The 56,217-nt window shown below is 71.7% G+C and carries 56 protein-coding genes and 1 tRNA gene (2 of these 57 only partly in view); 34 read left to right on the top strand and 23 right to left on the bottom strand.

What is annotated here, in order from left to right:
* The 5 genes in view from glmU to E4K62_RS12195 are tightly spaced (at most 22 nt apart) and all read left to right on the top strand, a layout consistent with a single transcriptional unit that may run on beyond the window.
* Positions 1–1,313: the 3' portion of a bifunctional UDP-N-acetylglucosamine diphosphorylase/glucosamine-1-phosphate N-acetyltransferase GlmU gene (gene glmU, locus E4K62_RS12215; protein WP_135067808.1), read on the top strand. Its footprint begins 145 nt before the window's first position; only the last 1,313 of its 1,458 coding nucleotides appear in the window; the start codon falls outside the window, past its left edge; its stop codon occupies positions 1,311–1,313.
* Positions 1,288–2,322, top strand: coding sequence for a ribose-phosphate diphosphokinase (locus E4K62_RS12210; RefSeq protein WP_135067806.1), 1,035 nt, complete (start codon positions 1,288–1,290; stop codon positions 2,320–2,322). The genes glmU and E4K62_RS12210 overlap by 26 nt, the downstream gene beginning before the upstream one ends.
* 22 nt (positions 2,323–2,344) lie before the next feature.
* Positions 2,345–2,770: a hypothetical protein gene (locus E4K62_RS12205; protein ID WP_135067804.1), complete on the top strand. Its 426-nt coding sequence runs from the start codon at positions 2,345–2,347 to the stop codon at positions 2,768–2,770.
* Between the two features lie 4 nt (positions 2,771–2,774).
* On the top strand, positions 2,775–3,647 hold the full coding sequence (locus tag E4K62_RS12200) for an FAD:protein FMN transferase (RefSeq protein WP_135067802.1): 873 nt from the start codon (positions 2,775–2,777) through the stop codon (positions 3,645–3,647).
* Positions 3,644–5,200 (top strand): FAD-dependent oxidoreductase, encoded by a 1,557-nt coding sequence (locus E4K62_RS12195; protein WP_135067800.1) that lies wholly within the window; start codon positions 3,644–3,646, stop codon positions 5,198–5,200. Before E4K62_RS12200 ends, E4K62_RS12195 begins: the two co-directional genes overlap by 4 nt.
* A gap of 4 nt (positions 5,201–5,204) precedes the next feature.
* Here E4K62_RS12195 and E4K62_RS12190 read toward each other — a convergent pair whose 3' ends face one another.
* The 3 genes from E4K62_RS12190 to E4K62_RS12180 form a co-directional block, all read right to left on the bottom strand.
* On the bottom strand, positions 5,205–6,590 hold the full coding sequence (locus tag E4K62_RS12190) for a sensor histidine kinase (RefSeq protein ID WP_240742682.1): 1,386 nt from the start codon (positions 6,588–6,590) through the stop codon (positions 5,205–5,207).
* A gap of 56 nt (positions 6,591–6,646) precedes the next feature.
* A complete protein-coding gene (locus tag E4K62_RS12185; RefSeq protein ID WP_135067798.1) occupies positions 6,647–7,381 on the bottom strand; it encodes a response regulator transcription factor in 735 nt (244 codons plus the stop codon).
* Between the two features lie 81 nt (positions 7,382–7,462).
* Entirely contained in the window at positions 7,463–8,461 is a 999-nt protein-coding gene (locus E4K62_RS12180; RefSeq protein ID WP_135067796.1) for an SDR family oxidoreductase, read from the bottom strand.
* Positions 8,462–8,521: 60 nt separating this feature from the next.
* Here E4K62_RS12180 and E4K62_RS12175 point away from each other — a divergent pair, with 60 nt between their 5' ends.
* Positions 8,522–9,871: an FAD-binding oxidoreductase gene (locus E4K62_RS12175; protein WP_135067794.1), complete on the top strand. Its 1,350-nt coding sequence runs from the start codon at positions 8,522–8,524 to the stop codon at positions 9,869–9,871.
* 7 nt (positions 9,872–9,878) lie between these two features.
* Here the strand turns inward: E4K62_RS12175 and gndA are convergent, their stop codons facing one another.
* Positions 9,879–11,318, bottom strand: coding sequence for an NADP-dependent phosphogluconate dehydrogenase (gene gndA, locus E4K62_RS12170; RefSeq protein ID WP_261799212.1), 1,440 nt, complete (start codon positions 11,316–11,318; stop codon positions 9,879–9,881).
* Positions 11,319–11,550: 232 nt separating this feature from the next.
* On the bottom strand, positions 11,551–11,673 hold the full coding sequence (locus E4K62_RS18990) for a hypothetical protein (protein WP_261799210.1): 123 nt from the start codon (positions 11,671–11,673) through the stop codon (positions 11,551–11,553).
* 206 nt (positions 11,674–11,879) lie between these two features.
* Here E4K62_RS18990 and E4K62_RS12165 point away from each other — a divergent pair, with 206 nt between their 5' ends.
* Both E4K62_RS12165 and pth read left to right on the top strand, forming a co-directional pair.
* The gene (locus tag E4K62_RS12165) at positions 11,880–12,503 is read left to right on the top strand and encodes a 50S ribosomal protein L25/general stress protein Ctc (protein WP_135067790.1); all 624 of its coding nucleotides are present in this window, start codon (positions 11,880–11,882) and stop codon (positions 12,501–12,503) included.
* A 75-nt stretch (positions 12,504–12,578) separates the two neighbouring features.
* Positions 12,579–13,160, top strand: coding sequence for an aminoacyl-tRNA hydrolase (gene pth / locus E4K62_RS12160; protein WP_135067788.1), 582 nt, complete (start codon positions 12,579–12,581; stop codon positions 13,158–13,160).
* Between the two features lie 25 nt (positions 13,161–13,185).
* Here the strand turns inward: pth and E4K62_RS12155 are convergent, their stop codons facing one another.
* A complete protein-coding gene (locus E4K62_RS12155; protein ID WP_135067786.1) occupies positions 13,186–13,683 on the bottom strand; it encodes a hypothetical protein in 498 nt (165 codons plus the stop codon).
* 105 nt (positions 13,684–13,788) lie between these two features.
* Between E4K62_RS12155 and mfd the strand changes: the two genes are divergently transcribed.
* Positions 13,789–17,370: a transcription-repair coupling factor gene (mfd, locus tag E4K62_RS12150; RefSeq protein ID WP_135067784.1), complete on the top strand. Its 3,582-nt coding sequence runs from the start codon at positions 13,789–13,791 to the stop codon at positions 17,368–17,370.
* A gap of 87 nt (positions 17,371–17,457) precedes the next feature.
* On the opposite strand, the gene E4K62_RS12145 is transcribed toward mfd, so the two are convergent.
* Positions 17,458–20,121: a phosphoenolpyruvate carboxylase gene (locus tag E4K62_RS12145; protein ID WP_135067782.1), complete on the bottom strand. Its 2,664-nt coding sequence runs from the start codon at positions 20,119–20,121 to the stop codon at positions 17,458–17,460.
* 116 nt (positions 20,122–20,237) lie between these two features.
* Here E4K62_RS12145 and nhaA point away from each other — a divergent pair, with 116 nt between their 5' ends.
* From nhaA to hisS, 3 genes are read left to right on the top strand one after another with little or no spacing between them, the layout of a single operon-like run.
* Entirely contained in the window at positions 20,238–21,389 is a 1,152-nt protein-coding gene (gene nhaA, locus E4K62_RS12140) for a Na+/H+ antiporter NhaA (protein ID WP_135067780.1), read from the top strand.
* Complete coding sequence (locus E4K62_RS12135) at positions 21,350–22,081, top strand: nucleoside triphosphate pyrophosphohydrolase (protein ID WP_135067778.1); 732 nt, start codon at positions 21,350–21,352, stop codon at positions 22,079–22,081. Before nhaA ends, E4K62_RS12135 begins: the two co-directional genes overlap by 40 nt.
* 32 nt (positions 22,082–22,113) lie before the next feature.
* Positions 22,114–23,370 (top strand): histidine--tRNA ligase, encoded by a 1,257-nt coding sequence (hisS, locus tag E4K62_RS12130; RefSeq protein WP_222707566.1) that lies wholly within the window; start codon positions 22,114–22,116, stop codon positions 23,368–23,370.
* Between the two features lie 7 nt (positions 23,371–23,377).
* On the opposite strand, the gene E4K62_RS12125 is transcribed toward hisS, so the two are convergent.
* The gene (locus E4K62_RS12125; protein WP_135067774.1) at positions 23,378–23,884 is read right to left on the bottom strand and encodes a VOC family protein; all 507 of its coding nucleotides are present in this window, start codon (positions 23,882–23,884) and stop codon (positions 23,378–23,380) included.
* Positions 23,885–23,969: 85 nt separating this feature from the next.
* On the opposite strand from E4K62_RS12125, the gene E4K62_RS12120 reads away from it, so the two are divergent.
* From E4K62_RS12120 to E4K62_RS12075, 10 genes are all read left to right on the top strand, one after another.
* The gene (locus E4K62_RS12120) at positions 23,970–24,746 is read left to right on the top strand and encodes a helix-turn-helix domain-containing protein (RefSeq protein ID WP_135067772.1); all 777 of its coding nucleotides are present in this window, start codon (positions 23,970–23,972) and stop codon (positions 24,744–24,746) included.
* A gap of 59 nt (positions 24,747–24,805) precedes the next feature.
* Entirely contained in the window at positions 24,806–25,216 is a 411-nt protein-coding gene (locus tag E4K62_RS12115; protein ID WP_135067770.1) for a GntR family transcriptional regulator, read from the top strand.
* Positions 25,213–26,226 (top strand): DUF1648 domain-containing protein, encoded by a 1,014-nt coding sequence (locus tag E4K62_RS12110; protein ID WP_135067768.1) that lies wholly within the window; start codon positions 25,213–25,215, stop codon positions 26,224–26,226. The genes E4K62_RS12115 and E4K62_RS12110 overlap by 4 nt, the downstream gene beginning before the upstream one ends.
* Before the next feature lie 31 nt (positions 26,227–26,257).
* A complete protein-coding gene (locus tag E4K62_RS12105) occupies positions 26,258–26,938 on the top strand; it encodes an O-methyltransferase (protein WP_135067766.1) in 681 nt (226 codons plus the stop codon).
* A gap of 92 nt (positions 26,939–27,030) precedes the next feature.
* Positions 27,031–28,311, top strand: coding sequence for a phosphopyruvate hydratase (gene eno, locus E4K62_RS12100; RefSeq protein WP_135067764.1), 1,281 nt, complete (start codon positions 27,031–27,033; stop codon positions 28,309–28,311).
* A gap of 32 nt (positions 28,312–28,343) precedes the next feature.
* Positions 28,344–28,844: an FtsB family cell division protein gene (locus E4K62_RS12095; RefSeq protein WP_240742681.1), complete on the top strand. Its 501-nt coding sequence runs from the start codon at positions 28,344–28,346 to the stop codon at positions 28,842–28,844.
* Positions 28,845–28,898: 54 nt separating this feature from the next.
* Positions 28,899–29,417 (top strand): DUF501 domain-containing protein, encoded by a 519-nt coding sequence (locus tag E4K62_RS12090; RefSeq protein WP_187270462.1) that lies wholly within the window; start codon positions 28,899–28,901, stop codon positions 29,415–29,417.
* A complete protein-coding gene (locus E4K62_RS12085; RefSeq protein ID WP_135067760.1) occupies positions 29,414–30,685 on the top strand; it encodes a S8 family serine peptidase in 1,272 nt (423 codons plus the stop codon). Before E4K62_RS12090 ends, E4K62_RS12085 begins: the two co-directional genes overlap by 4 nt.
* A 26-nt stretch (positions 30,686–30,711) precedes the next feature.
* Entirely contained in the window at positions 30,712–32,109 is a 1,398-nt protein-coding gene (locus E4K62_RS12080) for an NAD(P)/FAD-dependent oxidoreductase (RefSeq protein ID WP_135071322.1), read from the top strand.
* Between the two features lie 26 nt (positions 32,110–32,135).
* Positions 32,136–32,208 (top strand) — tRNA-Leu (locus E4K62_RS12075).
* A 54-nt stretch (positions 32,209–32,262) separates the two neighbouring features.
* On the opposite strand, the gene E4K62_RS12070 is transcribed toward E4K62_RS12075, so the two are convergent.
* From E4K62_RS12070 to E4K62_RS12060, 3 genes are read right to left on the bottom strand one after another with little or no spacing between them, the layout of a single operon-like run.
* On the bottom strand, positions 32,263–32,544 hold the full coding sequence (locus tag E4K62_RS12070) for a DUF6510 family protein (RefSeq protein ID WP_240742680.1): 282 nt from the start codon (positions 32,542–32,544) through the stop codon (positions 32,263–32,265).
* Positions 32,541–33,263 carry an FAD-binding oxidoreductase gene (locus E4K62_RS12065; RefSeq protein ID WP_135067758.1) on the bottom strand — a complete coding sequence of 241 codons (723 nt, stop codon included), beginning with the start codon at positions 33,261–33,263 and terminating at the stop codon, positions 32,541–32,543. Before E4K62_RS12065 ends, E4K62_RS12070 begins: the two co-directional genes overlap by 4 nt.
* A complete protein-coding gene (locus tag E4K62_RS12060; protein ID WP_135067756.1) occupies positions 33,260–33,853 on the bottom strand; it encodes a sulfite oxidase-like oxidoreductase in 594 nt (197 codons plus the stop codon). The genes E4K62_RS12065 and E4K62_RS12060 overlap by 4 nt, the downstream gene beginning before the upstream one ends.
* A gap of 101 nt (positions 33,854–33,954) precedes the next feature.
* Here E4K62_RS12060 and E4K62_RS12055 point away from each other — a divergent pair, with 101 nt between their 5' ends.
* From E4K62_RS12055 to E4K62_RS12040, 4 genes are all read left to right on the top strand, one after another.
* Positions 33,955–35,166 (top strand): sensor histidine kinase, encoded by a 1,212-nt coding sequence (locus tag E4K62_RS12055; RefSeq protein WP_135067754.1) that lies wholly within the window; start codon positions 33,955–33,957, stop codon positions 35,164–35,166.
* A 44-nt stretch (positions 35,167–35,210) separates the two neighbouring features.
* Positions 35,211–36,431, top strand: a complete 1,221-nt coding sequence (locus E4K62_RS12050; protein WP_135067752.1) for an alanine racemase — start codon at positions 35,211–35,213, stop codon at positions 36,429–36,431.
* Positions 36,428–37,738: a D-arabinono-1,4-lactone oxidase gene (locus tag E4K62_RS12045; protein ID WP_135067750.1), complete on the top strand. Its 1,311-nt coding sequence runs from the start codon at positions 36,428–36,430 to the stop codon at positions 37,736–37,738. The genes E4K62_RS12050 and E4K62_RS12045 overlap by 4 nt, the downstream gene beginning before the upstream one ends.
* A gap of 81 nt (positions 37,739–37,819) precedes the next feature.
* Positions 37,820–38,389: a LemA family protein gene (locus E4K62_RS12040; RefSeq protein ID WP_135067748.1), complete on the top strand. Its 570-nt coding sequence runs from the start codon at positions 37,820–37,822 to the stop codon at positions 38,387–38,389.
* Positions 38,390–38,393: 4 nt separating this feature from the next.
* Here E4K62_RS12040 and E4K62_RS12035 read toward each other — a convergent pair whose 3' ends face one another.
* Together E4K62_RS12035 and E4K62_RS12030 are read right to left on the bottom strand one after the other, a co-directional pair.
* A complete protein-coding gene (locus tag E4K62_RS12035) occupies positions 38,394–39,290 on the bottom strand; it encodes a hypothetical protein (protein WP_135067746.1) in 897 nt (298 codons plus the stop codon).
* On the bottom strand, positions 39,287–40,561 hold the full coding sequence (locus E4K62_RS12030) for a winged helix-turn-helix domain-containing protein (protein WP_240742679.1): 1,275 nt from the start codon (positions 40,559–40,561) through the stop codon (positions 39,287–39,289). The genes E4K62_RS12035 and E4K62_RS12030 overlap by 4 nt, the downstream gene beginning before the upstream one ends.
* 64 nt (positions 40,562–40,625) lie before the next feature.
* Here E4K62_RS12030 and E4K62_RS12025 point away from each other — a divergent pair, with 64 nt between their 5' ends.
* On the top strand, positions 40,626–41,828 hold the full coding sequence (locus E4K62_RS12025) for an AI-2E family transporter (RefSeq protein WP_135067742.1): 1,203 nt from the start codon (positions 40,626–40,628) through the stop codon (positions 41,826–41,828).
* Complete coding sequence (gene ilvA, locus E4K62_RS12020) at positions 41,825–43,075, top strand: threonine ammonia-lyase (protein ID WP_135067740.1); 1,251 nt, start codon at positions 41,825–41,827, stop codon at positions 43,073–43,075. The genes E4K62_RS12025 and ilvA overlap by 4 nt, the downstream gene beginning before the upstream one ends.
* A gap of 21 nt (positions 43,076–43,096) precedes the next feature.
* On the opposite strand, the gene greA is transcribed toward ilvA, so the two are convergent.
* Positions 43,097–43,588 carry a transcription elongation factor GreA gene (gene greA, locus E4K62_RS12015; RefSeq protein WP_135067738.1) on the bottom strand — a complete coding sequence of 164 codons (492 nt, stop codon included), beginning with the start codon at positions 43,586–43,588 and terminating at the stop codon, positions 43,097–43,099.
* 91 nt (positions 43,589–43,679) lie between these two features.
* Complete coding sequence (locus E4K62_RS12010) at positions 43,680–44,075, bottom strand: DUF4307 domain-containing protein (RefSeq protein WP_135067736.1); 396 nt, start codon at positions 44,073–44,075, stop codon at positions 43,680–43,682.
* Between the two features lie 64 nt (positions 44,076–44,139).
* Between E4K62_RS12010 and E4K62_RS12005 the strand changes: the two genes are divergently transcribed.
* The gene (locus tag E4K62_RS12005; protein ID WP_135067734.1) at positions 44,140–44,424 is read left to right on the top strand and encodes a hypothetical protein; all 285 of its coding nucleotides are present in this window, start codon (positions 44,140–44,142) and stop codon (positions 44,422–44,424) included.
* 5 nt (positions 44,425–44,429) lie between these two features.
* Here the strand turns inward: E4K62_RS12005 and trhA are convergent, their stop codons facing one another.
* Positions 44,430–45,170 (bottom strand): PAQR family membrane homeostasis protein TrhA, encoded by a 741-nt coding sequence (gene trhA / locus E4K62_RS12000; RefSeq protein WP_240742678.1) that lies wholly within the window; start codon positions 45,168–45,170, stop codon positions 44,430–44,432.
* A gap of 68 nt (positions 45,171–45,238) precedes the next feature.
* Here trhA and E4K62_RS11995 point away from each other — a divergent pair, with 68 nt between their 5' ends.
* A complete protein-coding gene (locus tag E4K62_RS11995) occupies positions 45,239–46,024 on the top strand; it encodes an isoprenyl transferase (protein WP_135067732.1) in 786 nt (261 codons plus the stop codon).
* 180 nt (positions 46,025–46,204) lie between these two features.
* Complete coding sequence (locus E4K62_RS11990) at positions 46,205–47,554, top strand: PhoH family protein (protein ID WP_135067730.1); 1,350 nt, start codon at positions 46,205–46,207, stop codon at positions 47,552–47,554.
* 285 nt (positions 47,555–47,839) lie between these two features.
* Here the strand turns inward: E4K62_RS11990 and E4K62_RS11985 are convergent, their stop codons facing one another.
* From E4K62_RS11985 to xseA, 7 genes are read right to left on the bottom strand one after another with little or no spacing between them, the layout of a single operon-like run.
* A complete protein-coding gene (locus tag E4K62_RS11985) occupies positions 47,840–48,496 on the bottom strand; it encodes a response regulator transcription factor (protein WP_135067728.1) in 657 nt (218 codons plus the stop codon).
* Positions 48,493–49,920, bottom strand: a complete 1,428-nt coding sequence (locus tag E4K62_RS11980) for a sensor histidine kinase (protein ID WP_135067726.1) — start codon at positions 49,918–49,920, stop codon at positions 48,493–48,495. The genes E4K62_RS11985 and E4K62_RS11980 overlap by 4 nt, the downstream gene beginning before the upstream one ends.
* A gap of 52 nt (positions 49,921–49,972) precedes the next feature.
* The gene (locus E4K62_RS11975) at positions 49,973–51,367 is read right to left on the bottom strand and encodes a class II fumarate hydratase (protein ID WP_135067724.1); all 1,395 of its coding nucleotides are present in this window, start codon (positions 51,365–51,367) and stop codon (positions 49,973–49,975) included.
* 37 nt (positions 51,368–51,404) lie between these two features.
* Positions 51,405–52,016 (bottom strand): carbonic anhydrase, encoded by a 612-nt coding sequence (locus tag E4K62_RS11970; protein ID WP_135071313.1) that lies wholly within the window; start codon positions 52,014–52,016, stop codon positions 51,405–51,407.
* 38 nt (positions 52,017–52,054) lie between these two features.
* Positions 52,055–52,684 carry a DUF4245 family protein gene (locus tag E4K62_RS11965; RefSeq protein ID WP_135067722.1) on the bottom strand — a complete coding sequence of 210 codons (630 nt, stop codon included), beginning with the start codon at positions 52,682–52,684 and terminating at the stop codon, positions 52,055–52,057.
* On the bottom strand, positions 52,684–52,911 hold the full coding sequence (locus E4K62_RS11960; protein ID WP_240742677.1) for an exodeoxyribonuclease VII small subunit: 228 nt from the start codon (positions 52,909–52,911) through the stop codon (positions 52,684–52,686). The genes E4K62_RS11965 and E4K62_RS11960 overlap by 1 nt, the downstream gene beginning before the upstream one ends.
* Before the next feature lie 10 nt (positions 52,912–52,921).
* The gene (gene xseA / locus E4K62_RS11955; protein WP_135067718.1) at positions 52,922–54,226 is read right to left on the bottom strand and encodes an exodeoxyribonuclease VII large subunit; all 1,305 of its coding nucleotides are present in this window, start codon (positions 54,224–54,226) and stop codon (positions 52,922–52,924) included.
* 71 nt (positions 54,227–54,297) lie between these two features.
* On the opposite strand from xseA, the gene E4K62_RS11950 reads away from it, so the two are divergent.
* The 3 genes in view from E4K62_RS11950 to E4K62_RS11940 are tightly spaced (at most 26 nt apart) and all read left to right on the top strand, a layout consistent with a single transcriptional unit that may run on beyond the window.
* Complete coding sequence (locus E4K62_RS11950) at positions 54,298–55,359, top strand: 4-hydroxy-3-methylbut-2-enyl diphosphate reductase (RefSeq protein WP_187270461.1); 1,062 nt, start codon at positions 54,298–54,300, stop codon at positions 55,357–55,359.
* The gene (locus tag E4K62_RS11945) at positions 55,356–55,907 is read left to right on the top strand and encodes a DUF6264 family protein (RefSeq protein WP_135067715.1); all 552 of its coding nucleotides are present in this window, start codon (positions 55,356–55,358) and stop codon (positions 55,905–55,907) included. Before E4K62_RS11950 ends, E4K62_RS11945 begins: the two co-directional genes overlap by 4 nt.
* A gap of 26 nt (positions 55,908–55,933) precedes the next feature.
* Positions 55,934–56,217, top strand: partial view of an MOSC domain-containing protein gene (locus E4K62_RS11940; RefSeq protein ID WP_135067713.1) — the 5' portion only. The gene runs 268 nt beyond the window's last position; only the first 284 of its 552 coding nucleotides appear in the window; it begins with the start codon at positions 55,934–55,936; its stop codon lies off the right edge, out of view.

The raw sequence follows: 56,217 nt of genomic DNA, 5'->3' as shown, positions 1-56,217 counted from the left end.
GGATCGAGGTGGTCGTCCGCCATGACCGCGACCGCGTCGTGGAGACCGTCAACGACCTCGCCCCCGGCGTGCACGTCGTCGACCAGGACGAGATCCCCGGCACCGGCCGGGCCGTGCAGGTGGCGCTGGACGACCTCGGCGACTTCGCCGGCGACGTCCTCGTGCTCAGCGGCGACGTGCCGCTGCTGGAGACCTCCACCCTCGCCGACCTCCTCGCCACCCACCGGGCGTCGGGGGCGGCGGCGACCATCCTCAGCGCGCGCGTGGACGACCCCACCGGCTACGGCCGCATCATCCGCGACTCCCACGGCGACGTGCAGCGCATCGTCGAGCAGAAGGACGCCAGCGACGACGAGGCCGCCGTGGCGGAGATCAACGTCGGCGTCTACGTCTTCCAGGCCCCCGCGCTGCGCAGCCACCTCGACCTCGTGGGCACGGCGAACGCGCAGGGCGAGCGCTACCTGACCGACGTCGTGGGACTGCTGCGCGACTCCCGGCTGCTGGTGGCCGCCGCCCTCGCCCCCGATGCCACCGCGGCGCTCGGCGTGAACGATCGCGTGCAGCTGGCCGAGGCGGCGCGCATCCTCAACGCCCGGACGGTCCGTCGCTGGCAGCTGGAGGGCGTGAGCGTGCAGGATCCGGCCACGACGTGGATCGACGTGGACGCCACCCTCGCTCCGGATGTGACGGTCCTGCCCAACACGCACATCCTGGGCGCAACGACCATCGCCGCCGGCGCCACGGTGGGGCCGGACACGAGCCTGGTGGACTGCGAAGTGGGGGAGGACGCCGTCGTCCGGCGCACCGACGCGACCCTCGCCGTCATCGGCGCGCGCACGAACGTCGGCCCGTTCGCGTTCCTCCGCCCCAACACCACGCTGGCCGAGGGCGGCAAGATCGGCACCTTCGTCGAGACGAAGAACTCCTCGATCGGGGAGGGCAGCAAGGTGCCGCACCTGTCCTACATCGGCGACACCACCATCGGGCGCGGCGTGAACCTGGGTGCCGGTGCGATCACGGCGAACTACGACGATCTGACCAAGCACCGCACCGAGATCGGCGACGAGGTGCACACCGGCTCGCACAACGTGTTCGTGGCGCCGGTTAGGATCGAAGCAGGTGCCAAGACCGGGGCCGGCGCGGTGATCCGCAAGAACGTTCCCCCCGGCGCCCTGGCACTGAGCGTGGCCCCCCAGCGCAACGTCGAGGGGTGGGTCGAAAAGAACCGACCGGGCACGGGCGCGGCATCCGCCGCAGCTCACGCCCGGGCTGCACAGGAAGCTGGCGATGGGTCGCAAGAAGAACACGGTTGATCTCGATCGGGTCAACGGCATCGCCCCCGGCCTGGTGGCCAAGACGAAGAAGCGTCTCGTCGTCGCCGCCGGTCGCTCCCACCGCGAGCTGGCGGCCCAGGTCGCCGCGCAGCTCGGCACGGAGCTCGCCCCCACCGAGCACCGCACCTTCGCGTCGGGGGAGATCTACACGCGCTTCGAGGTGTCCATCCGCGGATGCGACGTCTTCGTCATCCAGTCCTTCGGCCCGCCGGTCAACGAGTGGCTCATGGAGCTGCTCATCATGCTGGACGCCCTCAAGCGCGCGTCGGCCAAGCGCATCACCGTCGTGGCGCCGTACTTCCCGTACTCCCGGCAGGACAAGAAGGGCCGCGGCCGCGAGCCGATCAGCGCGCGCCTGATCACCGACCTGCTCACCACCGCCGGCGCCGACCGCATCATGAGCGTCGATCTGCACGCCGCGCAGATCCAGGGCTTCTTCGACGGACCCGTGGACCACCTCTTCGCCAAGCCGGTGCTGCTGGAGTACTTCCGTGAGCACCTGAGCGAAGAGGACCGCGAGACGCTCACGGTCGTCTCGCCCGATATGGGCCGCGTGCGCGTGGCCGACACGTGGTCGGACAGCCTGGGCGCGCCGCTGGCGATCATCCACAAGCGGCGCGATCCGAAGGTCGCGAACCAGGTCACGGTGCACGAGATCGTCGGTGAGGTCTCCGGCCGCACGTGCCTGCTGGTGGACGACATGATCGACACCGGCGGCACGATCGTCAAGGCGGCGCAGGCGCTGAAGGAGGCCGGCGCGCGCAAGGTCATCGTCGCCGCCACCCACGCGATCTTCAGCCCGCCCGCCATCGAGCGGCTGCAGGACGTCGCGATCGACCAGGTCGTGGTCACCGACACGGTGCCGATCCCCGCCGACGAACGGTTCGAGGGCCTCACCGTGCTGTCCATCGCGCCGCTGCTGGCGCGCGCGATCCGCGAGGTCTTCGAAGACGGCTCGGTCACCAGCATGTTCGGCGGCGAGGCCTGACCCCCGCGTGAAGGAGAACCCCATGCTCCACCCCAGCGCTCCACCCCGCCCCGTCCGTGTCGGTGCTGCCCTCGCCGGGGTCGTGGGCCTGGCCGGCCTGTCCGGTTGCGCCAGTTCCGGCGCGCAGGCCGGCGCGCCGTCGGAGGACATCGCCTACACCGACGGCACCTACACGGCCGAGGGCTCGTATCGCACCCCCGAGACGACCGAGACCATCGAGGTCACGATCACCCTGGCCGATGACGTCATCACCGCCGTGGAGGTGGTCGGTGACCCGCAGGCGCCGCAGTCGGTGCAGTACCAGGGGCGCTTCATCGGCGGCATCTCGGATGAGGTCGTCGGCCGCGACATCGACGAGATCTCGGTGAGCCGAGTGGCGGGCTCCTCGCTCACCAGCGGCGGATTCAACGACGCCCTCGAGACCATCAAGGCAGAGGCCGCGGCCTGAGCCGATGCGGCCGGCACCGCGCGCGGTCTGGACGTTCGACGCGATCGGCACGCTCTGGTCGGTGGAGACCGCTGAGCCGCTTCCGCCCGAGGTGCGCTCGCGGGTCGAGGGGATCGTGGATGCGTTCGACCGGACCTGGTCGCGCTTCCGCCCCGACTCCCTCGTGAGCGTCCTGGCCGGCTCGGGCGGCACGGTGCCCCTTCCGCCCGATGCTCCGGCGATGCTCGAGGTCTACACCGCACTGGACACCGCCACCGGCGGGGGCGTCAACCCGCTCGTCGGCGACGCGCTCGCGCGTCTCGGCTACGGCGCGGGATACCGCCTGTCCGCCGCCGCAAGCCCGGTGCCCGCTCCGGCCGACTGGCGCCGCAGCCTGACGTGGGAGGACGGCCGGCTCGCCCTCGATGCTCCGGCGATGATCGACGTGGGCGCCGTGGGGAAGGGGCGCCTCGTCGACCTCGTGCTGGCCGCCGTGCAGGAATCCGGCGCGGCCGACGTGCTCGTGGATGCGTCCGGCGACCTCGCCGTCCGCGGCGCCGCGCACCGCATCGGGTTGGAGCATCCGTTCGACCCCCGTCGCGCGATCGGCGTGATCGAGGTCGCCGACGCCGCCCTGTGCGCCTCCGGCGTCACCCGGCGCGCGTGGGGGCAGGGGCTCCATCACGTCCTGGACGCCCGGACCGGAGCGCCCGTGCGCGCCTACGCCGCCACGTGGGCGGTCGCCGGCACCGCACTGCACGCCGACGCGCTGGCCACCGCCCTGTTCTTCGAGGGCGGGCCGGAGCTGGCCGCCGCGTGGGGCGCGCAGTGGGTGCGGATGCGCACCGACGGCCGCGTGGAGTGGTCGCCCGGATGTACGGCAGAGTTGTTCTCGTGATCGGTGCACTGACCGCGGGGTGGACGCGCGTGTTCGGCGTCCTCGGCCGCCTCTCCAGCTACCGCCTCGTGCTGCTGTCGCTGGCCGCCCTCGCCGCCATCGCCGTCGTGCTCTCCCTCGTGGGCCTGGTGGGCCCCGGCCCGCTCGAGCTCATCGTCACCGCGATCGTGCTCGGCGCCGTCTGCGTCGTCGTCGACCTCGCGCTGCACCGGATGCTGCGGGTGCCGCTGCGGGTGGAATCCTCCCTCATCACCGCCGCGATCCTGCTGTTCGTGCTGTTCCCGACGGTGGATCCCGCGGGCCTGGCCGGCATCGCGGGAGCCGGTGCCGTGGCCTCCCTGTCGAAATACGTGCTCGCCTGGCGCGGGCGCCACGTCTTCAACCCCGCCGCGGTGGGCGCGGCGGCGCTCACCCTCGTCGGCGTCGCCGTGCCGGCGCTGGGCGCCTCGGCATGGTGGGTGGGGACTCCCGCGATGGCCGTCCCGGTGCTCGTGCTGGGGGTGGCGGTGCTGTGGCGCACCGAGAAGCTGCGCATGGTCGCGGGGTTCTGGGTCATCGCGGTGGGGGTGGCGTTCTTGCGGGCGGTGGCCCTGGATTCCGCCGCCGGTGTCGAGGTGGACGCGCTCGCCATCCTCACGCAAGTGGCGCTGTCGTCGCCGTACCTGTTCCTGGGCGCCTTCATGCTGTCCGAACCGCTCACGATGCCCCCGCGCCGCTGGCAGCAGTTCGCCGTCGCGGCGCTCGTCGGCGTGCTCGCGGGCTGGCCGATCGATGTGGGGGCGATCACGCTCGGGCAGGAGTTCGCCCTCCTGGCGGGCAACCTCCTCGCGTTCGCCTTCACGTGGCGCGCGGCCGTCCGGCTCGTCCTGGAAGGACGGCGGGAGGTGACACCGACGGTGCGCGAGCTGACCTTCCGCACCCGGCGTCCCTTCGCCTTCCGGCCGGGGCAGTACCTCGAACTGGCAGTGCCGCACCGGCGCCCGGATGCGCGCGGCACACGGCGGGAGTTCTCCATCGCCTCCGCCCCGGAGGAGATGCCCGTCGTGCGGATCGCCTTCAAGGAGGGCTCCAAATCCAGCTACAAGCGGGCCCTCGCCGCTGTGCCGCCCGGTGCCACCCTCCCGGTGACGGGCGTGTGGGGCGATTTCCTTCTGCCCACCCGGACCACGGCGCCGCTGCTGCTGGTGGCCGCCGGGATCGGGGTGACGCCGTTCGTGTCGCAGCTGCGCCACGTCGTGACCACCGAGCAGGACCGTGACATCGTGCTCGTCTACGTCGTCTCGGATGCTTCGGAGCTGGCGTATCGCGATGAGATCGAGCGCTCCGGGATCCCGGTGGTGGTGTACTCGCGCGACGCGCCCGCCGACCTGCCGGCGCACTGGCGCTGGGCCGGCCGCGGCGTGCGGGTGGACGCGGACGGGCTCCTGCGGATGGTGCCCGACATCACCGCGCGCCACGCCTACATCTCCGGCCCGCCGGCACTGCTGGCCGATCTGGCACCGGCGCTGGAGCGTGCCCGCTCGCTCACGACCGACGCGTTCTCGGGGTACTGAGCCCTCACGCGGAGCCGGCGTGCCGCAACGGCAGGCGCACCTCGAAGGTGGTGTCGCCCGGCGTGCTGCGAACGCCGATGGTGCCGTCGTGCGCCGCAACGATCGCCCGCGCGATCGACAGCCCCAAGCCGGTGCCGCCGGTCTGACGTGCGCGGGACACGTCGCCGCGCGAGAACCGCTCGAACAGCCGGTCGGCCACGGCCGGATCGACACCGGGCCCGTCGTCGTGCACGCTGAGCACGCCCTCCTCGCCCTCCCGGCGCACCGATACCGTCACGACCGTGCCGGCGGGCGTGTGCGTGCGCGCATTGGCCAGCAGGTTGTCGGCGACCTGGCGAAGGCGCGCGGCGTCGCCGGCCAGCGTGACGGGTTCGTCGTCGACGTCCAGCACCCAGCGGTGGGCGGGCCCCGCCGGACGGGCGTCCTCGACGGCTTCGATGGCGAGCCGGGTGAGGTCGACCTCGTCGTAGACCAGCTCGGTTCCCTCGTCCAGTCGGGCCAGCAGCAGCAGGTCCTCCACGAGCGCGGTCATCCGCAGTGATTGCGCCTGGATCCGCTCCAGCGCCGCCTGGATGCCGGGGGTCAGCGACGGGTCGCGCAGGGACAGTTCCGAGTACCCGCGGATGGAGGTGAGGGGCGTGCGCAGTTCGTGGCTCGCGTCGGCGACGAAGCTGCGCATCAGCTCCTCGTTGCGCTGGCGGGCCGTGAGCGAGGCATCCACGTGGTCGAGCAGGGTGTTCAAGGCTGCGCCGACCTGCCCGATCTCGGTGCTCTCGTCCGCCTGATCGGCCGGCACCCGTTCGGTGATCGACACGTCGCCGGAGTCCATGCGCACCTTCGCCACACGCGTGGCGGTGTCGGCGACGGCGCGCAGCGGGCCGAGCCCGATCCGGATGACGACGGCGATGATCGCCGAGAGCAGCAGCAGGCCGCCGGTGGTGACGATGACGACGGTCGCGAGGATCTGCGACAGCGTGCCGGTGATCTCCGTCAGCGGCAGGCCGATGATCGCGAGCACCTGGCGGCCCTCCAACGTGGCCACCCGGTAGTCGCCCAGGGCGGCCAGCTCGACGGTGTAGGACGTGGCCCCGCCCACCGACTCGAGGATGTCGGAGATCTGCGACCGGTCCAGCACGCGAACGGTGCCGTCGTCGACGTACGCGCCGGTGGTGCCGCCGCCCGCTGTCCGCGTGACCAGCAGCGTGCCGTCGCCGAAGCGGCCGGTGGTCAGCACTTCCTGGGCCGTGCTCTGCGGGTTCAGCCGCACGTCCTCCGCGGCCTTGCGCACGTTCGTGTCGAGGTTCTCCTGCAGCACCTGGCCGAGGATCGCGGCCGTGGACAGCGCGATGATCGCGAGGATGACCGCGACCATCCCGATGATCGCGGTCATCAACCGCGCCTGCAGGCTCCAGGTGTGGTAGCTCGGGAGGCGGTTCCGGGGCCCCGTCACTGCGGCGCTTTGATCATGTAGCCGACGCCGCGCACAGTGTGGATGAGGGGTTCGCGCCCCTGGTCGATCTTCTTGCGCAGGTAGGAGATGTAGAGCTCGACGACGCTGGAGCGACCGCCGAAGTCGTAGTTCCACACGCGGTCGAGGATCTGCGCCTTGGACACCACTCGCCGCTGGTTGCGCATGAGATAGCGCAGCAGCTCGAACTCGGTCGCGGTGAGCTCGATCTCGTCGTCGCCGCGGAAGACCTCATGGCTGTCCTCGTTCAGCGACAGATCGGCCACGCGCAGGATCGGCTCGGCGTCTCCCGCGGTCGCCGTCCCGGCGCGTCGCATGAGCCCGCGCAGCCGGGCCACGACCTCCTCAAGGCTGAACGGCTTGGTGACGTAGTCGTCGCCGCCGGCGGTGAGGCCGGCGACGCGATCGGCCACGGCATCCTTGGCGGTCAGGAACAGCACCGGCACGTCGTTGCCCGAGTGGCGCAGGCGCTGCAGCACCGACATGCCGTCGAGGTCGGGCATCATGATGTCCAGCACCATGGCATCGGGCGCGAAGTCGCGGGCGGCCTGCAGGGCCTGCAGCCCGGACGAGGCCGTCCGCACGTCCCAGCCCTCCATGCGCAGCGCCATCGAAAGAAGGTCGGTGAGCATCTGCTCGTCATCGACGACGAGAACGCGCAGCGGAGTGCCGTCGGGTCGGGTCAGGGCGGTGGGGGTGGCAGCCGCGTTCATGAGGCCATTGTGCGCCTTGAACTATGACATTCCTATGGTCCCGGTTATGTGCAGGCTGTGAGCGCCGTGAGGCGGGCCCGATCAGGCGCCTGCGGAGCGCGCGTGCGCGATCATCCGGTCGAACATCGCATCCCGGCGTTCGTCGATCTGCTGCCGCTCGGGGTGAGACTCGAACCAGGCCAGGATGCGCCGTGCGCCCTCGTCGAAGGGGATCGTCGTCCGGAATTCCGGCACCAGGGCCGACACCTTGGCGTTGTCGAACACCATGGAATGGGCCTTGTCGCCGAGGAGACCGGGCCCGAGGTCGGGGTCCCACGCGGCGATCGTCTCGCTGGCGATGTGCACGAGCTGCGGATCGGCCACGCCGGCCGCGTCGGCGAGCCACGTGTAGATCTGGTTCCACGTGGGCGCGTGCGTTCCGGTGAGCGTGAACGCTTCGCCGATCGCGGCGGGGTTGCCGAGGAGCCCGGTGAAGGCGACGGCGAAGTCGTCGCTGTGGGTCAGCGTCCACTGCGTCGTGCCGTCGCCGTGGACCACGACGGGCTTGCCGGCGCGCAGGCGCGCCACGTCGGTCCATCCCGCCATCGTGGGCAGCAGCGTGTCGTCGTACGTGTGGGACGGGCGCACGATCGTGACAGGGAGGCCCCGGTCGCGGTAGGCCGCGATGAGGAGGTCCTCGCACGCGATCTTGTCGCGGGAGTACTGCCAGAACGGATTGCGCAGCGGCGTGGATTCGGTCACGGGCACGCGCGTGGGCGGCTTCTGGTACGCCGAAGCGGAGCTGATGAAGATGTACTGCCCGGCACGTTCGCCGGCGACCTCGAGCGCCGTCTGCACGTGCGCGGGCACGAACGACAGGAAATCGGCGACGACGTCGAACTCAGCGCCCGCCAGCGCTGCGCTCACCGCCTCGGCGTCGCGGACGTCGGCGACCAGCTCCCGCACTTCCGGGGGCAGCGTTCGCGGGCTCCGGCCGCGGTTGAGGACGGTCACGTCGTGACCCGCCGCGACGGCGGCGTGCACGCACGACGTGCTGATGACACCGGAACCGCCCAGGAAGAGGATGCGTCGAGAGCTCACACGACGACCCTAGACCTGCCGTTCTTCCCTGTGTCGGCGCCCGGGTCTACCGTGTGGCGCATGAACACGACAGAACTCTCGGCGCGCGTGAGCGGCGCGCTCGTGCGACCCGGCGATCCCGATTGGGATCGGGCGCGGCTGTTCCACTCGGGTATCGGCGAGCCCGACCTCATCGTGCGGGCCGCCGACGTCGAAGACGTCCGTGCAGGGGTGGCCTACGCCGCCGCGCACAACCTCCCCGTCGGTGTGCGCGGCGGCGGGCACAGCGCGTGGGGGAGCGTCCCCGGTGGCGTCCTCATCGACCTCGCGGCCCTCCGCGACATCCGCGCCGACGCCGCCACCGGCCGGGTGTCGGTGGGCGGGGGAGCCACGTGGGGCGAGGTCGCCCGGGCCCTGGCGGGGGAGGGGCTCGGTCTCAGCTCGGGCGACACCGCCTCGGTGGGCGTGGCAGGACTGACGCTGGGCGGCGGGGTCGGCTGGATGGTGCGGGCGTGGGGGCTCGCGGCCGACCAGCTCGTCGGCGCGCAGGTGGTGACCGCCTCGGGCGAGGTCGTGGAGGCCTCGGCCACGGAGCATCCCGACCTGTTCTGGGCCCTGCGCGGCGGCGGAGGCAACGTCGGCGTCGTCACGCGGTTCGACTTCCTCGCCCACCCGCTGCGGGACATCGTGTTCGCGGTGCTGCGGATCTCCGGCGACGCGGGCGCGACCCTGCGGGTGCTGCGCGATCTGATGCGCGACGCGGCGCGCGGGTTCACCGTGACGTACATGGACGTGCCGGCGATGGACCCCAACGCCCCCGCGGGCGCGACGATCACGCTGTGCGGGATCGACACCGACGTCGCGGCCACGCGTGCCTTCCTGGAGCCGGTGCTGGCGGTGCCCGGCGTGGTCGCGGAGGAGATCGAGGTGCGCGCCTACCCCGACGTGCTCATGGAGATGCCCGGGTACGATCCCGACCAGCCCCCGCCCGGTTTCATCGGCGGCAACACGCTGCTGCCCGAGCTCGGCGACGACGTCATCGACGCGCTCGTGACGTTCCGCGCCACGCGGCCGGCGGCGGTCGTGCTGCTGCGTTCGCTGGGGGGTGCGTACGGCGACGTGCCCGCCGGGGACACTCCCTTCCCGGCCCGGTCGGCCACGTGGTTCGCGATGGCCGGGGCCTTCGACGTGCCGGGACTGCTGGATGCGGAGGGCGTCGCCGCCGCCGAGCGGGAGTGGGCCGGCATCGAGGCGCACGGACTGGCGCGGTACGCCAACTTCAGCGTCTCGACCGATCCGGAGTGGGCCCGCCGGATGTACCCGGAGCCGGTCTGGTCGCGCCTCGCGGCGATCAAGCGGACGTGGGACCCGGGCAATCTGTTCCGCCGTAACCACAACGTGCCGCCCGCGATCGCGGACGGCACGTCATGATGAGCGGTCAGTGCGTGTCTTCGGCCTCGATCTCGGTGCGGTCGCCCGACCACAGCGTGTGGAAGGTGCCCGGCTTGTCGATGCGCTTGTAGGTGTGCGCGCCGAAGAAATCGCGCTGTCCCTGGATGAGCGCGGCCGGCAGGCGCTCGGCGCGCAGCCCGTCGTAATACGCCAGCGACGACGAGAAGGCCGGCGCCGGGATGCCCGCGCGCGCGGAGGTGGCCACGACGTCACGCCAGGCCGACTGCGCCCGCGTGAGCGCGTCCACGAAGTAAGGGGCCGTCAGCAGCACCGGCAGCTCCGGCGTGGCGGCGTAGGCCTCGGTGATGCGGTTGAGGAACTGCGCCCGGATGATGCACCCGCCGCGCCAGATGGCCGCGATCCGGCCGAGGTCGATGTTCCACCCGTACTCGGCCGCCCCCGCGCGGATCTCGTCGAAGCCCTGCGAGTACGCGACGATCTTGGATGCGTACAGGGCGAGGCGGATCTTCTCGATGAAGGCGTCCACGTCGTCCACGCGCAGCGCGTCGCGCGAGTCCTCCGCGGGTCCCGGCAGTTCGCGGGAGACCTCGCGCTGCTCGGGGTGGCTGGACAGCGACCGGGCGAAGGTGGCCTCGGCGATCCCGGAGACCGGTACGCCCAGGCTCAGCGCCGTCTGCACGGTCCACGCGCCGGTGCCCTTGGCCCCGGCCTGATCGACGATGAGGTCCACGAGCGGGCGGCCGGTTCCGGCGTCCACCTGCCGCAGCACTTCCGCGGTGATCTCGATGAGGTACGACTCGAGTTCACCGCGGTTCCACTCGGCGAACACATCCGCGATCTCGGCGGGGCTCTTGCCGGTGCCGCGGCGGATGAGGTCGTACGCCTCGGCGATCAGCTGCATGTCGGCGTACTCGATGCCGTTGTGCACCATCTTCACGAAGTGCCCGGCGCCGTCGTGGCCGACGTGCGTCACGCACGGTTCGCCGTCGGCGACCGCGGCGATCGAGCGCAGGATGGGGCCCAGCGTGGCCCAGGACTCGTCCGACCCGCCCGGCATGAGCGACGGGCCGTTCAGCGCGCCCTCCTCACCGCCGGAGACGCCCATGCCGACGAAGTTGATCCCCGTCTCGCGCACCGCCTTCTCGCGTCGGATGGTGTCGGTGAACAGCGCGTTGCCGCCGTCGACGATGATGTCGCCGGGTTCGAACACGCGCACGAGCTCTTCGATGACCGCGTCCGTCGCGCCACCGGCCTTGACCATGATGACCGCGGTGCGCGGGCGCTGCAGCGACCCGGCGAACTCCTCGTACGAGAACGCGGGGACGAATCCGGCTTCCGGGTGGGCGGCGACCAGTTCGTCCGTCTTGGAGCGGGAACGGTTGAGCACCGCGACGGTATTGCCTTCGCGGCTGGCGAGGTTGCGGGCGAGATTGGACCCCATCACCGCGAGGCCGACGACGCCGATGTTGGCGGTCCCGCTGCCGTCGGCGGGGGCGTCGCTACCCGCCTCGGTCGTGGGGCGGGGGACGTCTTCGGGCGCGGGTGCGCCCTCGTGCTCGGTGGTGGCCTCGTCCGGTGCCTGATCCTGATCGGTGGACAGCTGAGTCTGGGCGGGATCGCTTGCGGACACGCGGGCTCCTGGTCTTCGGGGGCGGAATCGGCGCAGCCCCCGGAGCTCGGGGGCTGCGCGGCGGGGGTCAGTCGTTGCGGTAGCCGGAGCGGCCGAGCGACCAGAACGCCCCGATGGTGCCGAGGAGACCGACTGCGGCGATGCCGCCGACGATCCACAGCATCAGGTGCGAGAAGAATTCCGCGGGCATGGGTCCTCCGTATATCGGCTGCGTCCTCATCGTATCGGGGCCGCTGGTAGGCTGGAGACACATACTTCGGCGAGGGATGCGTCCGCCCAGGGCGACGCGTCCGTGATCGACGCGGTGAAGCAGGCTCACGGCTTTCCTCACGCGCTCGCGTTCGAGTCGAAACCAGACCCCACATCGGGCCCGTGTGCCCGCAAGGAGAATCCAACATGTCGGAAGACAACAAGGTCCACGCCGAGCTGCGTGAGAACTTCGGCAAGGGCCACGCCCGCCGCCTGCGCGCCACCGGGAAGATCCCGGCCGTGCTGTACGGCCACGGCGCTGACCCCATCCACCTCGCCCTTCCCGGCCACCAGGTGTCGCTGCTCATCCGCCGCGCCAACGCGCTGCTCGACCTGGACGTGGCCGGTACGAGCCAGTACGCCCTCGTCAAGGACGTGCAGAAGGACCCTGTGCACCAGATCATCGAGCACATGGACCTTCTCGTGGTGAAGAAGGGTGAGAAGGTGTCCGTCGACGTCCCGATCATCGTCACCGGTGAGTCGGCCCCCGGCACCATCGCGAACCTCGACGCCACGACGATCCTCATCGAGGCCGAGGCCACCCACCTGCCCGAGTCGATCGAGGTCAGCGTCGAGGGCCTGGAGGACGGCACGCACATCACCGCCGCCGACCTGACCCTGCCGGCCGGCTCCGTGCTGATCGCCGACCCGGAGACGCTGATCGTCGGCGTGTCGGTCCCGTCCGCGACGCTCGCCGCCGAGGACGAGATCGCCGAGGCCGATGCCGCAGTGGCCGAGGAGCAGTCCGAGGAGGCCGCCGAGTCCGAGTGACCGGTCCGATCTTCCCGAAGGGGCGCCTCGTGCGCCCCTTCGGCGTCTGTGCGGGGATCCGGGAGGATGATGTCGATGGCTGAGACATGGTTGATCGTGGGCCTGGGCAACCCAGGTCCCCGGTACGAGAGCACGCGGCACAACGTGGGGCAGATGGTGTTGGACGAGCTCGCGCGTCGCCGCGGCGAGCGGTTCACCTCCCACAAGGCCCACGCCGCTGTGGCCGAGTCGTGGCTGCGACCGGGCGGGGCCAAGCTCGTGCTGGCCAAGCCGCTCAGCTTCATGAACGTCTCGGGCGGCCCGGTGGCCAATCTCGCGAAGTACTACGGGATCGATGCCGACCACATCGTCGTGGTGCACGACGAACTCGACATCCCCTTCGACACCCTCAAGCTCAAGATCGGCGGGGGTGCCGGGGGCCACAACGGGGTGCGGGATGTGGCGAAGGCCCTGGGCACGCCGGAGTTCGTGCGCGTGCGCGTGGGCATCGGGCGGCCGCCGGGTCGCCAGGATCCGGCCGACTGGGTGCTCGAACCCTTCGGTGCGGGTGAGCGGGCGACGCTGCCCAATCTGATCGTGGATGCCGCGGATGCGGTGGAGCTCGTCGTGGACGAGGGACTGCTGGCCGCGCAGCAGCGGTTCCACGCGCCCCGCTGAGCGCGACGCGTGGAACCGCCGGCGATCACGCCAGGTAGGGCGCGGCGCCTGCCGCGGCGCCGATGCCGTAGAACATCGAGACAGCCCCGACGCCGATGACGGCGAGAACGATGGCGACGATGCCCCACACGCGTCCGCGGTTCTTCACGGCCGCGATGATGCCCTGGATGAAGCCCCACAGGGCGAGGGCGCCCCACACAACGAAGGCGACGACGGCGAGCACGACCGACGTGACGGCGATCTGCTCCGCCTCGGGCGGGACCGCACCGGAGAAGTTCCCCGAACTGTCGGTGTAGGCGACGAGACCGCCGAACTGCATACCGGCGATGAAGGCGATGATCGAGCCGATGACGGCACCGGCCAGCGAGGCGGCGAAGGCGATGATCCCGAGGCGCGCCGGGCCCTTCTCCTTGCCGGTGGGCTGCCCGGCCGCGGGTGCGTACCCGCCGGCGGGTGCCGACGGCGCCGGATAGGCAGGCGGCGGCGTGGGCTGATTGGCGGGGTCGGGTGAGGTGTTGCTCATGAGTGCTCCTTTTGTCACGGGTCAATGTCGCGGTCAGTCTAGGGGTGGCCCGTCGCGGCCATCGACCGCACCGCCGGATGTCGGGGCGGGCCGTAGAATCTTTCGGTGACAGTCCCCGGAATCGTTCGCGCCCTCGAGCAGGCGGAGTCGTTCCGTGACGCTGCCTCGGCGGCGGTGTCCGACCTCGACCTCTCCCTCGTCGACGGCCTCGATGTGCCGGTTCTCGCCGGGCTGGTCGAGCGCCGCCGGGAGAACGGCAGACCGGGGTGCCTTCTCGTCGTGGCCCCCACGGGGCGACGGGCGGAGTCGCTCGGGCCGGCGCTCGCCGCCGTTCTGCCCGGCGCCGAGGTGCTGCACTTCCCCGCGTGGGAGACGCTCCCGCACGAGCGGCTGAGCCCGAGCCCCGAGACGGTCGGGCGGCGCATCGACGTCCTCCGCCGCATCGCGGCGTGGGATGGTGCGGCCCCGCTCGTGGTGACCGCGTCGGTGCGCAGCGCGCTGCAGCCGCTGGCGGCGGGCCTGGGGGACGTCGAGGCGATCGAGCTGACCGTCGGGGGCCGGGGCCACGACCTCGAGGCCGTCGTGGTGCGGCTGGTCGAACTGGCCTACCACCGTGTCGACATGGTCTCCCGCCGGGGCGAGTTCGCCGTGCGCGGTGGCATCCTCGACGTGTTCCCCCCGAACGCCGACCACCCGCTGCGGGTGGATTTCTTCGGCGACGAAGTGGACGAGATCCGCGCGTTCTCCGTGGCCGACCAGCGTTCCCTTCCCGGCGCCGTTCCCAGCGTCACCCTCATCCCCAGCCGCGAACTGCTCCTGACCGCCGACGTGCGGGAGCGGGCCGAGGCCCTGAAGGACGAGTTGCCGGGACTGGCCACGATGCTCGAGCGCATGAGCGAGGGCATCCCGACCGACGGCATGGAGTCGCTCATGCCGGTCCTGGTCGACGCCCTGGTGCCGCTGGTGGACTTCCTGCCCGGTCAGGCCGCGGTCGCCCTCGTCGACCCCGAGCGCGCCACGGCCCGGGCGCAGACCCTGGGCGAGACCAACCGGGAGTTCCTGGAGGCGGCGTGGTCGGCGGCGACGGCGGGGGCGCGCGCGCCGATCGACCTGGGCGCCGGCGACTTCCTGACGCTGGGGCAGCTGCGCGACGCCGCCCGCGAGCGCGGAGACGTGTGGTGGACGCTGTCGGCGTTCGACTCCGGCGCGGCGGATGCCTTCGCCGAAGGGCTCGACACCGACGACACCACGGTCCGCATCCGCGGTGAGGCGGTGCCGTCCTTCCACGGCAACGTCGAGGGCGCCACGACTCACGTGGGCGAGCTCGTCGCCGAGGGATGGAGCGTCGTGGTCGCCGCATCCGGCGCCGGCCTGGTCGACCGCGCGCGCGACGTGCTCTCCGAGCGCGGGATCGCCGCCCGGCGCGTGGATGACGTGCTGCACGCGCCCGAGCCCGGCGTCGTGCACGTGGTCGCGGCGCCGCTGGAACGCGGATTCCAGTTGCCCGAGGTGCGGTTCGCCGTGCTCACCGAGTCGGAGTTCTACGGGCGCACGATCGGAAGCGACGCCCGCGTGGTGAAGAAGCTCGCCTCCCGGCGCCGCAACGTCGTCGACCCGCTGCAGCTGAAGCCGGGCGACTTCGTGGTGCATGCCACTCACGGCATCGGCCGCTTCGTCGAACTCGCTCAGCGCGAGGTGTCCAGCGGTGGGCGCAACCCCGTCAAGACCACGCGCGAATACGTCGTGCTGGAATACGCCCCCTCCAAGCGCGGGTACCCGGGCGACAAGCTGTTCGTCCCCACCGATCAGCTCGACCTCCTCTCGCGCTATGTCGGCGGCGAGGCCCCGACCCTGTCGAAGATGGGCGGCAGCGACTGGGCGCAGGCCAAGGGCCGCGCGCGCAAGGCGGTGCGCGACATCGCCGTCGAACTGGTGAAGCTCTATTCGGCGCGCATGGCATCCAAGGGCCACGCGTTCGGCCCCGACACCCCGTGGCAGCGGGAGCTGGAAGAGGCGTTCCCCTTCGCCGAGACGCCGGACCAGCTGCAGACGATCGACGAGATCAAAGCCGACATGGAAAAGCCCATCCCGATGGACCGGCTGCTGTCGGGCGACGTGGGATTCGGGAAGACCGAGGTCGCCGTGCGCGCGGCGTTCAAGGCGATCCAGGACGGCAAGCAGGTGGCGATGCTCGTCCCCACCACGCTGCTGGTCAAACAGCACACCGAGACATTCACTGAGCGCTTCGCCGGATTCCCCGTCAAGGTGCGCGCCCTCTCCCGGTTCCAGAGCGACAAGGACGCCCGCGAGATCCTCGCCGGTCTCACCGACGGCACGATCGACATGGTGATCGGAACGCACCGCATCCTCACCGAGAAGGTCGTGTTCAAAGACCTGGGTCTTCTCATCATCGACGAGGAGCAGCGGTTCGGCGTCGAGCACAAGGACGCGCTGAAGAAGCTCAAGAAGAACGTCGACATCCTCGCGATGAGCGCCACGCCCATTCCGCGGACGCTCGAGATGGCCGTCACCGGCATCCGCGAGATGTCCACGCTGCAGACCCCGCCTGAGGACCGGCACCCGATCCTGTCGTACGTGGGCCCGCGCAACGACAAGCAGATCGCCGCCGCCATCCGCCGGGAGCTGCTGCGCGAGGGCCAGGTGTTCTACGTGCACAACCGCGTGAAGTCGATCCAGCGGGTCGCCGCCGACCTCGCCGAACTCGTGCCCGAGGCCCGCATCGCCGTCGCCCACGGCCAGATGGGCGAGAACGCGCTCGAGCACGTCGTGGATGATTTCTGGGAGCGCCGGGCCGACGTGCTGGTGTGCACGACGATCGTGGAGACGGGGCTAGACATCTCCAATGCGAACACGATCATCATCGATCGCGCCGACAAGTACGGCCTGTCGCAGCTGCACCAGCTGCGCGGGCGCGTGGGCCGCGCACGGGAGCGCGCCTACGCGTACTTCCTCTACGACGACACCAAGCCGCTGTCGGAGACCGCCGCCGACCGCCTGGAGACGATCGCGGTCAACAACGACCTGGGCAGCGGCATGCAGGTGGCCCTGAAAGACCTCGAGCTGCGTGGCGCGGGAAACCTGCTCGGCGCGGAGCAGGCCGGGCACATCGCCGGAGTGGGCTTCGACCTGTACCTGCGCATGATCGGCGAGGCGGTGTCGACCTTCCGCGGCGAGGACACCGAAGGACCCACCGAGCTGCGCCTGGAGCTTCCGGTGGATGCGCGCCTGCCGGAGACGTACATCGACAGCGAGCGGCTGCGCCTTGAGGCCTACCAGAAGCTCTCGGCCGCGGCATCCGCCACCGCCAAGGACGACGCGATCGACGCGGTCGTCGACGAACTGCGCGACCGCTACGGCGAACCGCCGCGCGAAGTGGAAGGCCTCATCGCGGTGGCGCGCCTGCGCCGTCGCGCCGCGCGTGCCGGTCTCACGGATGTCGTGGCGATGGGCCCGAACCTGCGCCTGGCACCGGCGAACCTCCCCGACTCGATGCGCGTGCGCCTGCAGCGTCTGCACCCCAAGGCCAAGGTCGTCGCCGGTGGCGAGGCCCTTGTCGTACCGCTTCCGGCGGCGGATTCGGATGCCGCGCTCATCGCGTGGACGGCGCAGCTGCTCGACCAGCTCTTCCCCGAGCCCGTCCCCGCCGAGTCCGCCGCCGCCTCCTGACGCCGAAAGTGCACCAAGCCCGCGAGAGTGCACCAGATCCGGTGCACTCTGGCCGAGTCGATGCACTCTCGGCGGCCCGGGCGCGGGTCAGCCGGTGTTCTGCAGGCCCGCGGCCACACCGCTGACCGACAGGAGCAGCAGGCGCTCCTGCTCCGGGTCGCGGGGAGCGTCCGGATCGCGCAGCGCCCGCAGGGCACGCAGCTGCAGCAGCGACAGGGCATCGACGTAGGGGCTGCGCATCTTCACGGCGCGCTGGAGGACCGGCTTGGTGGCCAGCAGCTCGTCGCCGCCGGTCACCCGGATCACCCACGACCGCGTGAGGGTCATCTCGGCCATCACGAGGTCGGCCAGGTCGGCGCGGTCGTCCAGGTCGAGGTAGCGCCGCGCGATGCGGGCGTCGGCCTTGGCCAGGCTCATGGCGACGTTGTCGATCAGCGTGCGCAGGAGCGGCCACTCCTGGTACGCCTCGCGCAGGCGCTCCTCGTCGCCGACGGCCTCCAGGGCGGTGCCCAGGCCGAACCATCCGGCGAGGTTGATGCGCGCCTGCGTCCACGCGAACACCCACGGGATGGCGCGGAGGTCCTCCAGCGACTCCACCGACAGGCCGCGCCGCGCAGGCCGGGAGCCGAGCGCGAGCTGGCCGATCTCCTCCATCGGGGTCACGCGCGCGAACCACGGCGCGAACCCGGGCGCCTTCACGAGGGCGAAGAAGCGCTCGCGGGATGCCGCATCCATCGTGCGCGCGATGTCGGCGTACCGCTCGGCCGCCGCGCGGTTGCGGGATTCGTTCGACGGAGCGGAGGCCATGAGCACCGCGGCGGCGACCTGGTCGATGTGGCGCATCGCGATGGCCGGGTCGCCGTAACGCGCGAAGATGACCTCGCCCTGCTCGGTGAGCTTGAACCGCCCCTCGACCGAGTGCGGCGGCTGGGCGAGGATGGCGGAGTTCGCCGGACCGCCGCCGCGCCCGAGCGCCCCGCCGCGCCCATGGAAGAGCGTCAGCTCGATGCCGGTGCGCTGGGCCCATTCGCCGATCTCGGCCTGCGCCTCGTACAGGGCGAGGTTGGCCGCGACGGGGCCGACGTCCTTCGACGAGTCGGAGTACCCCAGCATGACCTCCAGGCGCCGCCCGGTCTGCTCCAGGCGCGCGGCGAAGGCGGGGTGGCCGACGATCTCGGCGAGGATGCCGGGGGCCGCCCGCAGGTCGGCGAAGGTCTCGAACAGGGGGATGACATCGAGCACGGGCGGCGTGCCGTTCTCGCCCACGGCGTGCCGGGCCAGGCGGTGCACGGCGGCGAGATCGTCGGCAGAGCGGGTGAACGACACGATGTAGCGCCCCGCCGCCTTGGGGCCGAAGCGCTCCTGGATGTACGCGATCGCGCGGAAGGTGTCGAGCACCTCTTCGGTCTCGTCGTCGGTGTCCCCGGCGTCCAGGCGCGCGAGGACGCGCGCGTGCACGGCGGAGTGCTGACGCACCTCCAGCTCGGCGAGGTGGAAGCCGAACGTCTCCACCTGCCACACCAGCTGCTGCAGGTGCCCGTACGCCTGGCGCGCGGCTCCCGCGGCGACCAGCGACTCCTGCACGGTGCGGAGGTCGGCCAGCAGATGCTCGGGGTCGCGGTAGGCGAGATCGGCGTCGCGCGTGCGGGTGGCCGCGATCCGGCGTGCCAGGAGGAGCATGATGCGGCGGTGCGGCTCGTTCGGCGACCGCTGCGCGATGTCGGCGGCAGCCTCCTCGTCACCGGCGCGCAACCGCTGCCACAGCGCCACGAGCGCGTCGCTGGGCGGCGTGGATGCGGCATCCAGCGTGAGTCCGCGCCCCACCCGCAGCGCCGTGCGCTCCAGCCCCCGCAGCACGTGCTCGCTCGCGATCGCGGCCGCCTTGCGGGTGACGGACGCTGTGACGAACGGGTTGCCGTCGCGGTCGCCGCCCACCCACGAGCCCAGGCGGACGAAGGGGCGCACGATCGGCGCGCGTGCCCCGGCGTCATCGCCCTGCAGGGTGTCGTCGACGCGGCGGTACACGTGCGGGACGGCGGTGTAGAGCGTCTCGTCGAAGACGCCCATGACCGATCGCACCTCGTCGGTGGGCGAGGGCTTCTCCGCACGCAGGGGAGCCGTGCGCCACAGCACGTCGATCTCCTCCAGCATGCGACGCTCGGCGCGGCGGCGGGCGGTCCCGTCCTCGGCGGCGGTGTCGTAGCCGTCGAGCAGCTCCGACAGGCGGCGGATGCTCGCCGACACCGCACGACGGCGGGCCTCGGTGGGGTGGGCGGTGAAGACGGGGTGGAACCGCAGGCCGCGCAGGCGCTCTCGGGCGGCGTCTTCGCCCACCTCCTCCGACAGGCGGGCGAACGCGGTGGCGATCGAGTCCGCCGCATCCGCCGAACCGGCGCGACCGTCGCGCTCGCGGAGGATGCGCACGCGCTGGTGCTCTTCGGCGAGGTTCACGAGGTGGAAGTAGCACGTGAACGCACGCGCCACCTCGTCGGCGCGTGCCACCGAGAATCCGTCGGCGATGCGCGCCGCCCGGGCGAACGCCTCGGGGGTCTCGTCGGTGTACGCCTGGATCGTCGCGGTGCGCAGCCGTTCGACGTCCTCGAACAGCCCCGGCGACCCGCTCTCCCGTAGGACGCGTCCCAGGAGCGAGCCGAGCACGCGCACGTCGGCGCGCATCTCCTCGGGGAGTTCCTGGCCGGCCTCGAAGCGGCCGACGAGGTCGATGGCTTCCGTGGGGGTCAGTTCTTGCACCCGCCAACGCTACCCGCCCGGGACCCGTGTCCTGGCGCGGGCGGCGACGTAGGCTGTGGCTCTGGCGGGCGGGGGCCCCGGTCGCCGCACCGGGATCCGCCTCATCCGGAGGTGCCATGTCCGTCCTGCGCTCCGCTCGCCTGCCCGCCGCGATGCTGCTGGGCGCTGCCGCGGCGGGGCTCGCGGTGGCGAACTCGCCGCTGGGTCCCGGGATGCGGGACGTCCTGCACCTCGAGGTCGGGCTGCCGGGCGTGTTCACCCTGTCGGTCGAGCACTGGATCGCCGACGGGCTGCTGGCGCTGTTCTTCTTCGCCGTCGCGGTGGAGCTGCAGGTCGAGCTCACGCGCGGTCAGCTGAACTCCGCCCGCAAGGCGCTGCAGCCGGCGATCGCCGCCGCCGGTGGCGTGCTCCTTCCGATCGGCATCTTCCTCGGCATCGCCGGGGGCGGGCCGTCCGCGCCCGGATGGCCCGTGCCGACGGCCACCGACATCGCCTTCGCGCTGGGGGTCCTCGCCGTGGTGGGTCGCGGCCTGCCCTCCTCCGTGCGCGTGTTCCTCCTGGCGCTGGCGATCCTCGACGACATCGTGGGGATCGTGCTGATCGCGGTGCTGTTCACCACGGGCATCGACGCCGTGAGCCTGCTGGCCGCCCTCGCTCTCGTCGTCGTCTTCGGCGTGCTCAGCCGTCAGCTGGGGGGACCCCGGCACGTCATGGTCTCGGTCGTGCTGGTCGTCCTGGCGCTGATGACGTGGGTGCTCGTGTCGCGCTCCGGCGTGCACGCCACGATCGCGGGCGTCGCGCTGGGCCTGGCGATGTCGCAGGGCCCTGCGCGGCGGACGCGGCATGCGCTGGAGCCGTGGGTCAACGCGCTGGTCCTGCCGCTGTTCGCCTTCACCGCGGCGCTCGTGGTGATCCCCGCCGTGCCGCTGACCGAGCTCTCGCCGGCGTTCTGGGGGGTGTTCGCCGGCCTCGTGGTGGGAAAGCCCGTCGGTATCGCGCTGTTCGGATGGATCGCGCAGCGCACGGCCGGCGCCGGTACGGCGCGGCTTCCGCTGGCCGACCTCCTCGCGGTGGGGGCGCTCGGCGGCATCGGCTTCACCGTCTCCCTCCTGCTGGCCGAGCTCGCTTTCGCCGATCAGCCCGCCCTCCGCGACCAGGCGACCCTCGGAGTGCTGGCCGGTTCGCTCACCTCGCTCGTCCTGGCCGTGATGCTCGTATCGTGGCGGGCATGGCACTACCGGAAGACCACGCCCGCGGCGCAGCCGTAGACCCGCTGCGCGAGGCGGCCGACACGATGCGGGCCGTGCGCGACCGCTGCGTCTGGACCCAGTGGATCGATCACCGCGCCCTCGTGCCGTACCTCGTGGAGGAGAGTGCGGAGGTGATCGACGCGGTGGAGTCCGGATCCCCCGACGAGTTGCGTGAAGAGCTCGGCGACCTGTTGTGGCAGGTGCTGTTCCACGCCGAGATCGCGTCGCGGGATGCGGCGCATCCCTTCGGCATCGACGACGTGGCGCGCGGGCTGACGGAGAAGATGGTGCGGCGGCATCCGCACGTCTTCGGCGACGCGGTGGCGACCACGCCCGAGGAGGTGCTCGTGCACTGGAACGCCGCAAAGGCGGCGGAGAAGCGCGAGCGCACGAGCGTGCTGGACGGGGTGTCGTCGCACATGCCCTCGCTCGCGCTCGCGCAGAAGCTCCTCGGCAAGGCCGCCCAGGTGGGCGTCGACCCCGTGAGACACCACTCTTCGGCTGATACACCGCGCGATGCCGGGGGTCTCGGACAGGATGTGGTGTCTCACCCGGCGAGCGAAGCCGAGCTGGGCGACGCGCTGCTGGGGCTCGTCGCGCTCGCCCGCGCGCAGGGATGGGACGCGGAGCGTGCGCTGCGCGAACGGCTCCGGATGCTGACGGCCGACGTCCGCGTGGCCGAACAGGCGCGACGCGACCTGGAAGAATGAGGTCCGTGCCCTCCGTCACCCCACCGCGCGGCATGCGCGACTTCCTGCCCGCCGACAAGGCCCGCCGCGAGCGCGTGCTCGCCGTCATCCGCGAGCGCTACCGCGCCCACGGGTTCGACGAGATCGAGACGCCCGTGCTCGAGGAGTACGCGCGCCTGCACTCGGGCATCGGCGGCGACAACGAGAAGCTCGCCTTCAACGTGCTCAAGCGCGGGCTCGACGCCGACGCCATCCGCGCGGCCGCCGACGACCCCGCCGCCCTCACCGACCTGGGGCTCCGCTACGACCTCACCGTGCCGCTGGCGCGGTTCTACGCCAGTCATCGCGCCGAGCTGCCGACGGTCTTCCGCGCCGTCCAGATCGCCCCGGTGTGGCGCGCCGAGCGCCCGCAGAAGGGCCGGTACCGGCAGTTCATGCAGTGCGACATCGACATCATCGGCGACGCCGGCGGCCGGGCCGAGGCCGAACTGCTGGTCGCGAGCCTGGACACCCTCGACGCCCTGGGCCTGACCGGCGGCACGATCCGCATCAACGACCGCCGGGCGCTGGAGTGGATGCTGGGGAGCTTCGGGTTCACCGCCCAGGAGCGCCCGGGCGTGCTCATCACGATCGACAAGCTCGACAAGATCGGCGCAGCCGGGGTCGCCGGCGAACTGCGCGAGCGCGGCGCGACACCCTCCGCCGTCGACGCGTTCGCGGCGTTCCTGGAGCGCCCGCGGACGCTGGAGCACCACCCGTACGGCGAGCGGCAGATCCGCGCGGCGCTCCCCGAGGGAGCGCCCGACGACGTCGTCGCGTGGCTTGTCGCCCTCGGCGATGCCGTCGGGGCCGCGCGAGCGGACGCCGACGTGCCGCTGCAGTTCGATCCGTTCCTCGTGCGCGGCATGGGCTACTACACCGGCACGATCTTCGAGCTCGCCCACCCGTCGGTGTCGTACTCGCTGGGAGGCGGCGGCCGTTACGACGGCATGATCGGCCGGTTCCTCGGCCAGGACGTGCCCGCCGTGGGCTTCTCGATCGGGTTCGAGCGCATCGTCGACCTCGTCGCCGAGCGCGAGGACGCCGCATCCGCCGCCGTCGTGCTCGTGCACGACCGTGACGTCGCCCCTGCCGAACTGGTCGCGCTCAAAGCCGCGCTCGTCGCCGATGGCCGCCGCGTGCGGCTGGAGCAGCGGACGAAGAACCTCAAGGCGCTGCTCGAGCGCGCCGCCGCGGACGGTTATGCCGCCTTCGCCACGGTCTCGCCCGGCGCCACGGTCGGCGACCTGGAGATCCGCCCGCTGTCGTGAGCCGCGCTCACTCCGCCCCGCCGGACGCCGCCCACTCGGCGACGCGGCGGGCGCTCTCCTCCTCGGTGAGGTCCTCCACGCGGCTCATGACCGACCAGCGCACGCCGAACGGATCGCGGATGCTGGCGAACCGGTCTCCGGAGACGAACGTCGAGGGCTCCTCGCGCACCGCAGCCCCCGCCGCTGCCGCCCGCGCGACCACCGTGTCGACGTCGGCGACGTACACGCCCATCGAGTAGCACGCGGCGTCGCCGCCGGGCGGGGGCACCGTGCCGTACTGCGGTGAGGGCTCTCCGAGCTGCAGCAGACCCATGCCGAAGTCGAGGCCGGCGTGCACGACGACGCCGTCGAACTCGGTGACGTCGGTGATGCGGGCGCCGAAGACGTCGCGGTAGAACTCCAGCGCGTCCTTGGCCCGGGGGACGACGAGGAACGGCGTGAGGCTCGTGGCGGCGTTCGGACGGCCGTCGGTGGTGTGGGCGCCGGTGACGCCGCGGGTGTCTGTCGTGGTCATGCCGCCATCGTGCGCCGGACGCGGGCACGCGGTCTTGCATATTCGCGACACCTCACGTGTCGGGGCGGGTCGCTACCGTGTCGGCATGGCCGACCGCACCCGTGGTGTGCTCTTCCCCGAGCGTCTTCCGCGACTGGACCGCGTGGCGCCGGGGGACGCGGTCGGGGCGGTGTCGTGGTTCTGGGTGCCGCAGTGGGATCTGCCCGCCGGGGTGGTCTCCCGCCAGCCGATCCTCGCGTACCCGGCGGCGAACCTCGTGGTCCAGGACGGAGAGGCGCGCCTGTGGGGTGCCACCACGCGGGTGGGGGAGCGGGTGCTGCAGGGACGCGGATGGGCCGTGGGCGCGCTGCTGCGCCCGGCCGCGCTCGCCGTGCTCACCGACGCGCCGAGCGCCCTCGTGGACGACTCGCGTCGACTGGACGAACCGGGCCTCGTGCGTGCGGTGGGCGCAGCCATGCCGGATGTTCCGGCCGCGTGCGCCGTCATGGCCGCGTGGGTCGCCGACCGGGTCGGCCCCGTCGAGGGCGAGCGGGAGCTGGCCAACGACATGGTCGATCTGCTCTCCTCCGATCCCGCGGTCGTGCGGGTGGAGGACGCGGCCCGGCGCCTGCGGGTCTCGGTGCGGACGGTGCAGCGGCTCGCGCACCGGACGGTGGGGCTGCCGCCGGCGGCGATCATCCGGCGCCGGCGCCTGCAGGAGGCCGCCGCGCGCATCCGGGAGGACCCGACCGTGCCGCTGGCGCTGGTCGCCGCCGACGCCGGGTACGCCGATCAGGCCCACCTCGCGCGCGACTTCCGCACGGTCCTCGGGCTGACCCCGTCGACGTATCGGCGCACGCGCACGCCACCGGCCCGCGGTTGACGTCGTGCCCCGTCGCGGATCGCGAAACGCGCTTGTTCTATTCCTATTAGAATTGGGCCATGCTCATCCGGATCGACCCGCACGCCGGCACGCCGCTGTTCGCGCAGATCGCGGCGTCCGTGCGCGGCGAGATCGCGGCCGGGCGCGGCCACGCGGGCGAGCGGCTGCCGTCCGCGAAAGAGGTGGCTCATTCTCTCGGCGTAAATCTGCACACCGTGCTGCACGCCTACCAGGACCTGAGAGACGAGGGGCTCATCGAGCTGCGGCGCGGTCGGGGTGCGGTCATCACGCCGGCCGCAGTGCGGCTCGCCGACCTGCGTGCCGACCTCGCCGACCTCGTCGCCCGCGCCGCCGCCGAAGGGATCGGGGCCGACACGCTCGCCGCCCTCGTGAAGGAGCTTGCCCCGCACCCCACGGTGGCACGAGCCCGGACGGAAACGAGCGAGCCGAACGAGAGGAACGCCTCATGATCCGCCGCCCGGACCAGGCCCGTCGCCGCTTCATCCTCGTGGGCATCGTGGTGCCCGTCGTGATGTCGGCGATCGCCGCGATCGTCCAGACGGCGCTGCTGCCGTCGCTGCCGGAGACCGTCGCGATCCACTGGAGCATGACCGGCGAAGCCGACGGATTCGGGCCGGCATGGTCGTTCCCCGTCCTGACTCTCGCGATGGGCGCCGGACTCTCCGTGCTTCTGGGCGTTACGGCGCTCGCGAGCGAACGCGCGGCCCGGCGCGCCCACGCGCGCACGGGTGGCGTGGGCGGTCAGACCCGCTTCCTGGGCGCGCTCGTCCTCGGCACGGTGACGTTCCTGAGCGTGCTGCCGACGGCGCTCGTCATCACGCAGGCGACCGCGGCGGAGCCCGACGTGCCGATGGTGGGTGCCCCGTTGCTCGCGGGGCTTGCCGCCGGGGTCGTCGCGGGGCTCGCGGGGTGGTTCGCGCAGCCCGCCGCCGCGCGTGAGGACGTTCCGTCCGATCCCGTCGAGCCGCTGCCCCTCGGAGCGGACGAGAGCGCCGTGTGGGTGCGCACCGCCACGACCTCACTCGCCCCGAGCGTGGTGCTGGTCGCCGCCGCCCTGCTGGTCCTCGGGATCGGCGCATGGCTCGTGGCGACCGGCGAGGGCTCCGGGTGGATCTCGCTCGCCCTCGGCCTCGCCCTGACCCTTGTGGTGGGCGGAGGCCTCGTCCACCGCGTGGTCGTCGACGATACCGGCCTCACCGTGCGCACCGTCGTCGGGCTGCCGCGCTGGCGCGTCGCCCCGCACGACATCCGCGACGCCGAGGTCGTCTTCGTCAACCCCGTCGGAGAGTTCGGCGGGTGGGGGTGGCGCTGGACACCGGGCCGGTTCGGCATCGTCACGCGGGCCGGCGAGGCGATCCAGGTTACCAAGCGCGACGGGAAGCAGTTCGTGGTCACGGTCGACGACGCCGAGACGGGCGCGGCCCTGCTGCAGGCCGTCGTCGAGCGCACGCAGGCTTGACCGCGCGCGGCGGCATGGGAAGTGTGGGGGGATGACCGCACCCACCCCCGAGGCCTGGAACCGTGTCGACGCCTACCTCTCCGACACCCTCGTCGGGCACGACCCCGACCTGGAAGCGGCCATCGCCGCGCAGGAGGAGGCGGGCCTGCCCGCCATCGAGGTGGCCCCGCTGAACGGCAAGTTCCTGCACCTGCTGGCGCGGATCAGCGGCGCCCGCCGCGTGCTGGAGATCGGCACCCTCGGCGGCTACTCCACGATCTGGCTCGCGCGCGCCCTCCCCGACGGCGGGCGGGTCGTCTCGATCGAAGCCGAACCGCGCAAAGCCGCCATCGCGCGGGGAAATCTCCAGCGGGCGGGTGTGGCCGATCGGGTCGAGGTGCGGGAGGGGCGCGCGGCCGATGTGCTGCCGAACCTGGCGGGCGAGGAGCCCTTCGACCTCGTCTTCATCGACGCGGACAAGGAGTCCAACACGGTCTACCTCGACTGGGCGGCACGGCTCGGGCGGCCGGGAACGGTCGTCGTCGTCGACAACATCGGCCGATCCGGTGAGGTCGCCGATCCGCACAGCCGGAACTCCCAGGTGACGGGCACGCAGCGCGGGCTGGAGATGCTCGGGTCGGATCCCCGCTTCGACGCGACGGCCCTGCAGACCCTCGATCGCAAGGGCTGGGACGGCGTCGCGCTGGCGATCGTGACGGATGCGGCGGGCTGACGGCCCTGTGCCGCCACCGGTGGATCACTAGACTCGACCCGGACCGACGATGCTCCGCTGAAACCTCACCCCCAGAACCTAGGGAGTCCTTCGTGGCACTTATCGAGGCTGTCAACGCGCGCGAGATCTTGGACTCGCGCGGAAACCCGACCGTCGAGGTGGAGGTGCTGCTGGACGACGGCATCGTCCAGCGCGCGGCCGTCCCGTCCGGCGCATCCACCGGCGCCTTCGAGGCCTACGAGCTGCGCGACGGAGACAAGAGCCGCTACGGCGGGAAGGGCGTGCTGAAGGCCGTCGCCGCCGTCATCGACGAGCTCGGCCCCGCGATCGAGGGCGTGGAGGCGAGCGAGCAGCGCATCGTCGACGAGATCCTCATCGAGACCGACGGCACCGAGAACAAGTCGCGCGCCGGCGCGAACGCGATCCTCGGCGTGAGCCTGGCGGTGGCCAAAGCGGCCGCCGACAGCGCCGACCTGCCGCTGTTCCGCTACCTGGGCGGACCCAACGCGCACCTCCTGCCCGTTCCCCTGTTCAACGTCATCAACGGCGGCGAGCACGCCGACAACGGCATCGACATGCAGGAGTTCTTCCTCGCTCCGATCGGCGCGTCGAGCTTCGCGGAGTCGCTGCGCTGGGGTGCGGAGGTCTACCACGTCCTCAAGGGCGAGCTGAAGGCCGCCGGCTACGCCACGGGCCTCGGCGATGAGGGCGGTTTCGCCCCCGACCTGCCCAGCAACCGCGAGGGCCTGGAGTTCCTCGTCCGCGCGATCGAGAAGGCCGGCTTCACCCCGGGCAGCGAGATCGCCCTGGGGCTGGATGTCGCCGCCACCGAGTTCTTCACCGACGGCGTGTACCGCCTCGACAACCGCGACTGGACTGCCGACCAGCTGACCGACTACTACATCGAGCTCGTCGACGCCTTCCCGATCGTCACGATCGAGGACGCCCTCGCCGAGGACGACTGGGAGAACTGGACCGCACTGACGGAGAAGCTCGGCAAGCGCGTGCAGCTGGTGGGCGACGACCTGTTCGTCACGAACCCGCAGCGCCTGGCCGACGGCATCGCCCGCGGCGCCGCCAACTCGCTCCTGGTCAAGGTGAACCAGATCGGCACCCTCTCCGAGACCCTGGACGCGATCGACCTGGCTCACCGCTCGGGCTACGCCACGATGCTGTCGCACCGCTCCGGCGAGACCGAGGACACCACGATCGCCGACCTGGCCGTCGCAGTGAACTCGGGGCAGATCAAGAGCGGCGCGCCCGCGCGCAGCGAGCGGGTCGCGAAATACAATCAGCTTCTGCGCATCGAAGAGGAGCTGGGCGACGCGGCGGAGTTCGCGGGCCGCTCGGCCTTCCCGCGCTACACCGCGTAAGCGACACGAAGCCACGACGAGAGGGGGAGGCCGTGCCCACAGGACCGGCCTCCCCCTCTCGCACGTCCGGACGCGACCGCGTCGACGTCCGCGGATGGCTCGGCGGCATCCGCCTGTCCGGGTTCATGGTCATCATGCTCGGGCTCGTCGTGCTGGCAGCCTTCGTGCTGGCGCCGACGGTGGGCACCTACCTGGATCAGCGGCAGCAGATCGCTGCGCTACAGGAGGCGGTCGCCCTCAGCGAGAAGGAGGTCGCCGACCTCGAGGCCCAGCGCGAGCGGTGGACCGATCCCGCGTACATCACGACCCAGGCGCGCGAGCGGCTGTATTACGTGCGCCCGGGCGAAGTCGTGTACCTCGTCGACAACGACCTGCCCGCCGCGGCGGTGCCGCAGGAGGAGGACAAAGTCACCGACGACGTCGCCGTGACACGCACCGACTGGATGTCGCAGCTGGTGCGCTCGGTGGCCACCGCCGGTCTCGCCCGCACTGCCGCGCCGACGATCGGCGTCCCGGCGCCACCGGCTCCGTGACGTCGTACGACCGTCTCCAGCGCCTTCGCAGTCGCTCGCGATAATCTGGCGAGGATGAGCACGCCGACCCTGCCGCCCGCCAGCGACGCCGACCTCGCGGTCCTGCACGAACAGCTCGGCCGGCCCGCCCGCGACGTCGTCGGCATCGCGGCGCGCTGCGTGTGCGGCAACCCCGTCGTCGTGGCCACGGCGCCGCGCCTGACGGACGGCTCGCCGTTCCCCACCTTCTACTACCTCAGCCACCCCGGCGCGACCGCGGCGATGTCGGTGCTGGAGGCCGATCACGTCATGCGTGAGTTCGCGGCGGAGCTCGACGAGGACGAGGAGCTGCGGGCCGCCTATCAGCGGGCCCACGAGTCCTACCTGCGCGACCGGGCCGCCTATGGGGAGCCCGCCGAGATCGCCGGGATCTCGGCGGGGGGCATGCCCACGCGCGTGAAGTGCCTGCACGCCCTCGCCGGCCACGCCCTGGCCGCGGGGCCGGGCGTGAACCCCATCGGAGACCGGGCCCTCGAACGCGCCGGCTGGTCGCTGCAGCGCTGCACGTGCGCGAATCCCGGGGCATCGGGATGAGACGCCTGTGGGCCGCCGCCGCCGCGCTGGCCGTCGCCGGCAGCCTGACCGGGGCGGCCGTCGTGCCCGAGGACCCGACCGATCCGGTACGGGCGGGGGAGTACTGGCTCGACCAGTACGGTGTGCGTGACGCCTGGCAGACCACGCGCGGGGCCGGTATCCGCATCGCTGTGATCGACACGGGGGTCGGCCGCGACCCCGTCGAGTTCGCCGGTGTCGTGGACGGCACGGATGTGTCGGAACTGGGCAGCCCCGACGGCCGCACACCCATCGGCGGGATGAACGCCAACCACGGCAGCTGGGTCGCCTCCCTCGCGGGGGCGCGCGGCACCGGCGAGGGGCGCGGCATGATCGGCGTGGCGCCCGAGGCGGAGATCCTGTCGGTGTCCATCGACATCTCCGGGCGCGAGGTGCCCGTGCGCGACCAGATCGCGCAGGCGATCCGCTGGTCGGTGGACAACGGCGCCCAGGTCATCAACATGTCGCTCACCACCAACACCCTGGACTGGGACCCGTCGTGGGATGAGGCGTTCTCGTACGCATTCGACAACGACGTCGTCATCGTGGTCGCGGCGGGAAACCGCGGCAGCGGTACGACGCGCGTGGGCGCCCCGGCGACCATCCCCGGCGTGCTCACCGTCGGCGGCGTCGATCCCTCCGGCACCGCCAGCGTCGACGCATCCACGCAGGGCATCACGATCGGGGTCTCCGCGCCCAGTGAACGGCTCATGGGCGTCTCGGCCGACGGCACGCTCGTGCAGTGGAACGGCACCAGCGGCGCCGCGCCCATCGTCGCCGGCATCGTGGCCCTCGTGCGCTCCGCCCACCCGGGGATGGATGCGAACAACGTACTCAACCGCATCATCAGCACTGCGACCCCGGCCGCCGGGGCCACCTCGCGCCCCGATCTGCTGTACGGATACGGCCTCGTCAACGCCGCCGCCGCCGTCAGCGCACCGGTTCCGCCGGTGTCGGCGAACCCCATGGGTGACCTTGCCGAGTGGATCCGGCTCTACCGGCGCGCCGATGCGGATCCGGTGCCGCAGCCCACGAGCGGACCCGTCGAGGTGCCCCCGCTGGCGGCCGCGGAGGCGGCCACGGAGCCGCCCAATCCGCTCCTGCCGACCGAGGAGTCCCTGCGGTACGGCAGCCTGCCGCTCGCCGCAGGCACCATCGCGTCTATAATGGTCGTGCTCGGCCTCACCGCTGCTGCCCGGCGCATCCGATTGGCACGCGAGTCTCGCACGCCGAGCCGTCCACCCACCTAGGAGTCCCTTCCACCGTGACCAGCACCGTGCCCAGAATCCTCATCGTCGGTGGCGGCTACGCAGGCTTCTACACCGCGTGGAAGCTCGAGAAGCAGCTCCGACGCGGCGAAGCAGAGGTCACGATCGTCGACCCGCTGCCGTACATGACCTACCAGCCGTTCCTTCCCGAGGTCGCCGCCGGCTCGATCGAGCCGCGGCACGCGGTGGTGGCCCTGCGCCGCCACCTGCGGCGGACCACCGTCATCGCGGCGAAGGTGACCGGGATCGACCACGCCCACAAGGTGGCCACGATCACCCCGATCGCGGGCGAGCCGTGGCAGCAGGAGTACGACCAGATCGTCGTGACCGCCGGTGCCGTCTCGCGAACCTTCCCCATCCCGGGCATCGCCGAGAACGCCATCGGCCTGAAGACCATCGAAGAGGCCGTCGCCGTGCGCGACCTGCTGCTGTCGAACTTCGACAAGGCGGCCGTGCTTCCTCCCGGCCCCGCACGCGAGCGTCTGCTGACGGTCGTGGTCGTCGGTGGCGGGTTCGCGGGCATCGAGGCGTTCGCCGAACTGCGCTCCTTCGCCTCCTCGCTCCTGAAGCGGTACCCGCAGCTCTCCTTCGACGAGACGCACTTCCACCTCATCGAGGCCATGGGCCGGATCATGCCCGAGGTGTCGCTGAAGACGAGCGAGTGGGTGCTCAAGGACCTCGCCAAGCGCGGCGCCTACGTGCACCTGGACACGCAGGTCACCGGCGCCGTCGGCGGCAACGTCGAGCTGTCCTCGGGTGAGACGATCCCCACCGACATCATCGTGTGGACGGCCGGCGTCATGGCCAACCCCACCGTCGTGCGCGGCGGAGACCTGCCCGTCGAGGAGCGCGGACGCATCCGCACGCGCCCCGACCTGCGCGTGGGCACCGCCGAGGAGATCGTCCACGGCGCATGGGCGGCCGGCGACGTCTCCGCCGTCCCCGACCTGACCGGCGGGGGAGTGGGCGGATACTGCGTCCCCAACGCCCAGCACGCGGTGCGTCAGGGCAAGCTGCTCGCGAAGAACATCACCGCCGTGCTGCGCGGCGAGGAGCCCAAGGAGTACTTCCACAAGAACCTCGGTGCCGTCGCGGGCCTGGGCCTGTACAACGGCGTGTTCCAGTCGGGCAAGATCGCGATCAAGGGCTTCCTGGCGTGGATCGCCCACCGCGGCTACCACGGCCTGGCGATGCCGACGTGGGAGCGCAAGTGGCGCGTCCTGTGGGGCTGGTGGAACAACCTCTGGCTCGGCCGCGACATCGTCAACCTCGAAGCCGTGCAGACCCCGCGTCGTGTGTTCGAGGAGTTCGCCGCGCGTCCGCGTCCGGCGCAGGCCCCGGCCGTCGAGGAGAAGAAGCCCGCCGCGAAGTCCGCCGCGAGCGAGAAGGTCGCCGCGCAGGGCTGACCGCTACGGTGGGAACGGAGGCACCGGCCCCCGTAGCCCAATGGCAGAGGCAGGCGACTTAAAATCGCTTCAGTGTGGGTTCGAGTCCCACCGGGGGTACCGTCGCACCGCCCCGCGAACGTGGGCGGCACGGTCGGCGGAGCCGGAGCCGGGCTAACGGGGGAAGCGCATCTCCACGGCGCCCATCCGCACGACGAGCTCGTCCGGCTCCTCGGTGAGGGTCAGGAGCGTGTGCGTGCACGATCGGCACCGCACGAGCGCGGACGCGGGCTCCCGTTCGACGACCGTCTGAGCCAGCACGAACCGCGAACCGCAATGCCCGCAGGTCAGCGGCAGCGCCGTCGCGTCCACGGCCAGGGCGCCGGCGAGCATTCCGGCCAGAGCATTGCCGTCCACCACGCGCACGGGTCCGGGGGGATCGGATCCGACCATCATGCACCTCCGAATCGTTCGGTCCGCACGCGGGCCGGGTCGTGACCGAGCTGGACGAGGGCGGATGCGACGGCTTCGACGAACCCGGTCGGCCCGCACACGAACACCGCGGGCGTCTCCTCGACCGGGGCCGTGGCGGTGCGCAGATCCGCGGCCGTGACGCGGCCCACCCGCCCTCCCCACCCCACAGGGGCGCTGCGCGTGTAGACCCACGTGAGCGCCACGCCCGCCGCATCCAGCCGCTCCACCTCTGCGCGGAACATCGCGTCATCGGCTGAGCGCACCGAATACAGGAGGCGGAACGGTGCCGTGGACGCCGAAGCGGCCCGGGCGCGGGCCATCGCCAAGAGGGGCACGATCCCGGAGCCGCCCGCGATCAGCTGCACGGGTGAGGGATCGTCGGCGTGCCACACGAAGAACCCGCCGAGGGGCCCCTTCACCTCCAGCTCGTCACCGGGGCGCACGTCGTGGACGAGATAGGGCGACACCTCCCCGTCCGCGACCTCGTCCACACCGAGCTCGACCTCCTCGCCGGGCCCGGAGGACGCGATCGAGTACGACCGCACCGCCTGATAGCCGTCCTCGGCCGTCAGGCGCAGATCCAGGTGCTGCCCCGGGAGGTTCCCCGGCCAGCCCGGCACCCGCAGTCGGAGGATCCGCGCGGTGGGCGTCGCGTTCTCCACGTGCGCCACCTGGGCCGGTGACCAGCCCCCGACGATCACCAGTAGCGTTCCTCGCGCCACGGATCGCCGTGGAGGTGGTAGCCGTTCTGCTCCCAGAACCCGGGGTCGTCGTGGTTCTGCATCGTGAGACCGCGCACCCACTTCGCGCTCTTCCAGAAGTACAGGTGAGGGACCAGCAGGCGGGCAGGGCCGCCGTGCTCGGGATCCAGCGGAGCGCCGTCGAACTCGAACGCGACCCACGCCTTGCCATCGGTGAGATCCTCCAGCGGCACGTTGGTCGTGTAGCCCCCGTACGAATGCGCCATCGCATACTCGTACTCCGTCTCGACCTCGGCCAGGAGCGTGTCCAAGGACACCCCGCGCCAGGATGTGCCGAGCTTGGACCAGCGCGTCACGCAGTGGATGTCGGTGGCGACCTCCTCGATGGGCAGGGCCAGGAACTCGTCCCACGTCCACGTGCGGGCCGCTCCGTGCTCGTTGCGGATCGTGAAGGACCACTCGTCGGTGGGGATGCGCGGGGTGGGCCCTGCTGAGAGGACGGGGAAGTCCTCGGTGAGGTACTGCCCCGGCGGCAGATCCGGCGCCGATTCGCGGCGCCGGGCGCCGAATCCTCGCGAGAACACAGCCATGCGGACCTCCCGGATCGGGGCGCGGAGACAGCTTCTGCGGCACAGCGTAGGGGATAAGCTGGCGCGGCGGATACCCGTGTCCGTTCCGTGGGGGGACATCAATGAGCGTGACCACAACGGCGCCCGTCGTCGGCCCGGATGCGCTCACGCGCACCGTCGAGCGACTCTCCACCGCCCTGCGGCTGTCGGAGATCACCGAGATCGTGGCCGAAGCGGTGCGCGAGCTGACCGGGGCGGATGGCGCGACCTTCGTCTTCCGGGAGGACGGGGAGTGCTTCTACGCCGAGGAGAACGCGATCGCCCCGCTGTGGAAGGGGCACCGGTTCCCCCTGACCTCCTGTGTCAGCGGCTGGGCGATGCTGCACCGCGAGACCGTCGTCATCCCCGACATCTATTCGGATGACCGCGTCCCCCACGATGCGTATCGCCCGACCTTCGTCGCCAGCCTCGCGATGGCGCCCGTGCGCTCGGCCGATCCGATCGGCGCGCTGGGAGCGTACTGGGCGGAGCAGACCCACCCCGACCCCGAGGTCCTGCGACGGCTGGAGGTCCTGGCCGACACCGCTGCCGTGGCGGTGGAGAATCTCGAGCTGCGCGGGGCGATCGGGCGCCGCAGTGCCGAGCGCGATCGGTTCGCGGCACGCGCCGACGACCTCGACGCCGCCATGCACACGCTCGTGCACGACCTGCGGGGCTCGCTCGGGGTGGTCACCGGCTACGCCGAACTCGTCTCCGAGGGCGCCGACGCCGTCGATGCCGCCGAGTACGCCGCCGCCATCCTGCGGGCGGGGGAGCGGATGTCGGCTCAGATCGAGCGGATGCTGTCGATCTACCGCATCACGGGGCAGCCGCTCCAGCCGGAGCGCTGCGACCTCACCGGGATGGCTCGGACGATCGCCGACGACCTGCGCCGCCGCCATCCCCACCGCGACCTGCGGATCGACGTCGACGAGCACCTGCAGGCATGGGCTGATCCCGTGCTGCTGCACTCGCTGCTGGAGAACCTCCTGGGCAACGCCGTCAAGTTCACCGCACGCAAGGCGGCCGCCCGCATCGCGGTCACCGCGGTGAGTGCCGGCGAGGGCACGATGACGTTCGCGATCAGCGACGACGGCGACGGCTTCGCCCCGGAAGACGCCGAGCGGCTGTTCCGGCCGCTCGCGCGGCTGCACTCCCAGGAGGAGTTCTCCGGGACGGGCCTGGGACTGGCGTCGGTCGCGCGGATCGCCGAGCTGCACGGCGGTTCCGTGCGGGCGGAGGGGCGCCCCGGTTCGGGCGCGACGTTCACCGTCGCCCTGCCCGCCGTGGCCTGACCGGTCTCGTAGGCTGACCCCATGCGTGTGCGAGGGTGCGCCCCATGACGATCGATCTCCTCTCGGGCCCCGCCTCTCCCGAGGGCGGACCCGCGCACTGGCGTGCCCTCGACGCGGCGACGGAGGAGTTGTCGGGACCGGTCGCCGTCCTCTCGCTCGAGGCGCTCCGCTACAACGCCGCCGACCTGCTCGTGCGCGCCGGCGGAGTGCCGATCCGGGTGGCGAGCAAGTCGGTGCGCGTGCGCGGGGTGCTGGACGCGGTGCTCGCCCTGCCCGGGTACCGCGGCATCCTGGCCTTCACGCTCCCCGAGGCACTGTGGCTCGCGCGCGACCACGACGACATCGTGCTGGGGTATCCGAGCGTCGACCGGAAGGCGCTGGCGGCACTGGTCGCGGACGACCGCGCCGCCGCGCGCATCACGCTCATGATCGACGATCCCGCCCAGCTGGACCTGGTCGATGCCGTCGCCGCTCCCGGATCGCGCCCGGAGATCCGGGTCGCGATCGATGTCGACGCGTCGTGGCGGGCCGGTGTCCTCGGGCACATCGGCGTGCGGCGCTCACCCGTCCACGACCCGGGTGAGGCCGCCGGCCTGGCCCGCCGCGTGGCTGCCCGCCCCGGGTTCCGTCTGGTGGGTCTCATGATGTACGAGGCACAGGTGGCGGGGCGAGGCGACGCCACCGGAGTGGGCGACCCGGTGATCCGGTGGATGCAGCAGCGTTCGGCCGTCGAGCTGGCCGAGCGCCGGGCGGCCGTCGTGGACGGTGTGCGGGAGCTCGCCGACCTCGAGTTCGTCAACGGCGGCGGGACCGGTTCGCTCGAGCGCACCGCCGCCGAGGCGGCGGTCACCGAGCTCACCGCCGGCAGCGGACTGCTCGCCGGTCACCTCTTCGACGGGTACCGCGCCTTCACGCCCGCGCCGGCCGCCGCGTTCGGGCTCGAGGTCGTGCGCAAACCGCTGCCCGACGTGGTCACCGTGCTCGGCGGCGGGTGGATCGCTTCGGGTCCGCCGTCGGGGTCACGACAGCCGACGCCGGTCTGGCCCGCGGGCCTGCGGATGCTCCCGCGCGAGGGAGCCGGCGAGGTGCAGACGCCGCTGCGCGGACGGGCGGCACGGCCGCTGCGGCTGGGCGAGCGGGTGTGGTTCCGTCACGCCAAGAGCGGCGAGCTCGCCGAACGCGTCGACCGCTACCATCTCGTGGAGAACGGCCGGACGGTGGGCGAGCTGCCGACCTACCGCGGCGAGGGACGGAGTTTCCTGTGACCCGGCCCGGAGGCACGTGGCGCAACTGGGCGCGCACCCATTCCGCCCGCCCGGCGCGCGTGGAGTATCCCGCCGACGTCCCCGCCGTGCGCCGCGCGGTGACCGCCGCGGCCTCCCGATCGCTGCGCCTGAAGGCCGTGGGGGCGGGCCACAGCTTCTCCGGGATCGCGGTGCCGCACGACGTGCTGGTGGACCTGTCGGATCTCCGCGGGCTCGTCGCCGTCGACACCGAGCGAGCCCGCGTGACCGTCCGGGCTGGCACGCGGCTGTGGGAGATGCCGCGCCTGCTCGCGCCGTACGGCCTGGCGATGCAGAACCTCGGCGACATCGACCGGCAGACGGTCGCGGGCGCGATCTCCACCGGCACGCACGGCACCGGCGCTCGCTTCGCCGGGCTCTCCGCACAGGTCGTGGGGGTGACCCTCGTCGCCGGCGACGGCGCGCTTCTCACCGTCGACGAAGACAACGACCCGGAGCTGCTTCCCGCCCTCGCGCTCGGTCTGGGCGCTCTCGGGGTGATCGTGGAGGTGACGCTGCAGTGCGTACCGGCCTTCCTCCTGGAAGCGGTCGAGCGGCCCGAACCGCTCGCCGAGACCCTCGCCGGCATCGCAGCGCACACGGGTGCCGACCATTTCGAGTTCTACTGGTTCCCCGGCACCGACGTGGCGGTCACCAAGACGAATACGCGCCTGCCCGAGCGAGCAGTGCGCCGCCCGCTTCCGCGCGTGCGCCGCTTCGTGGACGAGTCCCTCATGGCCAATGGCGTCTACCGCGTCGCGTGCGCGGCCGGCGCGGTCGTTCCCGCGGTCATCCCTCCGGTCTCCCGGCTGGCCGGACGCACGTTCGGCAACCGCACGTACACCGACCACTCCGCGCGCGTGTTCACGCAGGATCGCTCGGTGCGGTTCCGCGAGATGGAGTACGCCGTCCCGGCCGAACGGCTCGTGGCCGTGATGCGCGACCTGCGGGACCTCATCGCCGATCGCGGGTGGCGGATCTCGTTCCCGGTGGAGGTGCGCGTCGCCGCCGCCGATGATCGATGGCTCTCCACCGCGTACGAACGCGACAGCGCGTATTTCGCCGTGCACCGGTACTGGCGCGAAGACCCCACGGAGTACTTCGAGGCGGTTGAGGAGCTCATGACGGCGCACGGCGGCCGGCCGCACTGGGGGAAGGAGCACGGGCTGGACGCCGACGCCCTGCGCGCGCGCTACCCGCGCTTCGACGATTTCGCGGCCGTGCGCGACCGCCTGGACCCTGGCCGCGTGTTCGCGAACGGCTACCTCGACCGGGTTCTGGGTGGGTAAGAACTGGGAGATGCAGACAGTGCACAGAACGCCGCGATCGCCCCGTTAGGATGAGTGCACTCATCGAACGGAGACTCGGACATGTGGGAAGTTCTCATCCCTGTCCTGATCGTGGTCGCGATCATCGTCATCGCCGGCATCTACCTGTGGGCGACGTACAACTCGCTGGTACAGCTGAACGTGCGCGTCGACGAGGCATGGAGCGACATCACGGTGCAGCTCAAACGGCGCGCCGACCTGCTTCCCAACCTCATCGAGACCGTCAAGGGCTACGCCGGACACGAGAAGGCGGTCTTCGAGAACGTCACGCGTGCGCGTGCGGAGACGCTCTCGGCGGGCGGACCGGCCGAAGCAGGCATCGCTGAAGGCCACATGCAGCAGGCGCTGAAGTCGATCTTCGCCGTCGCGGAGGCGTACCCGCAGCTGCAGGCGAGTCAGAACTTCCTGCAGCTGCAGCAGGCGGTCGTCGACACCGAGGACAAGATCCAGGCCTCGCGCCGCTTCTACAACGGCGGAGTGCGGGAGCTGAACACCAAGATCAAGGTGTTCCCGAACAACCTCTTCGCCCGCAACCTCGGCTTCACCGAGCGCGAGTTCTTCGAGGTCGTCGACGGCGCGCCCATCTCCGAGCCGCCGCGCGTTCAGTTCTGACGCGTCAGCGCACGGCGAGGACGATGTCCTCACCGGTGACGACGACGTCTCCGCGCAGCGTCCACGCGTCGTCGCGGTAGGTGAACGAGGCCTCCGCACCTGTGCGGTCCACCCCGGTCACCGTCGCGACGACGATCCCTCCGGATGCGGTGAACGTGCGCACATCGGGGGACAGGGCGAGGACGGGGAACCGTTCGACGCGGTACGCGAACGCGGATGCCGAGGCCAGATCCGCGGCCCACGGGATCCGCAGGCCACAGGCTTCGGGAACCGCCGCGCCACCGCTCGTGCACTCCCGCGCGTAGGCGTCGAGCTGCTCCTGCAGGCGCGGCACCGCCTCGGGCGACAGCGACGCCTCCACCTGCACATCCGTCGTCCGGTCGGTGGAGACCGCGGCGGTCACCGAGCCGTCGACGAGTCCGCGCGGGACCGCGGAGAACTCGTACACGGCAGGAAGCAGCGACACCGTGCCCGCAGGGACGAGCACGTCGCCCACCGCGACAGCGTCGCCGACGGTCGTGCTGACCTCCACCGCGGCGAGGGCGTCGTCGGCTACGCGCCACCGGCCATCGACGAGGCGCAGTCCGAAGGAGATCTCCCGCTCGGCGCCGTCGAAGACGGCCGTGGCCCGCACGGCGGCGTGCGATCCGGTCTCGGTGAGCTGGTCGATGCGCAGCCGCTGGGGGTAGGACGAGGCGGCGGCGAATGCGTCGGCAGGCTCGGGGTCCGCCGGCACGATCAGGTCCGCCACAGCGTCGGCATCGCCGGATTCCAGCGCCCGCAGGAAGGCGAGAGCGGTGCTCTCCGCGCCGACGGGCCGCGTGGCCACCCACGCCACCGCCCCCGCGGCGATCAGGAGGGCGGCGGCGATGCCGCCGATCACGGCGGTGCGGCGCCTCATCCCGGTTCCTCTGACGCGAGGGCGACCGGTTCGGCGTCGGCGCGGTCGTGCCGGCCCGCCCGGGGGAGAGCAGCCGCGAGGTCTTCCACGGCGTCACCCCAGCGCGAGATCGACACGTCCGCCAGCCCTTGCCAGCGCGCCGCGGCCTCGAGCACCTCGGCGAGGCGCCCGGGCGCGTCGGCCGGGCGGCCCGGCTCCCACCACGCCGACTGGACCAGCAGCGTGCTGCGCGCACGGTCGGCCTTCAGATCCACGCGTCCCACGACGTCGTCGCCCACCAGCACCGGGAGGGAGTAGTACCCGTAACGGCGGCGGGGGGCGGGCGTGTAGATCTCGATGCGGTAGGCGAATCCGAAGAGCCGCTCGGCGCGCTCCCGGAACCACACCAGCGGATCGAAGGGCGTGAGCACCGCTGCCGCATCCACCCGACGCGGCACCACCGCATCCCGGTGCATCCAGGCCGGCGCGGGCCGGCCCCCGGACGTCCATCCCTGCACGGTGACGGGGGTGAGCTCGCCGGCGTCGACGAGATCGCGCACCGCGGCGAGCACAGCGGGACGGTCGCGGATGCGCCAGTAGTCGGCGAGGTCGGCCGCTGTCGCGACGCCGTACGCCCGTGCCGCGCGCCGCACCAGCTCCCGCACCGCGTCGCCGCGGGGCACCGGGGCGGCGAGCACGTCGGCGGGGATCACGTGCTCGGCCAGCGCGTAGCGACGTTCGAAGCCGCGACGCCCGGCGATCGCGACGTCACCGAAGAGCCAGAGGTATTCCAGGGCGTGCTTGACGTCGCTCCACTCCCACCAGGAGCCGACCCGGCCGCGGGCGAGGCCGCCTTCGAGCTCGGCCGGGCGCAGCGGCCCGCGGGCGGCGAGCTCCGCCCGCACCCACGCGACCGTGTCGGCGTGCGTGCGCGCCCAGGAGTCGGGCGCGGAAGCGTATTTCTCCCGGAACTCCCGCATGCGGAAGTCGAACAGCGACCAGTCCCCGGCGGGGATGAACGACGCGACATGCGCCCAGTACTCCACGTACGGCGCGCGGCGGGCGAACAGCAGCCGGTCGAGGGCGTCGGTGTCGTACGGGCCCAGGCGCGAGAACAGCGGCATGTAGTGCGAACGCGCGAAGACGTTCACCGAATCGATCTGCAGCGTGCCCATCCGCCGCACCGCTGCCGAGAGCGCGCGGGTGCCGGGAGCGCCCGCCGGGGGACGCCCGAAACCCTGTGCCGACACCGCGACACGACGGGCTTCCGCGGCGCTCAAGGTCGGTCTCACCCGCCCCAGCCTAACCACGGCCACGGACATCACCGCGGCTGCACGCGACGCCTAGACTGGCGGGATGACCGGCTCCGGACCCGACGCACGCGGTTCGTTCTTCGGTGCCTTCCGCCGCCCCCCGGGGCCCGCCGTCACCGCGGATCCCGAAAGCGGAGACACCGTCCCCCGCGGCCTCCGAGTGGCAACCGCCTACGCATGGCGCCTGCTCGTCCTGGCCGCGGCGGCCGGCGTGACCGTCTGGCTCGTCATCCAGTTGAAGCTGCTCATCATCCCCCTGCTCATCGCGATCCTGGTGTCGGCGCTGCTGTGGCCGGCCTTCTCGTGGATGCTGCGGCACCGGTGGCCGCGCTGGCTGGCCATCGTCGTCTCGGTGATCTCGACCCTCGCGATCGTGACGGGCCTGCTGTGGCTGGCGGTCTGGCAGATCACGCGGCAGTGGGGCGACGTGCGCGACCGCACGGTGGAAGCCACAGAACAGCTGCGCCAGTACCTCATTCAGGGACCGCTGCATCTGACCGCCACGCAGATCGATGACGGCCTGAACCAGGCCGTCGTCTTCCTCGAGGAGCAGGCGGAACTGCTGTGGTCGGGTGCGCTCGCGATCGGCACCACCGTCGGACACGTCGTGACGGGGCTCCTGCTGACCCTGTTCATCCTCCTGTGCCTCCTCGCCGACGGCGGCGGGATCTGGCGCTGGACCACGCGGCTGTTCCCGCGGAAGGCGCGACCGGCCGTGGACGGAGCCGGACGCGCGGGCTGGGTGACGGTGGTCAACTACGCGCGCACGCAGTTGCTGGTCGCCTCGATCGACGCGGTGGGCATCGGCCTGGGTGCGTTCCTGCTCGGCGTGCCGCTGGCGATCCCCATCGGCGTGCTGGTCTTCCTGGGCGCCTTCGTGCCGTTCGTCGGCGCGATCGTCACCGGGGCCGTCGCCGTGTTCATCGCGCTGGTGTACAACGGGCCGTGGATCGCGTTCTGGATGCTCGTGGTCGTGCTGGGAGTGCAGCAGCTGGAGAGCCACGTGCTGCAGCCGCTGCTCATGGGCTCGGCGGTCAAGGTCCACCCGCTCGCCGTCGTGCTGGTCGTCGCCGGCGGAGCGATGGTCGGCGGCATCCCCGGCGCGCTGTTCGCGGTGCCCCTGGCCGCGTTCGTCAACGTCGTGGCCGTCTACCTGAGCTCACGATCGTGGGAGAGCGGTCGGCCACCGGCTTCCGCCGATCTCATCTGGAGTACCGTGCCGCGTCGACGAGGGAACACCGCATGACCGTATCCGCATCTCCCGCCGTGACCGCTCCCACCCTGGCCGGCTTCGAGGATGCCGCGGCCGTCCTCGACGGCATCATCGCGCGCACGCCGCTGGACGAGTCCCAGCACCTCAGCGAGGTGCTGGGGGTCCCGGTGCACCTGAAGCTGGAGAACCTGCAGCGCACCGGCTCGTTCAAGATCCGCGGCGCCACGTATCGCCTGTCGCGCCTGACCGCCGAGGAGCGCGCACGCGGCGTCGTGGCGGCCTCGGCGGGCAACCACGCCCAGGGTGTGGCGCTGGCCGCGCAGCAGCTGGGGATCCCCGCCACGATCTTCATGCCGCTCGGTGTCCCCGTTCCCAAGCTGCTGGCCACGCGCGGGTACGGCGCCGAGGTCATCCTGGAGGGCGCCACCGTCGAGACGCCCCTGCGCCTGGCCGCCGAACATGCCGAGCGCACGGGCGCCGTGCTCATCCACCCCTTCGACCACCCCGACATCGTCCTGGGTCAGGGCACGCTCGGCCTGGAGCTCTTCGAGGAGCTGCCCGACCTCGCCACCGTCGTGATCGGGATCGGCGGCGGGGGACTGGCCGCCGGTGTCGCCGCCGCCGTCAAGCTGCGCGCGGCCGCGGTGGGACGCACCGTCCGCGTCGTCGGCGTGCAGGCGGAGAACTCCGCCGCCTACCCGTCCTCCCTCCAGGCGGGCCGTCCGCTCGTGGTGGAGACGCGCCCGACGATCGCCGACGGCATCGCGGTGGCGCGTCCGGGCGACCTGACCTTCGCGCTGGTCCAGGAGTACGTCGACGAGGTCGTCACAGTCACCGAGGACGACATCGCGCGCGCCCTCCTGGTCCTGCTCGAGCGCGCCAAGCAGGTCGTCGAGCCCGCCGGTGCGGCGGGGGTGGCCGCCATCCTCGCGGGCAAGGTCCGCCCCACCGGCCCCACGGTGACGGTCCTCTCCGGTGGCAACATCGACCCGCTGCTGCTGCAGCGCGTCGTGGCGCACGGGTTGGCCGCCTCCGGGCGGTACATGACGCTGCGCATCCCGCTCCCCGATCGTCCGGGCCAGCTCGCGCGCGTGGCGGAGCTCCTCGCGCAGGCGGGCGCCAATGTCATCGAGGTGCTGCACACGCGGCACGGCCAGGGCCTTCAGATCAGCGAAGTGATCCTGCAGCTGAGCGTCGAGACGCGGGGCGCCGACCACCAGGCCGTCGTGATCGCCACGCTGGAGGCCGCCGGGTTCCAGTCGACGATCGTCGCCGACTGACCCGTTCCCGGCCGGGGCCGATCACTGACCCGAGTAGGTCTCCACCTTGACCACCTCGACCGGGATCTCCCGGCCGTTCGGTGCGGTGTACGAGCCCTTGTCGCCTTCGCGCATGCCGATGATCGCAGCGCCCAGCGGGGAGGCCTCGCTGTAGACGTCGAGCTCGGAGTCGACGGCGATCTCGCGGTTGCCCAGGAGGAAGACCTCTTCACCGCCGGCGACGAGCGCCGTCACCACGGTGCCCGGTTCCACGACGCCCGTGCTCTGGGGAGCCACTCCCACCTTGGCGTTCTTCAGCAGCTGCTGGAGCGTGCGGATGCGCGCCTCCTGCTTGCCCTGCTCGTCCTTGGCGGCGTGGTAGCCGCCGTTCTCCTTGAGGTCGCCCTCTTCGCGGGCGGACTCGATGCGCTTGGCGATCTCCTCGCGCCCGGTGGTGGAGAGGTGCTCGAGCTCGGCGGCGAGCCGATCGTATGCCTCCTGGGTGAGGAACGTCACCTGTGCGTCGCTGGACACGTCGCTCTCCTTCGTTCGGGTGGCCCGGTACGAACCGGGCCCGGGATATCGAAACGCCCCGGCTCAGGCCGGGGCGTCGTATCAGGATATGCTACGGGACCCAGCAGCTGTTCACCAAACCCGTGGTGGCCAGGGCGACCGTGGGGATGGTCTCGGTGAACGCGCGCTCATGCGCCTCGGCCGCGGGGTACTCCACGATCCGCCAGCCCACCACTCCGTGCTCCTCGTCCTGGGCCTCCAGGGCGCATGCCACGGCCGCGCCGGGGGGAGCGGTGATCTGGAACTCGACCGTGACGGTGCGCTCGTCGGCGACGTCGTAACCGGTGCCGACGACGTCGACGGCGTTGAGCGTGCGCGCGACGGTGCTCCAGCCGAGTGCGATTACGAGCGCCGCGGCGATCACCCCGACGATCACCCAGCCCACCACGCGCCGGGTCCGAGATCGCCGCCGGCCGTATCGCTCGTCGAGCAGCTGCTGCGTGGTCATCGTTCCTCGGGTCGTTCTAGGCTGGTCTTTCCAGGCTATGCGCTCCGGCGCGGAACGAGGACCAATGTACGACCTGCTCATGGCCGCCGCCGCCACTCCGTCGCCTACGCCCCAGGCGCCGCCGGCCGAGCTCGTCACCCCCGGTCCGTGGGGGTTCGGCGTGATCGCCGTACTCACCCTGGCCGTCGTGCTGCTCGTCGTCGACATGCTCCGCCGCATCCGCCGCAGCGGCTACCGCGAGGACGTGCGGGCCGAACTCGACGCCGAGGAGCAGGCACGCGCATCCACGCGCGCCACCGACACCGACGACGAGGACATCGACCCGGACGCCGATCCCGCGCGGCGTTAGCGTCCTCAGCCGGCGTGGTACGCCGGATGCATCGCGATGAGCAGGCTCGCCGCCCAGTGGCACAGGAACGCCAAGACGGTGCACACGTGGAAGATCTCGTGGAACCCGAAGTGGCCGGGCCACGGGTTGGGGCGCTTGAGCGCGTAGACGACCGCGCCGGCGGTGTAGAGCAGTCCGCCGATCAGGACGAGCGTCATCATCGTCGCGTTGGCATCGAACAGGTCGAACAGGTACATCACCGCCGCCCAGCCGAGGGCCAGGTACAGCGCGACGTACAACCACCGGGGCGCATGCAGCCAGAACACGCGGAAGAGGATGCCGACGATCGCCCCTCCCCACACGACCGACAGCAGGATGATCGTCTTCTGCGTCGGCAGGGCCAGCACGGCCAGCGGCGTGTAGGTGCCCGCGATCAGGAGCATGATGTTGGCGTGGTCGATGCGTTTGAGCACGGCCAGCGTACGGGGCTTCCAGTTGAAGCGGTGATACAACGCGGAGCTGCCGAACAGCATCATCGAGGTGACCATGAACACCGCAGAGGCCCACTTCGCCGGTGCGCCCTGCGCGAGGCTGATCAGCACGACGCCCGCCACGACGGCGATCGGGAACGTCGCGGCGTGGATCCAGCCGCGCCACGTGGGCTTGACGTCGCTCTGCGCGCCGACGGCTCCGGCCTCGATCAGCGGCAGCTCGGGAACGTGGGCGCCCTCGGATTCCAGGTGGGGGTCGGGGGTGCGTCGGGTCACCTCTCCAGCCTAAAGGTCGCTGTATGCCGGACGGGGAACACACGGGGGTGGGGGGGTAGCGTAGACGCGTGAGCGGTGGCGGCGGCAATCAGGGCAGAGGGCCGCTGTATCGGCTCTACATCAACCGCCTCCGCCGGCGCCTGCACCCGGAGACGGTGCCGCACCACGTGGCGATGATGATCGACGGCAATCGGCGGTGGGCGCGTCAGCTGGGTTACGAGACCGCCGCACACGGCCACCGGGCCGGCGCGGCCAAGATGCGCGAGTTCCTGCGCTGGTGCGACGACCTCGGCATCGAGGTCGTGTCGCTGTACCTTCTGTCCACCGACAACCTCCGCAAGCGCGAGTCCCGGGAACTGGCCGACCTGATCGACATCATCGCCGAGCTCGCCGACGAGCTCTCGCGCGAGTCCGATTGGCGCGTGCAGCACGTGGGCCGCGCCGACCTCCTGCCGCCCGACCTGGCGCGAGTGCTCGCCGACGCGCAGGAGCGCACCCGCGAGCACACCGGGCTGCACGTGAACCTGGCCGTCGGCTACGGCGGTCGCAGCGAGATCGTCGACGCGGTGCGCAGCATCATCGCCCAGCACGACCGCGAGGGCGGGTCGCTGGAGGAACTGGCGGCCAGCCTGACCCCCGAGCAGATCGGCGAGCACCTCTACACCGGCGGTCAAGCCGACCCCGACCTCGTCATCCGCACGTCGGGCGAGCAGCGCCTGAGCGACTTCCTGCTGTGGCAGAGCGCCCACAGCGAGTTCTACTTCGTCGAGGCGCTGGGCCCCGACCTGCGCGAGGTCGACTTCCTCCGCGCCATCCGCGACTACGCCGATCGCGACCGCCGCTACGGCGGATGACACGGAGAATTCCCGTGCCCGACACCGGCGGGGGCGTGTCGCGCACCTCGCCGCCCGCACGCCGGTCGTACGGTGATCGCACCGGGCACGGAGTCCGGTCGGGTCGGCCTTCCGGATCGCGACTCGCTACCCTGGTCGACTCGTGACTGCCGGGTGACACACCCGGGTGGGGAGTGGGTTGTGACCGCACGAGCACCGCAGCAGCAGAGCCGGGAGTTCACCGACGAGACCGCGGAGCAGGACCTCCGGACGTACGTGCTGGACACCTCCGTCCTCCTGAGCGATCCGCGGGCGTTCTTCCGCTTCGCCGAGCATTCCGTCGTGATCCCCGTCGTGGTCGTCACCGAGCTGGAGAGCAAACGGCACGACCCCGAGCTGGGCTACTTCGCCCGTCAGGCCCTGCGCCACCTGGACGGCCTGCGCGTCGAGCACGGCCGGCTGGATTTCCCCGTGCCCGTCGGTGACGGCGGCACGCTGCGGGTCGAGCTGAACAACACCGACCCCACGGTGCTGCCCTCGGGCATGCGGCTGGGCGACAACGACACCCGCATCCTCGCCGTCGCGATGCACCTCGCGCAGGACGGCAGTGAGGTCACGGTCGTCTCCAAAGACCTCCCGATGCGGGTCAAGGCCGCGTCGCTGGGCCTGCACGCCGAGGAGTACCTCGCCGAGCAGGCAGTCGACTCGGGATGGACCGGCATCGCCGACCTGAACGTGGGCGGCGACGACATGAGCGACCTCTACGAGTCCGAGGTCGCCGCCAGCGACGACGTCGTGGGGCTGCCGGTGAACACGGGCCTCATCATCCACTCCGAGCGGGGCTCGGCCCTCGGGCGCGTCACGGGGGACGGTGCCTACCGGCTCGTCCGGGGCGACCGGGAGGTGTTCGGCCTGCACGGCCGCTCGGCCGAGCAGCGCATCGCGATCGACCTTCTGCTGGACCCGGACGTGGGCATCGTCTCCCTCGGCGGCCGGGCGGGAACCGGGAAGTCGGCCCTCGCCCTGTGCGCGGGCCTGGAGTCGGTGCTCGAACGCCAGCAGCAGCGCAAGATCATCGTCTTCCGTCCGCTGTTCGCCGTCGGCGGGCAGGAACTCGGATACCTCCCCGGAGACGCCGCGGAGAAGATGAATCCGTGGGGGCAGGCGGTCTTCGACACGCTCGGCTCGGTCGTCTCGCCGAACGTGCTGGAGGAGGTGCTGGCACGCGGCCTCCTCGAGGTGCTGCCCCTCACGCACATCCGCGGCCGCTCACTGCACGATGCGTTCGTGATCGTCGACGAGGCCCAGTCGCTGGAGCGCAACGTCCTCCTCACCGTCCTCAGCCGCGTCGGGCAGAACTCCCGCGTCATCCTCACCCACGACGTCGGTCAGCGCGACAACCTGCGTGTGGGCCGGCACGACGGCATCGCGTCGGTCATCGAGACGCTCAAGGGCCACGCCCTGTTCGGGCACGTCACGCTGACGCGGTCGGAGCGCTCGGCGATCGCCGCCCTGGTCACCGACCTGCTGGAGGCGGGCGAGCTGTCGTGAGGCGAGGCGGAACCGCGTAGATGAGAGCACTCTCACCCCCGGTTCCGCCTTCTCTCACGAATCTGCCCCATGATGGATGCAGCGAGGGAGACCTCGCACCGCCCCCGCGGCGGATACCCCCCAATAGAGAAGCACGGGACCGATCAGGGCCCGTCGTGGAGAAAAGGTCACCGCGCTTATTCGGGTAGCGCGGTCGATACATCCGGAGTTCCCCCCGACTCCGGCTCTCCCATAGCCCTCGGCGTCCCCCAGCGCCGGGGGCTCTCTCTTTGGCGCGAGGGCGGCTCACTCCCAGCGGTAGCCTGCACCTCGCACCGTCGTGATGCACTCGTGCCCGAACTTGCCGCGCAGGTAGCGGACGTAGACGTCGACCACGTTGGATCCGGGGTCGAAGTCCAGGCCCCACACGCGGCTGAGCAGCTGTTCGCGGCTGAGCACCTGTCCCGGGTGGCGGAGGAACTGCTCCGCCAACGCGAACTCCCGCGCGCTCAGATCGATCTCCCGGCCCGCCACGGTGGCCCGTCGCGTGAGCACATCGAGCGACACGTCGCCGTGGACGACCGCGATCGTGCCGGTCTGCACGGTCTCGCGCAGGCGGGATCGGACCCGGGCGAGCAGCTCGTCGAACTTGAACGGCTTCGCGACGTAGTCGTTGGCGCCCGCGTCCAGGCCGTCCACGGTGTCGCGCGTGCTGGAGCGGGCGGTGAGGATGATGACGGGGAGCGTGGACCCCTGGCCGCGCAGGTCGCGCAGCACCTCGAACCCGTCCATGGTGGGCAGCCCGATGTCCAGGAGCATGAGGTCGACCTCGCCCGACAGCGCGGCTTCGAGTGCGTCGCCCCCGTCCTCGACCACGCGGGTGCGGTAGCCGGCGGACTCGAGTCCGCGGCTGATGAAGGCCGAGATGCGGGTCTCGTCTTCGGCGATGAGGATGAGCGTCATCCGGAGGCCTCTCGCTGCTGGACCACGTCACCGGCGCGCACGGGCGCCGGCAGGTCGGCCGGTGCCCGCCCGCGTCCGGGCGGGATGTGGATGGTGAAGGTGGCGCCGCCGCCGGGGGTCTCGGTGACCGAGCAGTGGCCGTCGTGGCCTTTCACGATCGCGTCCACGATGGCGAGTCCGAGCCCCGAGCCGCCGACGGTGCGGCGCCCTTCGGCGCGGTCGAAGCGGCGGAAGATGCGGTGGCGGGATGCGGGCGGGATGCCGGGGCCGTGGTCGCGCACCCACAGATGCGCGCCGGCGTCGTCGACGGAACTGCCGATCTCCACCGGCGTGCCCTCGGGGGTGTACTTCGCGGCGTTGTCGGCCAGCTGCAGCCACGCTTGGAGCAGGCGGTCGTAGTCGCCCTCGACGCGACCGTACCCGCGGGACTCGACACTCCACGAATGGCCGGGGATGACCGCCACCAGTTCTCCCACGCGTGCCGTGAGGGCGTCGACATCGATCATGTTCATCGTCAGCGCGCCGTCCTCGACAGCTGCCAGCAGATCGATGTCGTCGACGAGGCGGGTCATGCGGTCCAGCTCGGACATGCCGATCTCGCGCGTGGTCGCGACATCCACCGGATCCGTGACATCCATCGTCTCCAGATGCCCGCGCACGATCGTGATGGGGGTCTTCAGTTCATGCCGGACATCATCCAGCAGCTGGCGCTGCACGTCGACGGAGACCTCGATCCGGTCGAGCATGGAGTTGACGGTGCGGGTGAGGTCGGAGATCTCGTCGTTGCCGTCGGCGGGCAGGCGCGCGCCGAAGTCACCGATCGTGACGGCGTCGGCGGTGGCGCGGAGGTCGCGCAGCGGCAGGAGCAGCCGCCCGATCACGAACCACCCGACCACGCCGATGGCCAGCAGCATCCCGAGCCCCGTCACGGTGTAGGTGAGGACGCCGGTGATCACGAGCTGCATGCGGGCATCCAGCAGCACGGCGTGGGCGATGACGGCGCCGTCGACGGGCAGGGCGACGTAGCGCAGCGTGCCGTGGTCGCCGTTCACCGTCCCGTACTCGGCGGCCGTGGGCGAGGACGCGGACAGCGCCCGCACGAACTCCTCGTCGTCGGCCAGGTGCAGGCCCGTCGCGCTGGGTGCGGCGGCGATCACCTCGCCGTCGGCCACAGCGATCGTGCCGTCGGTGCGGTCGGGGACGATGCTGTGCACGACGTCGATGACGGCTGCGCGGTCGGGCATCGGCTCCGTCGCGACGCTCGCGGCGAACGTGCGCAACTGCCCATCGGCCGTCCGCAGCACGGTGTCCTGCTGCACCCAGAACGTGATCCCGCCCACCACGACGAGCCCGGCGCACGCGACGGCGAGGACAGCCCCCAGGATCCGTGCGCGCGCCGAGACCGTTCTCGGCGGGCGGTTCATCGTCTGATTATCGCGCGCGCCGGGGCCGAACCCGGTACGTGCGGGGCGTGGCTCACCCGGGGTGCGTCATGGAGAGCAGATCGAGCTTGGCGTCCAGCGCCTCCTCGGTCAGCTCGCCGCGCTCGATGTACCCGAGCTCGACGACGGCTTCGCGCACCGTGATGCCCTTGGCGACGGAGTGCTTGGCGATCTTGGCGGCCGCTTCGTACCCGATGAGCTTGTTCAGCGGGGTCACGATGGAGGGCGACATGCCCGCGTAGGCGGCGGCGCGCTCGACGTTGGCCTGCAGGCCGTCGATCGTCTTGTCGGCCAGCACGCGCATGGTGTTGGCGAGCAGGCGGATCGACTCCAGCAGCGCCGTGCCCATGACCGGGATGGCCACGTTCAGCTCGAACGATCCGGATGCCCCGGCCCACGCGATCGTGGCGTCGTTGCCGATCACGCGCGCGCACACCATGAGGGTGGCCTCGGGGACGACCGGGTTGACCTTGCCCGGCATGATCGACGACCCCGGCTGCAGGTCGGGGATGTGCAGTTCGGCCAGGCCGGTGTTCGGGCCAGACCCCATCCAGCGCAGGTCGTTGTTGATCTTCGTCAGCGACACCGCGATCGTGCGCAGGGCGCCGGATGCCTCGACCAGGCCGTCGCGGTTGGCCTGGGCCTCGAAGTGGTCCTTCGCCTCGGTGATCGGCAGCTCCGTCTCATCCACGATGAGCTGGATGACCTTCTGCGGGAACCCGGCGGGCGTGTTGATGCCGGTGCCCACGGCCGTGCCGCCGAGGGGGACCTCCGCGACGCGGGGCAGGACGGCCTGGACGCGCTCGATGCCCAGGCGCATCTGGCGCGCGTACCCGCCGAACTCCTGGCCGAGGGTGACGGGCGTTGCATCCATCAGGTGCGTGCGGCCGGACTTCACGACGTCCTTCCACGCCTCGGACTTCTCCTCGAAGGCGACGGCGAGGTGGTCCAGCGCGGGGATGAGGTCGTCGATGAGCGCCTGCGTCGCGGCGATGTGCACCGACGTGGGGAACACGTCGTTGGAGGACTGCGACGCATTGACGTGGTCGTTGGGGTGCACGGGGGAGCCGAGGTCGCGCGTGGCGAGGGTGGCGAGCACCTCGTTCATGTTCATGTTCGACGACGTGCCGCTGCCGGTCTGGTAGACGTCGATGGGGAACTGGTCGGCGTGCTCGCCGGCGATGATGCGGTCGGCGGCGCGCGCGATCGCGTCGGCGACGGCGCCGTCGAGGGTGCCGAGCTCCTTGTTCGCCAGCGCCGCGGCCTTCTTGATGCGCGCCAGCGCCACGATCTGCGCCGGATCGAGCGCGTCACCGGAGATGGGGAAGTTCTCCACCGCGCGCTGGGTCTGCGCGGCGTACAGCGCGTCCTTGGGAACGCGCACCTCGCCCATGGTGTCGTGCTCGATGCGGTACTCGGTCTCGGTCACGTCGTCGTCCTCCTGTTGCCGATGGTGGTCTGGATGGTCAGGGCAGCGGGTCGCCCGCGTCGCCAACGATCACGACGGGGGCGGCGGTGCCCTCGGCGAGTCGGTAGTTCGCGCCGACGACGGCCAGGCGCCCCTCGGCGACGGCCTCGCTGATCAGTTCGGATGCGTGCAGCAGCTGCGTCACGGTGTCGCGCAGGTGCACGCGACCGACCTGTTCCGGGTCGATCGCGCCGGCGGCCGCGGCGGGGTCGGCGCGCTGCACGCGCCGGACGGCGGGCACGATCGAGGCGATCTGACGCCAGATGAGCGGGGGCAGCAGCGGGGCGTCGGGCTGCACGCTCTCGATCGCCGCGCCCACGGCGCCGCACGCATCGTGGGCGAGCACGACGATGAGCGGCACCTCCAGCACCGCGACGGCGTACTCCAGGCTGCCCACGACCGAGTCGGAGATGATCTGGCCGGCGTTGCGCACGACGAACAGGTCGCCCAGGCCCTCGTCGAAGATGATCTCCGCCGCGAGGCGCGAGTCGGAGCATCCGAACAGGGCCGCGCGTGGACGCTGCCCGCCCGCCAGCTCGTGGCGACGTTCGACGTCCTGCCGGGGATGGCGGGGTTCGCCCGCGACGAAGCGGGCGTTGCCCTGCCGCATCTCATCCCACACCCCGCGGGGTGTGGCGGCGGGGGCGGTCACGGGGTCGCTCGCAGGTCGGTGATCTGAGGCGCGAGCGCCTCGGCGAGGGAGGCCGCAGCTTCGGGGGAGGACGAGCCGTAGACGAGGATGCGATCGGCTCCGGCCTGCGTGCCCAGCGCGTACGACACGTTGCCGGCCCGCGAGGGGTCGGACACGTGGTACTCGTCCCACACGATGCCGTCGATCGTCAGGGTGCCGTCGGGGCGGGTGCCGGCGAGGAGCTCGAGCGGCCACGACTCGTCGGCGTCGAAGCCCTGCGACACGCGGAGGAAGCCGGCGGTGCGGGCGGGGACGGTCACGACCGTCCAGGCGTCCACGCTGCCACCCTCCAGGGATGCCGCGTTCACGCGCCAGCCCTCGGGCAGGTCGGGGTCGAGCACGGGGCGCTGCAGCGTCTCACTGAGCGCGGCGGCTTCGGCCGTGACGTCGATGGGGGGCGGCTCGGGGATCTCGCCACGGGGCACGCCGAAGATCACCACGGCGACCACGGCCAGGATCACCCCGAGGGCGACCAGGAGATTGCGGAAGGTCTTGCTGGAGCGGTACGCCTGGGAGGACGCGGCCTTGCGGGCGGCGGTCTCATCCGGAGTCTCGGGACGACCGAGCTCCGCCACGACGCGGGCCATCACGACTCCGAAGCGTCGGCGCGCGCCGCGTCGAGTCGGCGCTTTGCCCCCAGCAGCCACTCCTCGCAGCGCGCCGCGAGGGCTTCACCGCGCTCCCACAGCGTGAGGGATTCCTCGAGGGTGGGAGCGCCCTGCTCGAGTTCGGCGACGACGCGGACGAGCTCGTCGCGGGCCTGCTCGAACGACAGAGCCGCGACTTCGGCGGGGCCGGATTGCGACGCGGTCATGCCTTCCATCCTAGTTGTCCCCGTCCTGCGTCGCCGCCGCGGGGGACTCCTCCACGGGGCCTTCGGAGCGGGCGGCGAACGAGCCCTGCGCCACGGTCACGAGCACGTCGGCGCCTGCCGGGGCCTGTGTCGCGTCGCGCACGATGACCCCGTCGCGCAGATGCGCGATGGCGTAGCCGCGCGACAGCGTCGCCAGGGGGGAGAGCGCCCGCAGCGACGCGCGCAGCTCCCTCGTCCGCCGGTCGTCGGCGGCCACGCGGCGCTCGAGGATGTCGCGGCCGCGGTTGACCAGCATCCACGTCTCCTGCGCGCGTCCGGTCAACAGGGCGTCGGGGGTGCGCAGCACCGGACGTGAGCGCAGCTGCTCCAGCTGCGCGATGTCATGCGTCACGCGCTGGGAGAGGCGGCTGCTCAGGCGCGCGCGCAGCTGCGCGACGAGGGCGCGCTGCTCGCTGACATCCGGAACGACGCGCTTCGCCGCGTCGGTCGGCGTCGACGCGCGCAGGTCTGCGACGTCATCCAGCAGCGGGTGGTCGTTCTCGTGCCCGATCGCGCTGACCACCGGCGTGGACGCGGCGGCCACCGCGCGCAGGAGCCGTTCGTCGCTGAACCCCAGGAGCGTCTGCGGATCGCCGCCACCGCGGGCGATCACGATGACGGCGACCTCGGGGTCGGCATCCAGCGCTTTCAGCGCTGCGATCGTCTCCGGGACGCACCGGTCGCCCTGCACGGCGGCGTGCTTGGTGCGGATGCGCACGTGCGGCCAGCGCAGTTCGGCATTGCGGTGCACGTCCTTCTCGGCGTCGGAGTTCTCGCCCGTGATGAGCCCGATGAGGCCGGGGAGGAACGGCAGCCGCTTCTTGCGCGAGGCGTCGAAGAGCCCCTCGGCCCGCAGTTTCGTGCGCAGCTGCTCGAGGCGTTCGAGCTGGTCGCCCAGGCCCACGTGGCGCATGGCGGAGACGGCGAAGCTGAAGTCGCCCGAGCGGGGGAAGTAGTCCGCCTTGACGCACGCGACGACGTGGTCGCCGGTGGCGAAGTCCTTCGGGAGGCGCTGCGCCGTGCTCGACCACACGCGGAAGGAGATCGTGGCGTCGGTGGTGAGGTCCTTCATCCGCCCGAAGACGTTGCCCCCGCGCAGGTTCCAGGAGGTGATCTCGCCCTCGACCCACACCGAGCCCCAGCGGTCGACGAACCCGCGGATGGTGTCGTTCAGGCGCGCGACCGAGGTCGGAGCGTGCACGGTGGAGTCCCGCGGTGGCACGGAATCGGGCGGCGGGGGCTGCCCCGGAACGGTTTCGGGCTGGAACGTGGTCATCGCTTCTCGCAGGTATCGGCGGATCGGCCGGTATTGGGCCGTCGTCCAGGGGGTCCTCGTAGACTCGAAGGGTGAGCACCCCTGTCGTTTCGCTTCCCGTCCCCCGCATCCCGGGGCGTCGCGGGCGGCTCCAGGATATCCCGGTCGACGGACGCAAGAAGGTGCTGCTGGCCGCACCCCGTGGATACTGCGCGGGTGTGGATCGTGCCGTGATCGCGGTGGAGAAGGCGCTGGAGCGCTTCGGATCGCCCGTGTACGTGCGCAAGCAGATCGTCCACAACATCCACGTCGTCACCGAGCTCGAGGCCAAGGGCGCGGTGTTCGTCGAAGAGGTCGACGAGGTCCCGCCCGGGGCGCACGTGGTCTTCAGCGCGCACGGCGTCTCGCCGGCGGTCGTCTCCGCCGCCGCCGATCGCGGCCTGCAGGCCATCGACGCGACGTGCCCGCTGGTGACCAAGGTGCACCGCGAGGCCGTGCGGTTCGCCCGCGACGACCACGAGATCCTGCTGATCGGGCATCTCGGCCATGAGGAGGTCGAGGGCACCGCGGGGGAGGCGCCCGACCACGTCACGATCGTGAACTCGCCGGAGGAGGCCGACACCGTGGAGGTGCGCGACCCCTCGAAGGTCGTGTGGCTGTCGCAGACGACGCTCTCGGTGGACGAGACGATGGAGACGGTGCGCCGCCTCCGCGCCCGTTTCCCGCAGCTGCAGGACCCGCCCTCGGATGACATCTGCTACGCCACGCAGAACCGTCAGGTGGCGATCAAGAAGGTCGCCAAGAACGCCGACCTCGTCATCGTGGTGGGTTCGGCGAACTCCTCCAACAGCGTGCGGCTGGTCGAGGTGGCGCTCGAGCACGGAGCCAAGGCGGCCTACCGCGTCGACTACGTCGACGAGGTGCAGCAGGAGTGGCTCGACGGTGTCGAGACGGTCGGCGTCACCAGCGGCGCATCCGTGCCCGAGGTTCTCGTGGACGAAGTGCTCGCCGAGCTCGCCGGCGCGGGGTACCGCGACGTCGAAGAGGTGCGCACCGCCGAGGAGGACCTCATGTTCTCGCTGCCGAAGGAGCTGCGCTCGGATGCGGCCGGCCGCCGCGACGCGCGGGCCCTCGGCGGACGGGCGCGGTCGTGAGCGATCCGGACCCTCGCCCGGTTCCGCAGTACGGCGAGTACGCCACTCCCGAGGAGCAGCGTGCCCGCATCGCCCGCCCCGACACGACCGACGCGCTCGTGGCAGGCGTGCACCCCGCGCCCAAGGCGGCACCGACGCCGGTGACGGCCTCCGCCGGGCAGCTGACCGGGTGGCGCCTCGCCGACCGCATCGTCACGATCGGCCTGCTGGTGTACGGGCTGTTCAATGTGCTCACCACCGCACCGCGGCTCTTCGGCTTCGCCACCTTCGCGGACGACTACCTCGGACTGCTGGGCGTGAACGAGTCGTTCACGAACTTCGACGCCGCCCGGGTGTGGGGCCCGATCGCCGGCACCGTACTCATCCTGGGCTGGGTCGTGACGGCGCTGCTGTCGTGGCGGCGCCTGCGGCGCAGGCGCGTCGCCTTCTGGATCCCGCTGGTCGGGGCGATCGTCACGGTCCTGGTCGTCTCCGCCCTGCTGACGGTGCCGCTGTCGGGAGACCCCGCCTTCACCGGATTCGTGGAACGGCTCTCCACCGGCGGATGAGCCCCTCGGTGCCATAACATCGCGGGATGCCCCGCGTCCTCGCCGTGTGCGTCGTCCACCAGCTCCGCCCCGACTCTGGCTTCGTCGGGGTGACCGGCATCGACAAGCGTCCCGTGCGCGGCGCGGTGCACGCAGGTCGGTACGGCCTGCGCGGCGACGTGCAGGCCAGCCGGAAGCACCACGGCGGGCTCGACAAGGCGGTGTACGCCTACGCGCAGGAGGACGCGCGATTCTGGGAGGAGCAGCTCGGCCGCGAGCTGCCGCCCGGATGGTTCGGCGAGAACCTGCGGGTCGAGGGGCTCGACGTCAA

The sequence above is a fragment of the Microbacterium wangchenii genome, from assembly GCF_004564355.1.
In the GTDB taxonomy this organism is placed as follows: Bacteria; Actinomycetota; Actinomycetes; order Actinomycetales; family Microbacteriaceae; genus Microbacterium; species Microbacterium wangchenii.
The sequence above is the reverse complement of the archived record's forward strand: the minus strand, read 5'-3'. Positions and strand labels throughout refer to the sequence as shown.

Coding starts and splice junctions, on each gene's coding strand:
- E4K62_RS12210 (WP_135067806.1), top strand. CDS start 1,288: ATGGGTCGCAAGAAGAACACGGTTGATCTCGATCGGGTCAACGGCATC.
- E4K62_RS12205 (WP_135067804.1), top strand. CDS start 2,345: ATGCTCCACCCCAGCGCTCCACCCCGCCCCGTCCGTGTCGGTGCTGCC.
- E4K62_RS12200 (WP_135067802.1), top strand. CDS start 2,775: ATGCGGCCGGCACCGCGCGCGGTCTGGACGTTCGACGCGATCGGCACG.
- E4K62_RS12190 (WP_240742682.1), bottom strand. CDS start 6,590: ATGACCGCGATCATCGGGATGGTCGCGGTCATCCTCGCGATCATCGCG.
- E4K62_RS12185 (WP_135067798.1), bottom strand. CDS start 7,381: ATGAACGCGGCTGCCACCCCCACCGCCCTGACCCGACCCGACGGCACT.
- E4K62_RS12175 (WP_135067794.1), top strand. CDS start 8,522: ATGAACACGACAGAACTCTCGGCGCGCGTGAGCGGCGCGCTCGTGCGA.
- E4K62_RS18990 (WP_261799210.1), bottom strand. CDS start 11,673: ATGCCCGCGGAATTCTTCTCGCACCTGATGCTGTGGATCGTCGGCGGC.
- E4K62_RS12165 (WP_135067790.1), top strand. CDS start 11,880: ATGTCGGAAGACAACAAGGTCCACGCCGAGCTGCGTGAGAACTTCGGC.
- pth (WP_135067788.1), top strand. CDS start 12,579: ATGGCTGAGACATGGTTGATCGTGGGCCTGGGCAACCCAGGTCCCCGG.
- E4K62_RS12155 (WP_135067786.1), bottom strand. CDS start 13,683: ATGAGCAACACCTCACCCGACCCCGCCAATCAGCCCACGCCGCCGCCT.
- nhaA (WP_135067780.1), top strand. CDS start 20,238: ATGTCCGTCCTGCGCTCCGCTCGCCTGCCCGCCGCGATGCTGCTGGGC.
- E4K62_RS12135 (WP_135067778.1), top strand. CDS start 21,350: ATGGCACTACCGGAAGACCACGCCCGCGGCGCAGCCGTAGACCCGCTG.
- hisS (WP_222707566.1), top strand. CDS start 22,114: ATGCGCGACTTCCTGCCCGCCGACAAGGCCCGCCGCGAGCGCGTGCTC.
- E4K62_RS12125 (WP_135067774.1), bottom strand. CDS start 23,884: ATGACCACGACAGACACCCGCGGCGTCACCGGCGCCCACACCACCGAC.
- E4K62_RS12120 (WP_135067772.1), top strand. CDS start 23,970: ATGGCCGACCGCACCCGTGGTGTGCTCTTCCCCGAGCGTCTTCCGCGA.
- E4K62_RS12115 (WP_135067770.1), top strand. CDS start 24,806: ATGCTCATCCGGATCGACCCGCACGCCGGCACGCCGCTGTTCGCGCAG.
- E4K62_RS12110 (WP_135067768.1), top strand. CDS start 25,213: ATGATCCGCCGCCCGGACCAGGCCCGTCGCCGCTTCATCCTCGTGGGC.
- E4K62_RS12105 (WP_135067766.1), top strand. CDS start 26,258: ATGACCGCACCCACCCCCGAGGCCTGGAACCGTGTCGACGCCTACCTC.
- E4K62_RS12090 (WP_187270462.1), top strand. CDS start 28,899: ATGAGCACGCCGACCCTGCCGCCCGCCAGCGACGCCGACCTCGCGGTC.
- E4K62_RS12085 (WP_135067760.1), top strand. CDS start 29,414: ATGAGACGCCTGTGGGCCGCCGCCGCCGCGCTGGCCGTCGCCGGCAGC.
- E4K62_RS12070 (WP_240742680.1), bottom strand. CDS start 32,544: ATGATGGTCGGATCCGATCCCCCCGGACCCGTGCGCGTGGTGGACGGC.
- E4K62_RS12060 (WP_135067756.1), bottom strand. CDS start 33,853: ATGGCTGTGTTCTCGCGAGGATTCGGCGCCCGGCGCCGCGAATCGGCG.
- E4K62_RS12055 (WP_135067754.1), top strand. CDS start 33,955: ATGAGCGTGACCACAACGGCGCCCGTCGTCGGCCCGGATGCGCTCACG.
- E4K62_RS12050 (WP_135067752.1), top strand. CDS start 35,211: ATGACGATCGATCTCCTCTCGGGCCCCGCCTCTCCCGAGGGCGGACCC.
- E4K62_RS12040 (WP_135067748.1), top strand. CDS start 37,820: ATGTGGGAAGTTCTCATCCCTGTCCTGATCGTGGTCGCGATCATCGTC.
- E4K62_RS12035 (WP_135067746.1), bottom strand. CDS start 39,290: ATGAGGCGCCGCACCGCCGTGATCGGCGGCATCGCCGCCGCCCTCCTG.
- E4K62_RS12025 (WP_135067742.1), top strand. CDS start 40,626: ATGACCGGCTCCGGACCCGACGCACGCGGTTCGTTCTTCGGTGCCTTC.
- ilvA (WP_135067740.1), top strand. CDS start 41,825: ATGACCGTATCCGCATCTCCCGCCGTGACCGCTCCCACCCTGGCCGGC.
- E4K62_RS12010 (WP_135067736.1), bottom strand. CDS start 44,075: ATGACCACGCAGCAGCTGCTCGACGAGCGATACGGCCGGCGGCGATCT.
- E4K62_RS12005 (WP_135067734.1), top strand. CDS start 44,140: ATGTACGACCTGCTCATGGCCGCCGCCGCCACTCCGTCGCCTACGCCC.
- E4K62_RS11985 (WP_135067728.1), bottom strand. CDS start 48,496: ATGACGCTCATCCTCATCGCCGAAGACGAGACCCGCATCTCGGCCTTC.
- E4K62_RS11980 (WP_135067726.1), bottom strand. CDS start 49,920: ATGAACCGCCCGCCGAGAACGGTCTCGGCGCGCGCACGGATCCTGGGG.
- E4K62_RS11970 (WP_135071313.1), bottom strand. CDS start 52,016: ATGCGGCAGGGCAACGCCCGCTTCGTCGCGGGCGAACCCCGCCATCCC.
- E4K62_RS11965 (WP_135067722.1), bottom strand. CDS start 52,684: ATGGCCCGCGTCGTGGCGGAGCTCGGTCGTCCCGAGACTCCGGATGAG.
- E4K62_RS11960 (WP_240742677.1), bottom strand. CDS start 52,911: ATGACCGCGTCGCAATCCGGCCCCGCCGAAGTCGCGGCTCTGTCGTTC.
- xseA (WP_135067718.1), bottom strand. CDS start 54,226: ATGACCACGTTCCAGCCCGAAACCGTTCCGGGGCAGCCCCCGCCGCCC.